The organism is Geodermatophilus sabuli (assembly GCF_900215145.1).
Lineage (GTDB): Bacteria > Actinomycetota > Actinomycetes > Mycobacteriales > Geodermatophilaceae > Geodermatophilus > Geodermatophilus sabuli.
Genome location: NZ_OBDO01000008.1, coordinates 55,445 through 111,945, shown reverse-complemented (window position 1 = coordinate 111,945; position 56,501 = coordinate 55,445). Strand labels below are relative to the sequence as shown.

52 protein-coding genes (2 of these 52 running past the window's edge) are annotated in these 56,501 nt (G+C 73.4%); 20 read left to right on the top strand and 32 right to left on the bottom strand.

Going from position 1 to position 56,501, the window contains the following annotated elements; all coding sequences use genetic code 11:
* The 4 genes from CRP39_RS28105 to CRP39_RS17670 form a co-directional block, all read left to right on the top strand.
* A protein-coding gene (locus CRP39_RS28105) for a SpoIIE family protein phosphatase (RefSeq protein WP_097207696.1) crosses the window boundary here: on the top strand, positions 1-61 show its final stretch. 2,201 nt of this gene lie to the left of the window's left edge; the window shows 61 of its 2,262 coding nt (coding positions 2,202-2,262); its start codon lies off the left edge, out of view; it ends in the stop codon at positions 59-61.
* Positions 62-145: 84 nt separating this feature from the next.
* Positions 146-469, top strand: a complete 324-nt coding sequence (locus CRP39_RS17680; protein WP_097207695.1) for a hypothetical protein — start codon at positions 146-148, stop codon at positions 467-469.
* A 97-nt stretch (positions 470-566) separates the two neighbouring features.
* On the top strand, positions 567-1,727 hold the full coding sequence (locus tag CRP39_RS17675; protein WP_097207694.1) for an acyl-CoA dehydrogenase family protein: 1,161 nt from the start codon (positions 567-569) through the stop codon (positions 1,725-1,727).
* A 51-nt stretch (positions 1,728-1,778) separates the two neighbouring features.
* Positions 1,779-2,852 carry an acyl-CoA dehydrogenase family protein gene (locus tag CRP39_RS17670; RefSeq protein WP_097207693.1) on the top strand — a complete coding sequence of 358 codons (1,074 nt, stop codon included), beginning with the start codon at positions 1,779-1,781 and terminating at the stop codon, positions 2,850-2,852.
* 90 nt (positions 2,853-2,942) lie between these two features.
* Here the strand turns inward: CRP39_RS17670 and CRP39_RS17665 are convergent, their stop codons facing one another.
* From CRP39_RS17665 to CRP39_RS17655, 3 genes are all read right to left on the bottom strand, one after another.
* Entirely contained in the window at positions 2,943-3,563 is a 621-nt protein-coding gene (locus CRP39_RS17665; protein ID WP_097207692.1) for a putative quinol monooxygenase, read from the bottom strand.
* 176 nt (positions 3,564-3,739) lie between these two features.
* A complete protein-coding gene (locus CRP39_RS17660) occupies positions 3,740-4,360 on the bottom strand; it encodes an antibiotic biosynthesis monooxygenase (protein ID WP_097207691.1) in 621 nt (206 codons plus the stop codon).
* A gap of 267 nt (positions 4,361-4,627) precedes the next feature.
* Positions 4,628-5,083, bottom strand: a complete 456-nt coding sequence (locus tag CRP39_RS17655; protein ID WP_143426691.1) for an HNH endonuclease signature motif containing protein — start codon at positions 5,081-5,083, stop codon at positions 4,628-4,630.
* 199 nt (positions 5,084-5,282) lie between these two features.
* Between CRP39_RS17655 and CRP39_RS17650 the strand changes: the two genes are divergently transcribed.
* Positions 5,283-6,023 (top strand): alanyl-tRNA editing protein, encoded by a 741-nt coding sequence (locus CRP39_RS17650; RefSeq protein WP_216359790.1) that lies wholly within the window; start codon positions 5,283-5,285, stop codon positions 6,021-6,023.
* 3 nt (positions 6,024-6,026) lie between these two features.
* On the opposite strand, the gene CRP39_RS17645 is transcribed toward CRP39_RS17650, so the two are convergent.
* On the bottom strand, positions 6,027-6,782 hold the full coding sequence (locus CRP39_RS17645; protein ID WP_097207688.1) for a DUF6308 family protein: 756 nt from the start codon (positions 6,780-6,782) through the stop codon (positions 6,027-6,029).
* A 131-nt stretch (positions 6,783-6,913) separates the two neighbouring features.
* Here CRP39_RS17645 and CRP39_RS17640 point away from each other — a divergent pair, with 131 nt between their 5' ends.
* The gene (locus CRP39_RS17640) at positions 6,914-8,752 is read left to right on the top strand and encodes an ExeM/NucH family extracellular endonuclease (RefSeq protein ID WP_143426690.1); all 1,839 of its coding nucleotides are present in this window, start codon (positions 6,914-6,916) and stop codon (positions 8,750-8,752) included.
* Here CRP39_RS17640 and CRP39_RS17635 read toward each other — a convergent pair.
* The 5 genes from CRP39_RS17635 to CRP39_RS17615 form a co-directional block, all read right to left on the bottom strand.
* Entirely contained in the window at positions 8,749-9,933 is a 1,185-nt protein-coding gene (locus CRP39_RS17635) for an alkaline phosphatase (RefSeq protein WP_097207687.1), read from the bottom strand. The two genes, CRP39_RS17640 and CRP39_RS17635, sit on opposite strands and share 4 nt — an antisense overlap.
* A 130-nt stretch (positions 9,934-10,063) precedes the next feature.
* On the bottom strand, positions 10,064-11,095 hold the full coding sequence (locus CRP39_RS17630; protein ID WP_097207686.1) for a glutathione S-transferase family protein: 1,032 nt from the start codon (positions 11,093-11,095) through the stop codon (positions 10,064-10,066).
* Positions 11,092-11,616, bottom strand: coding sequence for a hypothetical protein (locus tag CRP39_RS17625; protein WP_097207685.1), 525 nt, complete (start codon positions 11,614-11,616; stop codon positions 11,092-11,094). The genes CRP39_RS17630 and CRP39_RS17625 overlap by 4 nt, the downstream gene beginning before the upstream one ends.
* A gap of 26 nt (positions 11,617-11,642) precedes the next feature.
* Positions 11,643-12,572: an agmatinase gene (gene speB / locus CRP39_RS17620; protein ID WP_245853946.1), complete on the bottom strand. Its 930-nt coding sequence runs from the start codon at positions 12,570-12,572 to the stop codon at positions 11,643-11,645.
* A 136-nt stretch (positions 12,573-12,708) separates the two neighbouring features.
* Complete coding sequence (locus tag CRP39_RS17615) at positions 12,709-14,637, bottom strand: primary-amine oxidase (RefSeq protein ID WP_097207684.1); 1,929 nt, start codon at positions 14,635-14,637, stop codon at positions 12,709-12,711.
* Between the two features lie 267 nt (positions 14,638-14,904).
* Here CRP39_RS17615 and CRP39_RS17610 point away from each other — a divergent pair, with 267 nt between their 5' ends.
* The 4 genes from CRP39_RS17610 (at position 14,905) to CRP39_RS17595 (ending at position 19,775) form a co-directional block, all read left to right on the top strand.
* Complete coding sequence (locus CRP39_RS17610; protein WP_097207683.1) at positions 14,905-16,251, top strand: glutamine synthetase family protein; 1,347 nt, start codon at positions 14,905-14,907, stop codon at positions 16,249-16,251.
* 267 nt (positions 16,252-16,518) lie between these two features.
* Positions 16,519-17,556: a YlbE family protein gene (locus CRP39_RS17605; protein ID WP_216359789.1), complete on the top strand. Its 1,038-nt coding sequence runs from the start codon at positions 16,519-16,521 to the stop codon at positions 17,554-17,556.
* Between the two features lie 119 nt (positions 17,557-17,675).
* The gene (locus tag CRP39_RS17600) at positions 17,676-19,169 is read left to right on the top strand and encodes an APC family permease (protein WP_216359788.1); all 1,494 of its coding nucleotides are present in this window, start codon (positions 17,676-17,678) and stop codon (positions 19,167-19,169) included.
* A 78-nt stretch (positions 19,170-19,247) separates the two neighbouring features.
* Entirely contained in the window at positions 19,248-19,775 is a 528-nt protein-coding gene (locus CRP39_RS17595; protein WP_143426689.1) for an Lrp/AsnC family transcriptional regulator, read from the top strand.
* A 48-nt stretch (positions 19,776-19,823) separates the two neighbouring features.
* Here CRP39_RS17595 and CRP39_RS17590 read toward each other — a convergent pair whose 3' ends face one another.
* The 4 genes from CRP39_RS17590 to CRP39_RS17575 all read right to left on the bottom strand — a co-directional run bounded on the left by CRP39_RS17590 (position 19,824) and on the right by CRP39_RS17575 (position 24,289).
* The gene (locus tag CRP39_RS17590) at positions 19,824-20,246 is read right to left on the bottom strand and encodes a DUF1810 domain-containing protein (protein ID WP_097207681.1); all 423 of its coding nucleotides are present in this window, start codon (positions 20,244-20,246) and stop codon (positions 19,824-19,826) included.
* Positions 20,243-22,258, bottom strand: a complete 2,016-nt coding sequence (locus CRP39_RS17585) for a S9 family peptidase (protein ID WP_097207680.1) — start codon at positions 22,256-22,258, stop codon at positions 20,243-20,245. Before CRP39_RS17585 ends, CRP39_RS17590 begins: the two co-directional genes overlap by 4 nt.
* A gap of 226 nt (positions 22,259-22,484) precedes the next feature.
* Positions 22,485-22,862: a nuclear transport factor 2 family protein gene (locus tag CRP39_RS17580; protein WP_245853945.1), complete on the bottom strand. Its 378-nt coding sequence runs from the start codon at positions 22,860-22,862 to the stop codon at positions 22,485-22,487.
* Positions 22,859-24,289: an amidase gene (locus CRP39_RS17575; RefSeq protein ID WP_172442501.1), complete on the bottom strand. Its 1,431-nt coding sequence runs from the start codon at positions 24,287-24,289 to the stop codon at positions 22,859-22,861. The genes CRP39_RS17580 and CRP39_RS17575 overlap by 4 nt, the downstream gene beginning before the upstream one ends.
* Positions 24,290-24,431: 142 nt before the next feature.
* Between CRP39_RS17575 and CRP39_RS27750 the strand changes: the two genes are divergently transcribed.
* Both CRP39_RS27750 and CRP39_RS17565 read left to right on the top strand, forming a co-directional pair.
* Complete coding sequence (locus CRP39_RS27750; protein ID WP_245853944.1) at positions 24,432-25,412, top strand: helix-turn-helix transcriptional regulator; 981 nt, start codon at positions 24,432-24,434, stop codon at positions 25,410-25,412.
* A gap of 91 nt (positions 25,413-25,503) precedes the next feature.
* Positions 25,504-25,884: a YybH family protein gene (locus CRP39_RS17565; RefSeq protein WP_097207679.1), complete on the top strand. Its 381-nt coding sequence runs from the start codon at positions 25,504-25,506 to the stop codon at positions 25,882-25,884.
* Between the two features lie 55 nt (positions 25,885-25,939).
* Here the strand turns inward: CRP39_RS17565 and CRP39_RS17560 are convergent, their stop codons facing one another.
* On the bottom strand, positions 25,940-26,842 hold the full coding sequence (locus tag CRP39_RS17560; RefSeq protein WP_097207678.1) for an alpha/beta hydrolase: 903 nt from the start codon (positions 26,840-26,842) through the stop codon (positions 25,940-25,942).
* Positions 26,843-26,980: 138 nt separating this feature from the next.
* Here CRP39_RS17560 and CRP39_RS17555 point away from each other — a divergent pair, with 138 nt between their 5' ends.
* Complete coding sequence (locus CRP39_RS17555) at positions 26,981-27,958, top strand: helix-turn-helix domain-containing protein (RefSeq protein ID WP_097207677.1); 978 nt, start codon at positions 26,981-26,983, stop codon at positions 27,956-27,958.
* A 39-nt stretch (positions 27,959-27,997) separates the two neighbouring features.
* Here CRP39_RS17555 and CRP39_RS17550 read toward each other — a convergent pair whose 3' ends face one another.
* Together CRP39_RS17550 and CRP39_RS17545 are read right to left on the bottom strand one after the other, a co-directional pair.
* Positions 27,998-28,621, bottom strand: a complete 624-nt coding sequence (locus CRP39_RS17550) for a hypothetical protein (protein WP_097207676.1) — start codon at positions 28,619-28,621, stop codon at positions 27,998-28,000.
* A 199-nt stretch (positions 28,622-28,820) separates the two neighbouring features.
* A complete protein-coding gene (locus tag CRP39_RS17545; protein WP_245853943.1) occupies positions 28,821-29,885 on the bottom strand; it encodes a transglycosylase domain-containing protein in 1,065 nt (354 codons plus the stop codon).
* Positions 29,886-29,978: 93 nt separating this feature from the next.
* Here CRP39_RS17545 and CRP39_RS17540 point away from each other — a divergent pair, with 93 nt between their 5' ends.
* The gene (locus CRP39_RS17540) at positions 29,979-30,581 is read left to right on the top strand and encodes a TIGR03086 family metal-binding protein (protein ID WP_097207675.1); all 603 of its coding nucleotides are present in this window, start codon (positions 29,979-29,981) and stop codon (positions 30,579-30,581) included.
* Here CRP39_RS17540 and CRP39_RS17535 read toward each other — a convergent pair.
* The 4 genes from CRP39_RS17535 to CRP39_RS17520 all read right to left on the bottom strand — a co-directional run bounded on the left by CRP39_RS17535 (position 30,575) and on the right by CRP39_RS17520 (position 34,238).
* The gene (locus CRP39_RS17535) at positions 30,575-30,805 is read right to left on the bottom strand and encodes a hypothetical protein (RefSeq protein ID WP_097207674.1); all 231 of its coding nucleotides are present in this window, start codon (positions 30,803-30,805) and stop codon (positions 30,575-30,577) included. The genes CRP39_RS17540 and CRP39_RS17535 overlap by 7 nt on opposite strands.
* Complete coding sequence (locus tag CRP39_RS17530; protein ID WP_097207673.1) at positions 30,802-32,094, bottom strand: Fic family protein; 1,293 nt, start codon at positions 32,092-32,094, stop codon at positions 30,802-30,804. Before CRP39_RS17530 ends, CRP39_RS17535 begins: the two co-directional genes overlap by 4 nt.
* A 108-nt stretch (positions 32,095-32,202) precedes the next feature.
* Positions 32,203-33,021, bottom strand: coding sequence for a DUF4352 domain-containing protein (locus tag CRP39_RS17525; RefSeq protein WP_143426688.1), 819 nt, complete (start codon positions 33,019-33,021; stop codon positions 32,203-32,205).
* A 146-nt stretch (positions 33,022-33,167) separates the two neighbouring features.
* Positions 33,168-34,238 carry a WD40 repeat domain-containing protein gene (locus tag CRP39_RS17520; RefSeq protein WP_097207671.1) on the bottom strand — a complete coding sequence of 357 codons (1,071 nt, stop codon included), beginning with the start codon at positions 34,236-34,238 and terminating at the stop codon, positions 33,168-33,170.
* 178 nt (positions 34,239-34,416) lie between these two features.
* Here CRP39_RS17520 and CRP39_RS17515 point away from each other — a divergent pair, with 178 nt between their 5' ends.
* Positions 34,417-35,826, top strand: a complete 1,410-nt coding sequence (locus CRP39_RS17515; protein ID WP_097207670.1) for a DUF4407 domain-containing protein — start codon at positions 34,417-34,419, stop codon at positions 35,824-35,826.
* 106 nt (positions 35,827-35,932) lie between these two features.
* Here CRP39_RS17515 and CRP39_RS17510 read toward each other — a convergent pair whose 3' ends face one another.
* Positions 35,933-37,477, bottom strand: coding sequence for a long-chain-fatty-acid--CoA ligase (locus tag CRP39_RS17510; RefSeq protein WP_097207669.1), 1,545 nt, complete (start codon positions 37,475-37,477; stop codon positions 35,933-35,935).
* A gap of 178 nt (positions 37,478-37,655) precedes the next feature.
* Between CRP39_RS17510 and CRP39_RS17505 the strand changes: the two genes are divergently transcribed.
* Entirely contained in the window at positions 37,656-38,414 is a 759-nt protein-coding gene (locus tag CRP39_RS17505; RefSeq protein WP_097207668.1) for an enoyl-CoA hydratase/isomerase family protein, read from the top strand.
* A 9-nt stretch (positions 38,415-38,423) separates the two neighbouring features.
* On the opposite strand, the gene CRP39_RS17500 is transcribed toward CRP39_RS17505, so the two are convergent.
* From CRP39_RS17500 to CRP39_RS17485, 4 genes are all read right to left on the bottom strand, one after another.
* On the bottom strand, positions 38,424-38,912 hold the full coding sequence (locus CRP39_RS17500; RefSeq protein ID WP_097207667.1) for a hypothetical protein: 489 nt from the start codon (positions 38,910-38,912) through the stop codon (positions 38,424-38,426).
* A 349-nt stretch (positions 38,913-39,261) separates the two neighbouring features.
* Positions 39,262-39,777: an HNH endonuclease signature motif containing protein gene (locus CRP39_RS17495; RefSeq protein ID WP_097207666.1), complete on the bottom strand. Its 516-nt coding sequence runs from the start codon at positions 39,775-39,777 to the stop codon at positions 39,262-39,264.
* A gap of 126 nt (positions 39,778-39,903) precedes the next feature.
* Positions 39,904-40,803, bottom strand: coding sequence for a DUF222 domain-containing protein (locus tag CRP39_RS17490; protein WP_143426687.1), 900 nt, complete (start codon positions 40,801-40,803; stop codon positions 39,904-39,906).
* Between the two features lie 87 nt (positions 40,804-40,890).
* Entirely contained in the window at positions 40,891-42,480 is a 1,590-nt protein-coding gene (locus CRP39_RS17485; protein ID WP_097207849.1) for an FAD-binding oxidoreductase, read from the bottom strand.
* A gap of 224 nt (positions 42,481-42,704) precedes the next feature.
* Between CRP39_RS17485 and CRP39_RS17480 the strand changes: the two genes are divergently transcribed.
* A complete protein-coding gene (locus tag CRP39_RS17480; RefSeq protein ID WP_097207664.1) occupies positions 42,705-43,703 on the top strand; it encodes an AraC family transcriptional regulator in 999 nt (332 codons plus the stop codon).
* Between the two features lie 31 nt (positions 43,704-43,734).
* Here CRP39_RS17480 and CRP39_RS17475 read toward each other — a convergent pair whose 3' ends face one another.
* Positions 43,735-44,844 (bottom strand): hypothetical protein, encoded by a 1,110-nt coding sequence (locus CRP39_RS17475; RefSeq protein ID WP_097207663.1) that lies wholly within the window; start codon positions 44,842-44,844, stop codon positions 43,735-43,737.
* On the opposite strand from CRP39_RS17475, the gene CRP39_RS27745 reads away from it, so the two are divergent.
* Together CRP39_RS27745 and CRP39_RS27740 are read left to right on the top strand one after the other, a co-directional pair.
* The gene (locus CRP39_RS27745; protein ID WP_245853963.1) at positions 44,738-45,664 is read left to right on the top strand and encodes an SWIM zinc finger family protein; all 927 of its coding nucleotides are present in this window, start codon (positions 44,738-44,740) and stop codon (positions 45,662-45,664) included. The genes CRP39_RS17475 and CRP39_RS27745 overlap by 107 nt on opposite strands.
* Before the next feature lie 680 nt (positions 45,665-46,344).
* A complete protein-coding gene (locus CRP39_RS27740; RefSeq protein ID WP_342744241.1) occupies positions 46,345-48,234 on the top strand; it encodes a DEAD/DEAH box helicase in 1,890 nt (629 codons plus the stop codon).
* 17 nt (positions 48,235-48,251) lie between these two features.
* Here the strand turns inward: CRP39_RS27740 and CRP39_RS17465 are convergent, their stop codons facing one another.
* The 5 genes from CRP39_RS17465 to CRP39_RS17445 all read right to left on the bottom strand — a co-directional run bounded on the left by CRP39_RS17465 (position 48,252) and on the right by CRP39_RS17445 (position 53,077).
* On the bottom strand, positions 48,252-48,644 hold the full coding sequence (locus CRP39_RS17465; RefSeq protein ID WP_172442499.1) for a type II toxin-antitoxin system VapC family toxin: 393 nt from the start codon (positions 48,642-48,644) through the stop codon (positions 48,252-48,254).
* On the bottom strand, positions 48,641-48,895 hold the full coding sequence (locus CRP39_RS17460) for a type II toxin-antitoxin system Phd/YefM family antitoxin (protein WP_172442498.1): 255 nt from the start codon (positions 48,893-48,895) through the stop codon (positions 48,641-48,643). Before CRP39_RS17460 ends, CRP39_RS17465 begins: the two co-directional genes overlap by 4 nt.
* Before the next feature lie 140 nt (positions 48,896-49,035).
* Positions 49,036-49,665 (bottom strand): antibiotic biosynthesis monooxygenase, encoded by a 630-nt coding sequence (locus tag CRP39_RS17455; RefSeq protein ID WP_097207662.1) that lies wholly within the window; start codon positions 49,663-49,665, stop codon positions 49,036-49,038.
* A 102-nt stretch (positions 49,666-49,767) separates the two neighbouring features.
* Positions 49,768-51,096, bottom strand: a complete 1,329-nt coding sequence (locus CRP39_RS17450) for an ABC1 kinase family protein (RefSeq protein ID WP_245853942.1) — start codon at positions 51,094-51,096, stop codon at positions 49,768-49,770.
* A gap of 193 nt (positions 51,097-51,289) precedes the next feature.
* Positions 51,290-53,077 carry a DUF2075 domain-containing protein gene (locus CRP39_RS17445; RefSeq protein ID WP_097207660.1) on the bottom strand — a complete coding sequence of 596 codons (1,788 nt, stop codon included), beginning with the start codon at positions 53,075-53,077 and terminating at the stop codon, positions 51,290-51,292.
* Between the two features lie 208 nt (positions 53,078-53,285).
* Between CRP39_RS17445 and CRP39_RS17440 the strand changes: the two genes are divergently transcribed.
* The gene (locus CRP39_RS17440) at positions 53,286-53,627 is read left to right on the top strand and encodes a nucleotide pyrophosphohydrolase (protein ID WP_245853941.1); all 342 of its coding nucleotides are present in this window, start codon (positions 53,286-53,288) and stop codon (positions 53,625-53,627) included.
* Between the two features lie 63 nt (positions 53,628-53,690).
* Here CRP39_RS17440 and CRP39_RS17435 read toward each other — a convergent pair whose 3' ends face one another.
* A protein-coding gene (locus tag CRP39_RS17435) for a DEAD/DEAH box helicase (RefSeq protein ID WP_097207659.1) crosses the window boundary here: on the bottom strand, positions 53,691-56,501 show its 3' portion. The gene runs 306 nt beyond the window's last position; only the last 2,811 of its 3,117 coding nucleotides appear in the window; the start codon falls outside the window, past its right edge; the stop codon is at positions 53,691-53,693.

Here is a 56,501-nt window from a genome sequence, read left to right as displayed (position 1 = left end):
CCTCGCCGGCGGGGTGCGGGCCGACGACGTGGCGCTGCTGGCCATCACACGGCTGCCCTGATCCCCGGGGCGTCGACGACGCCTCTGGCGCCGGGGCACCCGGCGCGCGACCATCGGCGGAGGCACTGCGGCGCGGGAGGCGGCCATGGAACGTTCCCAGGACCGGGGAGCGCCCAACCCGGTGGTCGAGTCGATCGACGGCGCCACCGGTGACATCACGATGTCCGGTGACGCGATGCGCTGGTCGCCGGAGCTGGCCGAGGCGCAGGCGCGTGAACCGGCGGCGGCCTTTCCCGGGGTGGACGTCGCCGCCGGGTTCGGCGCGCTGATCGGCCTGGACGGTGCCGGGGTGCGGCGGCTGGTGACCGGCGCGGTGACCTCGCTGGCCTCGGTGGCCGGGGACGTCGTGTCCGAGCTGCGCCAGATCACCCGCGGTCCCGACCAGGACGACGACGCGTGGACCAACTGACCCCCTTCTGCGCGGGCTCCGGACAGGCCGCCGTCGGCGGGGGCCTGTAGAACCGACGTCGGAGGAGCACCACACCGACGTGGGGGGATCGCACCGCATGAGCAGCTCGCTGGCCCTGGCGCCCGCGCCGCCGTCCGAAGCCGCCGAGCGGGTGCGCGCGGAGGTGCGGGAGTTCCTCGCCGCCGAGCTGGCCGCGGGCACGTTCACCACACACGTCGACACCTGGCTGTCCGGCGTGGACCCGGCGTTCTCCAGGAAGCTCGGACAGCGCGGCTGGCTCGGCATGACGTGGCCGCAGCGCTACGGCGGGCACGAGCGCTCGGCGATGGAGCGCTACGCGGTCACCGAGGAGCTGCTCGCCGCCGGGGCGCCGGTGGCCGCGCACTGGATCGCCGACCGGCAGTCGGGGCCGAACCTGCTGCGCTACGGCACCGAGGCGCAGCGGCAGGCGATCCTGCCGCGGATCGCCGCGGGTGAGTGCTACTTCGTCATCGGGATGAGCGAGCCGGACTCCGGCTCCGACCTCGCCTCCATCCGCACCCGCGCCACCCGCGACGCCGGCGGTGACTGGGTGGTGAACGGCGCCAAGGTGTGGACGTCCAACGCGCACGCCTCGCACTACGGGATCGTGCTGGTGCGCACCTCGCCGCTGGACCCGGCCGACCGGCACGCCGGCCTCTCCCAGCTGCTGGTGGACCTGTCGCTGCCGGGCATCACGGTGAACCCGATCCGGATCCTCGACGGCGGGCACCACTTCAACGAGGTGGTCTTCGACGACGTCGTCGTCCCCGGGGACATGCTGCTCGGCGAGGAGGGCGCGGGCTGGCACCAGGTGACCGCGGAGCTGGCGTTCGAGCGGTCCGGGCCCGAGCGGTTCCTGTCGACCTACCCGCTGCTCGCCGAGTTCGCCCGCCGCGCCTGCGACTCCGGCGACGCCGCGCAGCAGGCCACCCTCGGCCGGCTGTCGGCGCGGCTGCTGGCGCTGCGGCAGCTGTCCCTGCGGATCGCCGCCGCGCTGGACCGAGGAGAGGTACCCGACATCCCGGCTGCCCTCGTCAAGGACGTGGGGACGACGTTCGAGGCCGACGTCATCGACGAGATCCGGCGGGTGGTCGCGGTGGTCCCGTCGCTGGACTCGCCCGATCCGCTGGGCCGGGCGCTGGCCGAGGCGCAGCTGCACGCGCCGGGCTACACGCTGCGGGGCGGGACGAACGAGATCCTCCGGGGGATCGTGGCGCGCGGGCTGGGGCTGCGATGACGACGGCCGAGCGAGGAGCGGGACGAGGTCGGAGTCGAGCCGGGGGCTGCGATGAGTGAGCACGCCGACCTGGTGGTCGGGACCGTCCGGGACATCCTCGCCGCGCACGAGGCGTTCGCGCTGACGCCCGAGCGGCCGTGGGACGCCGGGCTGTGGGCCGACCTGGCCGACGCCGGGCTGACCGGGGTCGGGCTGCCCGAGGAGGCCGGCGGCTCCGGTGGTGAGCTGTCCGACGCGGTCGCGGTCGTGCGCACGCTGGCCGCCGGCGCGGCCGCGGTGCCGGTGGCCGAGCAGCTGCTGGTGGCCGGGCCCGCGCTGCTCGCCGCCGACCTGGACCTGCCCTCACCCGAGGAACCGCTGACCATCGCGACGGGTGGTGTGGTGCACGCCGAACCGGTCGACGACGGCGACGGGCCGGGGCGCTGGACGCTCACCGGCACCGCCACCGACGTCGCCTGGTCGGGGGTCGCGCGGCACGTCGCCGTCCTCGCCGCCGCGCCGGCGGGCATCGAGGGCGCCGTCCTGGCGCTGGTGGACGCCGAGGGGCTGGCGACCAGCGAGGCGCGCAACCTCGCCGGGGAGCCGCGCGGGTCGCTGGTGCTCGGGGGTGCGCCGGCCCGTGGTGCGCTGCTGAGCCCGGCGCGGGCGGCGGAGGTGCGGGCCCGGTACGCGCTGGCGCGGGCGGTGCAGCTGGCCGCGGCGCTGGAGCAGGTGCTCGACCTGACCGTGCGGTACGCGGGCGAGCGGGAGCAGTTCGGCCGGCCGATCGCGCGCTTCCAGGCGGTCCAGATGGAGCTGGCGGAGATGGCGGGGGAGGTCACCGCGGTCACGGCCCTGGTGGACGCCGCCGTCCAGACGCTGGCGCGCGGTGAGGACGTCGTCCTGGCCGCCGCCGCGGCGAAGGTGCGCGCCGGGGCCGCGGTCGAGGTGGTGGCGCGGCTGGCGCACCAGGTGCACGGGGCGATCGGTTTCACCCAGGAGCACCGGCTGCACCATCTCACCCGGCGGTGCTGGTCGTGGCGGGACGAGGCGGGGTCGGAGCTCACCTGGGCCACGGTGCTGGGCGTCGGGCTGCTGGCCGACGGGCCCGACGGGTTGTGGCCGGCGCTCACCCGCGTCGTCTGAACGCGCGGGGCGGGGACCGCCGGTCCCCGCCCCGCCATGGCCCGTCCAGAGGCTCGCCGCGAGCCTGCGAGCAGTGAGGAGGGGCCTCCTTCAGACGGTCTCGGGGACCCGCAGGTGGTGCAGGACCAGCTCGAACTCGGCGACCTCGAGGATCTGCGCTCCCATCGCCGCGGCGAACTCCTCCCGGACCGCCGTCGCGTTGGTGCGCGACTGCTCCATCGTGGCCCGGTCGGCGTAGGTGACCGCGCCGGCGCCGCGGCCCTCCCGCCGGTCCATCATCAGGCTGGCGCTGCAGAAACCGTCCATCTCCTCCAACCGGGGCAGCAGGCTCATCTTGTAGGCGTCGACGACCCGCTCGACGTTCGACGGGTCGGTGCGGCTCCAGGTCACCCGGGTGCAGGCCCCGTCAGGAGCCTGGTGCGCACGGTGCAGGACGGCGATCTCCCAGACCTGCACCTCGGGCTGCCCGCCGAGGATCCGGCTGGCCTCGTCCCGCATGGGCCCCACGCGGTCCATCGTGGCGCGCATCGCCTCCTCGGTCTCCCACGCCGACGTCACGATGCAGCGACCGGAATGGCGGTCGGCCAGCATCGACAGGCCGACGCAGCCCTCCATCTGCTGCACCTTCGGCATCACCTGGTCCCGCATGTAGGCGGTCGCCTCGTCGATCGCCCCGGGGTTGCCGCGGACGGTGGTCGTTCGGGCGTACATGCCACCACTCCTCTCCGGGAGGCGGCGAGGCCCCTGCGGCATCGCCGCGATTCGGAGCCTGCTCGCCTTCCGGGGGTGTGGCAATGGGCTGGGCCGGTGGAGGTGGCCCCCGACCGGTGCTCCGAGCGGTGCCCCGGCCGGTGCTCGCCGCGCCGCGGACACCGGCCGGTGCGCGATCAGACGGTCTCGGGCACCCGCAGGTGGGCGAGGACGAGCTCGAACTCGGCGATGTCGGTGATCGCGATGCCCATGGCCGGCGCGAACTCGTCACGCAGGCCACGCGCCTGCTCGCGGGTCTCCTCCATGTCGGTGCGGCTGTCGTAGGTGACGGCGGAGACGGCCATCCCCTCGGCGGGGTGCATCATCAGGCTGACGCTGCAGAACCCGGGGAGTTCCTCTATCCGGGGCATCAGGGACATGCGGAACGCGTCGAGCGTGCGGCCCATCGCGTCGGGATCGGCGCGGATCCAGGTGAGGCGGGTACAGGCGCCGTGGTGCGCCTCGTGGGTCCGGTGCATGACGGCGACCTCCCACTCGTGCACCTCCGGTTGACCACCGAAGATCTCCGCCGCCTTCTCGCGGGACGCCCGCACGCCCTCCGCGCTGGCGTGCATCGCCTCCATGTCCCGCCAGGACGTCGTGACGATGCAGTGGCCGGTCTGACGGTCGGCGAGCATCGACAGGCCGACGCAGCCGTCCATCTGGTGGACCATGGGCATCACCTCGTCACGGACGTAGGCGATCCCGTCGTCCATGGCCTGGGGGTTGCCGTGGATGGTGGTCGAACGGGCATACATGCCACCACTTCCTCTCCAGAGGGGACTCTCGAAGGAGACGGCGGTGCCCGTGCGGCAGCGCCGCGCCACTCAGCGTCCTCGGCAGGGCCCGGCCTGGCAACGGCCCGAGGTCCCTGGGGGCGCCGTTCTCCCGGCACCGGGGCGTCGTGGCCGACGGGCCGCCACGCGCCGCACTCCGGCGGCCACGCCCCGGACCCGCGTTCGACGCCCGGCCGGACGCTGCCGTGGCCCACACTCCCTGACCGCCTCCTCCGGCGGCCGTCGTGGTCAGTCGGTCCGGGGGTCGGGGGGTGCGGTCTCGTCGAGCCAGGGTGGGTCGGGTTCGGGCCAGGGGTGCCAGCCGGGTGGGGTGCTGATGCGGGTGGTGCCGGAGGGGGTGCGGACGAGCAGACGGCCGTCGGGGAAGAGGTGGAAGGCCCAGCCGGGGGCGAAGGTCGTGATGCGGTGGTGGGTGCGGCACAGGCAGCACAGGTTCCAGCACGTGGTCGGGCCGCCGTCGGCGTGCGGGGTGGCGTGGTCGAGGTCGTGGCGTGCGGGTGGGCGGCGGCAGCCGGGCCAGCGGCAGCGGCGGTCGCGGGCGCGGACGAACCGGCGCTGGGTGGCGGTCGGCCGGTAGCGGGAGGTCGGCGGTGGGGGCCGCAGGCCGGGGCCGTCGGCTAGGGGGCGCGTCGACTCGTCGCCTTGTCCGCATGTCGGCTTCTCGCTCCGTGCACGGGTCGACATGTCGGCGCGTCGACAGCGGGCCGCTGGGCCGGCGGGGCTGCTCCGTCCTCTCCGTCGGCGGCGGGTGTCTCCGGCGGCGCGGCGGAGTTCGGCGCGGGTGGCGACGGCGAGCAGGGCGCCGGTGGCGGGGGAGTGGACGGCCATGGTCGTGGACGTCGGAGGGTGCCGCTCGGCCGCCACACGCGGCAGCATGCGCGGGGTGACCAGCGCGACGGACCGACACGGCCACACCCACCGGCTCGACCTCGCCGACGCGACCGTCCGGGAGTGGGACGCGACCGTGGTGGCGGCCGACCCGGAGCAGGGGATCGTCCTCGACCGCAGCGCCTTCTACCCCGGAGGCGGCGGGCAGCCGCCGGACGAGGGCGTGTTGCTGTGGGGCGGCGTCCGCACCCGGATCGCCGGCACCCGCAAGGGCGACGAGCTGTACCTCGTCCCGGTGGAGGGGGACCCGGTGCCACCGCCCGGGACGGCGGTCCGCGGCGCGCTGGACGACGAGCGGCGCACGCAGCTGATGCGCACCCACTCCGGCCTGCACGTGCTCACCGGCGTCGTCTTCCGTGACTTCGGCGCGCTGGTCACCGGCGGCAACATGGAGCCGCTGACCGCGCGGATGGACTTCGACCTGGCCGAGGTGCCGGCCGACTTCAAGGAGCGGGTGGCTGAGGCGGTCAACGCCGAGATCGCCGCCGACCGCCGCATCGAGGTGACGACCCTGCCGCGGGAGGAGGCGTTCGCGATCCCCGACATCATCCGGACGGCCACCAACCTGCTCCCGCCCGACATCGAGGTGGTGCGGATCGTCGACATCGTCGGCCTCGACACCCAGGCCGACGGCGGCACGCACGTCGCGTCGACGGCGATGGTCGGCCGGGTCGAGGTCGCCAAGATGGAGAACAAGGGCCGCGGCTTCCGGCGGCTCCGGATCCGCATCGTGTGAGCGTCAGTCCCGGCCGGTCCACTCCGCGGTCGACCGGCCCAGCGCGACGGCGTGGGTCAGCCGCAGGCTGCCGCTGAGCCACACCAGGACGTCGTGCCACCGCAGCCGCCCGGGGCCCGGCGTCCCGAGCAGTGAGCGCAGCGCCGCCTCCAGCGCGGCGAACCCGTCGGCGTTGGCGACGAGCTCCCGGTGCACCACGGCCGCGACCCCGCTGTCGCCCTCCTCGACGTGCGGCCAGAACTGGCGCAGCGTCGTGCCGTCGAGCAGCGGGAACAGCTCCGGGCGCCGGTGGTGCAGTGCGGCCGCCACGTAGCTGGAGTCCCGCACCGAGCCGAGCCGGGACAGCGATCGCAGCGCGGCCCCCACGGTCCCCGGCTCACCGAGCACCGAGAACTCCTCGGTCGGCAGCTCCCAGAACGCCCGGCCGGCGGCCCGCTCCGTCGCGGCGTCGGCCAGGTCACGGACGTCGTCCAGCGCCCCGCGCACCGCCGTCCAGCCGTCGCGGGACAGCCGGCCGTGCAGGCACTCGGCGGCCAGCAGGTCGTCCTCGCCCAGCGGGCCCGTGGCGCGCGGCCGGCCGTCGAAGCGGACGTAGCCGAAGGCGGCGACCTGCAGCCACCGGCCCTGCGGCACGCTCGGCGACCGGAAGCGCAGCGGCCGCCGGCCGCGCACGTAGCCCAGGACGGCGGCGAGGGCGACGTCGAACGGGATCGGCTCCGGCCCCGCGCTCGGCAGGTCGAGGGGAGGGCCGGACGCCACCGTCCCAGCCTGGCCGATGGCGGCTCCGGAAGCGCCTCGACATGCGCGTGCGGCGAGGCCGTCCGGGCGGCAGGTCACCGCGGGGGCACCTACCGTGAGGGACAGCGTCGTCCCGACGAGAGGAGCGCCCCGTGCTCCCGTCCGCCAGCCGTGCCGCCCTGGGTGCCGGCGTCCTCGTCCTCGCCGGCCTCCCGGCCGCCGCGCACGCCGCCGTCGACTGCGCCGCCGCCCCGACGCACGAGATCGGCCAGGTGCAGGGCAGCGGTGACACCACCCCGCTCGTCGGGCAGCAGGTCACCGTCTCCGGCGTCGTCGTCGGGGACCTGCCCGGCCTGTCCGGCTTCGCCCTGCAGGACCCGGACGGCGACGGCGACGAGGCCACCTCCGACGGCGTCTTCGTGTTCAGCCCGGTCGACGTCGTGCTCGGCGACACCGTCACGGTCACCGGCGAGGCGCAGGAGTTCGGCGGCCAGACGCAGGTCAGCGCGCGTACCGACGTCGCCGTCTGCGCGGAGGGCGCCGACCTCCCGGACGCCGCCGTCCTCGACCTGCCCGCCGGCGACCCGACCCGCGAGCGCCTGGAGGGGATGCTCGTCGAGCCGGCCGACGTCCTGACGGTGAGCGACGTGTTCGACCTGGTCAGCTTCGGCGAGCTCACGCTGTCCGAGGGCGGGGTGCTGGTGCAGCCCACCGAGGTGGCCCGGCCCGGCCCGCCCGCGCAGGCGGTGGCCGCCTACGACGCGCGCCGGCGCCTCCTCCTCGACGACGGCCTCAGCGCCCGGGTGAGCCCCAGGACGCGCCCGTACCTGTCACCGGAGACGCCGGTGCGGGTGGGCGACGAGGTCCGGTTCGCCGAGCCGGTCGTCCTCGGTCAGGGGTTCGGCAGCTACCGGCTGCAGCCGGCCGACGGCACCGCCGAGGGCGTGTTCGCGCCGCAGGACACCCGCCCGGGCGCCCCGGACGACGTCGGCGGCGACCTGCGGATCGGCGCGTTCAACGTGCTCAACTACTTCCTGACCCGCAGCGGCCCCGATGCCCGCGGTGCCCGCACCGACGCGGAGTTCGAGGAGCAGGCCGCCAAGGTGGTCGCGGCGATCGACGGCCTGGACGCCGACGTCGTCGGCCTGCTGGAGATCGAGGACACCGACTCCACCGGCTACCGCCCCGGCGACGCCGACCGGGCGCTGGCCGACCTGGTCGACCGGCTCCGGCAGCGCACCGGGGAGCAGTGGGCGTACGTGCCGATGCCGGCCGAGCTGTACGGCGTGGACCGCGACGCGATCCGCAACGCGATCGTGTACCGCGCCGACGTCGTCACCCCCGTCGGCGACCCGGTGGGGCTGGTCGACGAGACGGTGTGGGGCAACGCCCGCGAGCCGATCGCGCAGACCTTCGCCCGGGACGGCGAGGCGGTCACCGTCGTCGCCAACCACTTCAAGTCCAAGGGCTCCGGTGACGCGGCCACCGGCGACAACGCCGACAGCGGCGACGGGCAGGGCGCCTGGAACGGGGACCGGGTCCGGCAGGCGCGCTCGCTGGCGGCGTTCGTCGAGCGGCTGAGCGCCACCGACCCGGACGTCGTCGTCCTCGGCGACCTCAACGCCTACTCCCAGGAGGACCCGGTCCGGGCGCTGCGGGACGCCGGCCTCACCGAGCTCGGCGAGCGCTTCGACCCCGGCCGGTACAGCTACGTGTTCGACGGCCGGTCCGGCTCCCTGGACCACGCGCTCGCCACGCCGTCCCTCACCGCGCAGGTGACCGGGCTGGCGCACTGGAACGTCAACGCGGTCGAGTCCGCGGCGTACCAGTACGACGGCGACCCCGCCCTCTACGCGCCCGACCCGTACCGCTCCAGCGACCACGACCCGCTCGTCCTCGGCGTCGACCTCGGAGGTCTCGGAGGCGTCGGCGGCGCAGCCGGCGCGCCGGGACCGGGACCGGTGGGCGGAGCCGCGGGGGGAGGGTGCTAGCCGAGCAGGGCGGCGCGCATGACCTCGTGCAGGTGGGTGTTGGGGTGGGTGCCGGTCAGCTGTTCGCTGCCCGGTCCCTCGGCGGTCACCGGGACCGGCTCCCCGGTGTGGCCGTCGGTGCTCCACCGCAGCCGGAAGGTGTCGTCGCTGCCGGCCACCGGGAACGGCCCCTCGCCGCCCCGGCCCGTCCCGCGGCCGCGGGAGGAGTCGTCCCCGCCGGTCGACGGTGTCCCGTCGTCGACGGTCAGCCCGCCGGTCTCGTGGTCGCCGGTGACGACCAGCAGCGTGTCGGGGTGGGTGGCGACGAAGTCCCGGGCGACCTGCACCGCGTCGTCCAGGGAGCGCATCGACTCCAGCAGCAACCCGCCGTCGTTGTCGTGGCCGGCGCTGTCGACGCCCTCCTCCTCGACGAACAGGAAGAACCCGTCCGCGTCCGCGGACAGCACCTGCAGGGCGGTGGCGGTCATGGTCGCCAGCGACACCTCCGGGCTGTCCTCGTCGTACAGCACCTCGTCGGCGAACAGGCCGAGCAGCCGGTCGCTGTCGGCGGCGGAGGCGAGCCCCCCGGCGGTGGCGACGTACTCGTAGCCGAGGTCCCGCGCCCGGTCGGTCAGACCCTCGTCCTCCCACACGTCGGCGCCGCCGCCGAGGACGACGGAGGGCCCGCCCTCCTCCAGGTACTGGCGGGCGATGGACTCCTGCTCGTCGCGGTCCTCGGCGTTGCTGAAGAACGCGGCGGGGGAGGCGTCGGTGACCTCGGCCGTCGTCACCAGGCCCGTGGCCTTCCCGGCGGCCGCCACCTCGGCGCCCAGCGTCGGCAGCGGCTCGCCGTCGAGATCCACGCTGATCGCGCCGTTGTAGGTCGTCTGGCCGGTGGCCCACGCCGTGGCGGCCGCGGCGGAGTCGGTGACGTCGGAGACGGCGGGATCGGTGGTCAGCCGGCCGCTGACCGGCAGGGCGTCCATGGCCAGCCGGCCGCCGGGTCCCTCCTGGTCCAGCCGCCCGGCCTCCCGGTGGGCGGCGGCCATGCCGTCCCCGCTGACCAGGATCACGCTGCGACCGGCCGTCGCGCCGCCCGGGGCAGCGGGTCCACTCGTCGAGCCGGCGTCCGGCGACCCGGTCTCGCAGGCCGGCAGGGTGAGCACGAGGAGAGTCAGGGCGGCGGTCACGCGGCGGCGCATGCCCCGATCGTGCCGCCCCCGGGGAGCGGATCGGCGCATCCGGTGCAGTCGGTCGGCCGCGCGCCGGCCGTCCTCGAGGTGCCGGCGCGCGGGCCCACGGGCAGAAAGGGCCATGTGTGCCCCCGGGGGCTCAGCGGTGGCCGAGGCCGCCCGGTCCGGAGTCGGCCGGGACCGTCTCGTCCGCCGACGGCGGCCCGGGCGGGGTGCCGTCGCCGAACGGGGCGCCGCCGAGCTCCTCGCGGCCGTGCGGGGTCAGCCAGTTCGCGGTGTCCGGACCCTGCGGGATCACCTGGGTCGGGTTGATGTCGGCGTGGACGACGTAGTAGTGCTCCTTGATCTGCGGGAAGTCGATCGTGTCGCCGAAGCCCGGGGTCTGGAACAGGTCGCGGGCGTAGGCCCACAGCACCGGCATCTCGCTCAGCTTCTGCCGGTTGCACTTGAAGTGGCCGTGGTAGACGGCGTCGAAGCGGACCAGCGTGGTGAACAGCCGGACGTCGGCCTCGGTGATCGAGCCGCCCATGAGGAACCGCCGGGTCGACAGGCGCTCGGTGAGCCAGTCCAGCGCGGTGAACAGCCGGGCGTAGGCCGTGTCGTAGGCGGCCTGGTCACCGGCGAACCCGCAGCGGTACACCCCGTTGTTGACCTCGGTGTAGACGCGCTGCATGACGTCGTCCATCTCCTCGCGCAGCGCCTCGGGGTAGAGGTCGGGGGCGCCGTCGCGGTGGAACGCCGTCCACTCGATGGAGAGGTCCAGCGTCATCTGCGCGAAGTCGTTGGTGACCACCTGCCCCGTGGGGACGTCGACGATCGTCGGCACGGTGATGCCGCGGTCGTAGTCGGGGAAGCGGGCGAGGAAGGCCTCCTGCAGCCGCTCGTAGCCCAGCACGGGGTCGCGGCCGCCGGGGTCGAGGTCGAAGGTCCAGCTGCGCTCGTCGTGGGTGGGCCCGCACATGCCCATCGAGATGACCTTCTCCAGGCCCAGCAGGCGACGCACGATGACCGCCCGGTTGGCCCACGGGCAGGCGCGCGCCACGACCAGCCGGTAGCGGCCGGCCTCCACCGGCCAGCCGCCGGAGCCGTCGGCGGTGATCCGGTCGGGGATGTAGTTCGAGTCGCGGTTGTACTCGCCGCCGGTGACGTAGCCGCTGTTTCCGTCGCTCACGTCCCCAGCTTGATCGACTGGACGGCGGTGCGCTCGTCAGGGGCGGCCGCGTCGCGGAGGCGAGCCGACCCCGGCGCGGCGGGCGCCCGGTCCGCGGGCGCGGGCGGCGACGGTCGGCGACGGGCCCGGCGGCCCAGGAGCACGACCGCGGCCAGGACGACCTGGCCGCCCACCAGGGCGACTCCCGCCCACATCAGCGCGCTCGGGGAACCGACGGCTGCGGGTCCCGGGTCTGCACCGTGGTGTCCGTGACCACCGAGCCCCTGGACGTGCAGCAGCAGCATCCCGCCGTCCACCGTGGCGGTCGTTCGCCACACCCCGGGGGTCGGCCGCCGCCACAGGTGCCATGCGCAGGGCAGGCAGGCCACGCCCATGACGGTCATGGCCAGTGACCCCAGCGAGGACGCGTCGAGAACCAGGACGTGGACGACGACCGACATCGACGCCATCGCGGCCGCGACCCGGCCCGGGCTCAGGGCCCGGGCCGGGGCGACGGCGGGCCCCGGCCCGGCCGCGATCATGGATCCGGCCTCACGTCCGCCTCCGCTCAGCCGGCGTCGACGGGTCGCGCCGGGTCGACGTCACCGACGTCGAGGGCTGACATCTCCTCGGTGAGACGGCGTCGCTCGACCATCCCGGTGGTCATCTCCAGCACGACCCGGTTGGCCAGCGCGGCGGTGATGTTCATGGGCTGGTCGTAGTGCGGCGCCACCTCGACGATGTCGGCGCCCACGACGTTGAGCTCCCGGGCCAGCCTCCGCACGGTGGGGAGGAACTCGCGGGCGAGGATCCCTCCGGGCTCGGGCGTTCCGGTGCCGGGCGCCATGCCGGGGTCGACGACGTCGATGTCCAGGGACAGGAACACCGCCTCCGCCCCACCCGTCAGGGCGTGGTCGACGGCCTCGTCGACCACCGGGTCCAGACCGCGCTCGTTGATCTCGTCCATGAAGAAGGTGCGCATCCGTTGCTCCTCCATCCACGCGACCACCTCGGGCGGTGGCCAGTAGCCCCGTAGCCCGATCTGGACGAACCGATGCCCGGGGACCGCGCCGGACTCGATCAGGCGGCGCATCGGGGTGCCGTGCCCGTAGAGGTGACCCCACTGGTGCGGAGCGGTGTCGGCGTGGGCGTCGAAGTGGATCAGCGCCACGTTGCCGAAGCCGTGGTGACGGGCGACCCCGGTCGCGTCGGGGTAGGTGATGGTGTGGTCACCGCCCAGCACGATCGGGATGGCGCCGGCCGCGGCCACGGTGTGGACCCAGCTCTCGATGAGCTCCAGGGACGGCTCGATGTGCCCGCCGACGACGGGGATGTCCCCGGCGTCGACGACGGGCAGTTCGAACAGCGGGTCGATGCCGGTGCTCAGGTGTGGCCGCCTGCCGTCCGGCGGCAGGTAGTCCGCCTCACGGATCGCTCGCGGACCGAAGCGGGCCCCGGGCCGGTAGCTCGCGCCCCAGTCGAACGGTGCCCCGAGCACCACGACCTCGCCCGGACGCGCCTCGTCGTGACGGCGGTGCGGGATGCCGCAGAAGGAGCCGCGGCTGCCGAAGGACTCGCCCGAACGGGTGCGAAGGGGTCCGGCGGGCGCGCGTCCGGGCTCGGGAGGTCCCAGCTCATCGCCCGTCCTCCCCGTGGCAGTGACCGTTCCCGCTGGTCCTGGGGAGGTCGAGCGTGGGATTGCGGTCGAAGAAGCCGAAGGGCTGGAGCATGAAACCAACGTGCTGGCGGGGCATGACCGGCCAGTCCTCGAGGCGCACCACGTGGTGCATGCCGAACGTGTACCAGACCACGATGTCCTCGTCGGTGATGCTGCGGTTGGCACTGGTCCAGGCGGGCAGGCCGTCACCGCCGCGGTGCTGGTTCGGGTACTCGCCCGCGGGGAACCGCTCAGCCGGGTCGTAGGGGGTGACCCACAGGTTGTTGGTGGCGAAGGCGGCCCGCTTGGCGACCGAGGCGTCGGGCCGGGCCGCCATCGTGATGGCGTCGGTCGGCACCAGGCGGTAGGCGACCGGCTCGTCGACGACGTTGCGGCGGTCGTGGTTGACGACCTTCCAGAAGCGGTGCCGGCCGGCGTCGGCGGTGCGGATGGCATCCTGCTCGCGCTCCAGCAGTCGCTCGACGGTGTAGAACGCGCTCCCGGTCGGGTTCACCTCGGGGATCTCGGTGTCGACCTCGTAGACGGCGTTGGCCGGACCGTCGAGGGCGACGTCCAGCCGCACGTTGAAGATGTGCTGGTGGATGGGGGCGTACAGGCCACCGTTGTTCAGGGTCTGGCCGTACCGCGACTTCTGCCCCGGCGGCTGCCCGGCCGTGGACAGGATCCCGGTCGCCTTGACCAGGAACTCGATGGTCCCGTCGAGGTAGAGGTGCCAGTAGAAGCCGTACTCGTAGTTGGCGACCGTGGCGATGAAGGACACCACCAGGCGGCGGGACCGGCGCACCTCGGCCTCGTCGACGCGGAAGTCGTAGTGCTTCCACGCGATGGAGTCGTCCTCCTCGTGCATGCACACGGCGTTCCTGATCGTCAGCGGGTTGCCGTGGCTGTCGTTGACCACCCCGTCGAAGTAGCGGATCTCACCGAGGCAGTCGCAGCCCAGTGACAGGCTGTTGGCCAGCGCCCCGATGTTGTACTCCCCGGCGTCGAAGGCGTTCTTCTTCGACTGCACAGCGGAGGGGTCCCCGTAGGGGACGACCATCTCCACCAGCGAGGCGCGGTGCAGCACCGAGCGGTCGACGTCGCCGTCGCGGTAGTGGACCTGGTGCAGCACCAGCCCCTCCCGGGGCGTGAAGCCGATCCGGAACGACCAGTTGGCCCACCGCACGTGGTTCCCGGTGACCTCGAACGACGGACCCTCGGGCTGGGTGATCTCGATCGGCCGCAGGTCGGTGCGGGCCGGCCCGACGTGCCGGGGCAGGTAGTTCCCGGATTCGCGCGGCACCGGGACGAACTCGCCGTCCTCGACCTCCACGACCTCGCCGGCGTTGAGGTCGTAGACGACCACGAGGTTCTCGGCGGGGTGTGCGTAGGGGTTGTCGTGCGGATCCAGCCGCGTGTACACCAGCGCGCGGATCAGTCGGCGCCCGTGGTCGTCCACGCCGTAGTAGCCGGCCGACCAGGGCTCGATGCAGACGAGGTCCAGGTCGGTGAGCCCTCGCTCGGCCAGTGCCGCCACCACCCGGGGATCGGCTTTGCAGCAGCGCTCGCACTCGTCGAACTCGTCCAGCATGATCGCCGGCTGCGTGCCCACCGGCAGGTCCACCCACCCGGTCACGACCCCGGCACCCAGATCGACGACCGCCTCGGACGCCCGTCCCGTGCCCCGGTCGACGAGGACCGCGAAGGCTTCACGGACCACCGACTCCGGGTCGACGGCCAGGGTGCGCTTGTCCGGCTCGCGGAGGGAGACGGACACGAACCGCACGCCCTCGCCCCGGGCCGGCCCCTGCCGGAGCACCTCGACCGCCCGGGTCACCTCCTCGGCCGAGAGCGGATCGAGGGGATGGCGGACGGAGGTGTGGACGTCGGCCGTTTCGAGGCTCATGGGGCTCCCTCTGTCGTGGGCGGGGCCGTCCCCGGCCGAGGTGGCGGGCGGGGGCGTCTGGAGACCGCGCGGGCGGCCGTGTCGGCCGCTGATGTGATCCAGGTCTCTCGGTGAGCGGGGACCCTAGCCACGACGGACTGTCGCTGCCAAGAGGCAACTCGATCCCCTTCCGCCCTGTGGCGTCGGATTTCGACACAGGAGGCAGGTCGGGGCTTGACAACGGTCGCGTGGCTGGCAGGCTGCGGCGAAATCCGATGGGAGTGACCTATGACACACGTCCACGAACTGCGCGACCGCCTGGTCGAGCGCGGCGTCAAGTACGTCTTCGGCTGGTACACCGACATCCACGGCGTGCCCAAGAGCAAGTGCGTCCCCGTCCGATCCCTCCCGTCGATGGCCGAGGGCTCCGAGCTCTACACCGTCGGTGCCTTGGAGGGGATGGGCGACCTCGGTCCGCACGAGGACGAGTGCGCGGGTCACCCCGACCTCGACCGGTTGGTGGTCCTGCCGTGGGACGAACGGTTCGCCCTGGTCCCGACCCGGCTGCACCTGGGCGGCGAGCCGTACGCGCAGGACGCCCGCAACGCGCTGGTCCGTCAGGTGGACGCCGCCGCGGTCGCCGGCTTCACGGCGAACGTCGGCATCGAGCCGGAGTTCTACGTCGTGCGGGAGACCCCTGAGGGGTGGCAGCCGCTGGTGCCCGGTGACCGGGTCAACGCGCCGACGCGCGGCTACGACCTGGAGGCCACGATCCTCGCCGAGCCCTTCCTCGGCCCCATGGTCGAGCACATGAACAGCCTCGGCTGGGGCGTCTACTCCTTCGACCACGAGGGCGGCGACGGCCAGTACGAGTTCAACTTCGACTACACCGACGCGCTCACCATGGCCGACCGGATGGTGCTCTTCCGGCTCATGGCCAAGCACGTGGCCCGGGAGCTGGGCTGCATCGCGACGTTCATGCCCAAGCCGTTCCAGGACGACTTCGGCTCGGCGGCGCACATCAACATCAGCCTCGCCGACGTCGACACCGGCGAGAACGTCTTCGCCGCCGGCGACGGCACCCGGGCCTACAGCGACCTCTCCCGCCACTTCGTCGCCGGGGTGCTGGCCCACGCCGGCGCGATCAACGCGGTCATCTGCCCCACGGTGAACTCCTACAAGCGGTTCACCAGCAAGGGCTTCATGGACGAGATCTCCTGGGCGCCGGTCCACCGGGCGTGGGGCGAGAACAACCGCACCCTGATGTGCCGGATGCCGGTCAACCGGCACTGCCTGGAGGTCCGCACCGCCGACAGCGCGGTGAACTACCACCTGGGCATCGCGATGGTGCTGGCTGCCGGACTCGACGGGATCAAGCGGCAGCTGGACCCGGGGCAGCCGATCAACCGGGACACCTACAAGCTCTCCCCGGAGGAGCTGGCCGGATACGGCGACCTGGCGCTGCCGGCCACCCTCGACGAGGCGCTCGACGCATTCGCCGCCGACGACGTCGCCCTGGAGGTCTTCGGCCCGGAGTTCCACGCCACGTACCTCGCCTACAAGCGGCAGGAGGCGCACGAGTACCGGTCGGTCGTCACCGACTGGGAGACCCGCACCTACCTGCAGCGGATCTGAGGCCGCCGGTGACCATCGACGCGCGGACCCTCGTCCTCGACCTGCCCGCCGAGGTGGAGCAGCGGCGTCGGACGGCCAACGCTGAGACGCTCTCCCGCCTGACCACGGCCGAGCCGCTCCTGGTCGACGTGGCACCGGCGGGAGACGTCGTCCCGGGCATGACCCCGACGACGATCCTGACCTCGGGGGCTCCGCTCGAGTGGGCGGAGTACACCGGGGGCCAGCGCCGGGCGGTCCTCCACGCGGCCGTCTACGAGGGGCTCGCCGGTGATCCGGCCGACGGAGGAGGCCATCGCCGCCGGCCGGGTCCGGGTGCGCAGCACGCAGCAGCACGCCTGCATCGGCTCGGTCGCCGGCATCTACACCGCCTCGATGCCGGTGCTCGTCGTCCGGGACGAGACCCACGGGAACACCGCCTTCTGCAACCTCTACGAGGGGGAGAGCCGGCACCGGCTCAACTACGGGTCCTACGACGACGAGGTCGTCCGCGGTCTGCGGTGGCTGGAGACCACGATGGGGCCGGTGCTCGCGGAGGCGCTGCGCCGCGGCGGTCCCATCCGGCTCAAGCCACTGATGACCCGCGCACTGCGGCTCGGCGACGAGCTGCACAGCCGCAACACCGCGGCGACCCTGCTGCTCACCCGGGAGCTCACCCCCACCTTCCTGGACCTGGACCGGACCGAGCACTCCGCGGCGGTGCGGCAGGTGCTGGCGTTCCTCGGCCGCAACGAGTACGCCTTCCTCCGGGTCGGCATGGCGGCGGCCAAGGCCACCGCCGACGCGGCACACGGGGTTCCCCACAGCAGCGTCCTCACCGGGATGGCGTTGAACTGCCGGGAGTTCGCCATCCGGGTCAGCGGTCTGGACGACGAGTGGTTCCGCGGGGTCCACCCCCGCCTCGAGGGCCGGTTCTTCGACGGGTTCACCGCGGCCGACACCGAGTGGATCGGTGGGGAGAGTTGCGTCACCGAGACGGTCGGACTCGGCGGCTTCGCGCAGGTGTGCGCGCCGACGTTGCAGGCCTACCAGGGGGGCACCGCCGACGCGATGCGGGCCAACAATGAGGCGATGTACGCCATCACGGTGGGGGAGCACCCCCACTTCCGGCTCCCACCGCTGGACTTCCGCGGCTCCCCGATCGGCATCGACGTCTTCGCGGTCCTGGGAAGCGGGGTCACCCCCGTCATCGACGGCGGCCTCGCCGGGAGGGACGGCGGCCAGATCGGGGCCGGCGTGCTGCGCCCGGATCTCGACTGCTTCGCCGACGCCGCCGACGCCTACCTCCGTCGGTACGCCGACGACTGAGCCTCCAGGGGCCGGTCCTCCCCGCCGGTCACACCGCACCGGCGAACGCCTCGCCGGGCGGCGCACCTGCTTCGTAACGACCCCGTCCGCAGCTCCGCTCCGACCTGCAGGGAGATCTCGTGGCAACCTCCGACCCCGTCCGGCCGGCACCCCCCGCCGCCGACGTCCCCGGCCCCACCCCCGCGGGCCCCCGCTCGCGTCTGTCCCGCGGCAGCATGGGCACGTTCGAGCTCACGTTCTTCGTCGTGGCGGCCGCCGGCCCGTTGCTCATCGTCGCGGGGTACGCGCCGCTGGCGTTCCTGATCGGCGGGCTGGGCGCGCCAGGTGCCCAACTCGTGGCGGCACTCGTCCTGCTGCTGTTCGCCGTGGGGTTCACCCGCATGGCGCTGCGCATCCGCAACCCCGGCGCCTTCTACTCCTACATCGGTCGCAGCCTGGGGCGCCCGATGGGCGGGGGCGCGGCGATGCTCGCCCTGGGTGCCTACTCCGTCATCGCGGTGGGACAACTCGGCGCGATCGGCGCGTTCGCCTCCAGCACGGTCACCGCGCTCACTGGTGCCGACGTCCCCTGGCCGGTGTTCTCCCTCGCGGCCATCCTGATCGTCGTCGTCCTCGGGCACCGGCAGATCTCACTGAGCGCCAAGGTGCTGGGGGGCGCGCTGCTGGCCGAGGTCGCCATCCTGTTGATCCTGGCCGTCCCGGTGCTCCTCCAGGGCGGCCCGGAGGGCTTCAGCTTCGGGTCGTTCGCCCCGTCGGCCGTCTTCGCCGGCGGGGGCACCGGTGCCATGTTCGCCATCGTGTTCGGTGCCTTCATCGGCTTCGAGTCGACGGCCATCTACGCCGAGGAGACCCGCGACCCGGCACGGACGGTGCCCCGGGCGACCTTCCTCGCGATCGGGTTCCTGGGCATCTTCTACACCTTCATGGCGTGGATCGCCGTCATCGCCTTCGGTCAGTCCGAGGTCGTGGCGGCGGCGTCCGCCGACCCCGTCGGACTCTTCTTCACCGCCACCGAGCAGTACGTCGGGCACTGGGCCACGGTGGTCATGGAGGTGCTGCTGGTCACCAGCGCCTTCGCCTCGACGCTGGCGTTCCACAACACGGCATCGCGGTATTTCTTCACCCTCGGGCGCGAGGGACTGCTGCCCCGCCGCCTCGCCGCGGTGCACCCGGTCCACGGCTCCCCGTACGTGGCCAGTGGCGTGCAGGCGACGATCGCCGTGCTGGTCGTGGTGGTCTTCGCGGCCTTCGGCGCCGACCCCTACCTGAGCCTGTTCCTGCTGATGGTGGCTCCCGGCGTCCTGGCCGTGATCGTCCTGCAGGCGCTGTGCGCGGTCGCGATCGTCGTGTACTTCCGTCGCCACGCCGGAGAGGGGGACATGTCGATCTGGGCGACGCTGGTGGCTCCGCTGGCGAGCCTCGTCGGCCTGCTGGTCGCCACCTGGCTGGTGGTGATCAACTTCGACCTCCTCACCGGGCGTACCGACTGGGTGAACGTGCTCCTGCTGGCCTGCCTGCCCGTCACCTTCGCGGCCGGGGTCGTCGTCACGCGGGCCATCCGCCGTCGCGATCCGGGGCGGTACCAGTTTCTGACGCAGACGCAGATCTACTGAGGCACGGGACATGAGCGCTCGCCGGTGCGCCGGCCGGTCGGCGCCGATCGGGCCGGCGCCGGCTCGTACTCTGCGCTCATGACCCGTCGCAGCACGCGAGTCGAGGAAGACGGCCAGACCGGTGAGCCCGGCGACCTCCGGGCCGCACCGCCGAAGACGGCGATCGACGACACCGACCGCGAGATCCTTCGCGTGCTCCAGGTCGACGGCCGCACCAGCAACTCCGAGGTGGCCCGGCGGCTCGGCGTCACCGAGACGACCGTCCGCAAGCGCCTGGCGGCCATGCTGGAGTCCGATCTGGTGTCCGTCGTGGCCGTGCCGACGCCGCGGCTCGCCGGCTACACCGTGTCGGCGATCATCGGCATCTCGGTCCAGCTGAAGTCACTCCAGTCGGTCGCCCAGGCGCTGGTGCAACGACGGGAGGTCCGTTACTGCGGGATCTCGGCCGGGCGCTACGACCTGATGGTGGAGGCCTTCTTCACCGACCAGGAACACCTGGTGACCTTCGCCACCGAGGTGCTCGGCACGCTGGAGGGGATCACCGACGTCGAGACCTCCCTCATCCTGAAGATCGAGAAGTTTTCCTACGAGTGGCAGATCCCGTGACGCGGCGGTCGACGACCGTCGCCGCACCGGCCCGAGGCCGCGCATCGATCACAGGCGGGTGAGTGTCGCCTCGTCGCGCTCGCCGTCGAACCAGCGGTCCAGCACCGCGCCGAACACCGCGGACTCCGGCTCGGCCCGCTCGAACAGCGTCAGGGACGAGCGCAGCTTGACCGCGTCGACCGGCCCGAGCACCCGGACGGCGTCGGCGGTGCCGAGGTCCAGCAGCGCCTGGGCGCACTCGACCAGCCGCGGGCCGAGCACCGGGTGGTCCAGGTAGGCCTGGGCCTCGGGCAGTCCGGAGATCGCGTAGTGCTGGGCGGTGGAGCTGCGGCCCAGCCCGGCGACCTGCGGGAAGACGAACCACATCCAGTGCCCGCGCTTGGCCCCGGCGCGCAGCTCGCCCAGGGCGGCCTCGTACACGCCGCCGTCCTGGGCCTGCACGAACCGGTCGAGGCCGAAGGGGTCGCTCACCCCTCCAGGCTGACCGGCGCGGTGCGGGCCGGCGACCCGGCGCGGGCCGGCTCCGCGTGGACCGGCGGCTCGTCGTGCGCCCCGGTGGCGGCCGGCCCGGTCTCCGCCGTCCCGGTGGCGGCCGGCGGGGTGCCCGGTGAGCGGGGCCGGTCGAGCGCCGCGGCGAGGAAGCCGACCGACGTGCGGATCAGCAGCTTGCGGGAGTCCGCGCGCCGGTAGTCGTGCCCCTCGCCGGCGAGCTCCAGGTACTCGACGGGCTTGTCCATCGCCCGCAGCGCCGCCACGACCTGCCGCGCCTCGTTCAGCGGCACGTTCGTGTCGTGCTCGCCGTGGACGACCAGCAGCGGCGCGTCGATCCGGTGCGCCGAGGCCAGCGGGGAGATGTCCTCGAGCAGCGCGCGGTCGCGCTCCGGGTGCCCGTACTTCGACACGGCGGCGGCGGCGATCCAGGGCTCGCTGTCCCGGTAGAAGGTGACCAGGTCCGACATGCCGCAGATGTCGACCCCGGCGGAGAAGACCCCGGGGGAGAAGGCCAGCGCGGCGAGGGTGAGGTACCCGCCGTAGGAGCGGCCGGTCACGGCGATCCGGTCGCGGTGGGCGATCCCGGCCTCCACGAGGTGGTCGGCGGCGGCGAGCACGTCGCCGAACGCGGCGTAGCGCAGGTGCACGTCGTCGGCGTGCACGAACTCCCGGCCGAACCCCGACGAGCCGCGGATGTTGGGCGCGAACACCGTGATCCCGGCCGCGGCCAGGGCCTGGTGCTCGGGGTGGAACGTCGGCCGCTCCTGCGCCTCCGGACCGCCGTGCAGGTACACCACCGCCGGCCCGGGGCGCTTGAGCTCCGAGGGGGCCCGGTACAACCAGCCGGTCAGCGGCAGCCCGTCCTGCCCGGCGAAGGTCTGCAGCGTGGGGACGACGAGCCGCCGCGCCGGCAGCGGGGGAGCCGAGGTCACCCGCGTCCACGCGTGGGTGGTGGTGTCGAGGTGCCACAGCTCCCGGGGGCGGGTCGGCCCCTGCACGCCGAGCACGACGCTGCTGCCGTCGCGGCTGAGCACCGGGTTCGCGGCGACCAGGCCGGGCAGCCCGGAGATCGAGGTGCGCCCGCCGGTGGCGGTGTCCATGAGCTCCAGCTCGCTGCGGCCGGCGACGTTCCACACCAGCAGCAGCAGCTTCCCGGCGTCGTCGGCGTCGATGAACTCCAGTTCCGCGTCGTCGCGGGCGGCCAGCGTGCGCGGCTCACCCCGCCAGCCGTTGGGCCCGAACGGCAGCCCGATCAGCTGGCGGCGGGGGAGGCCGACGTCGGAGGCGAGGTAGACGTACACGGGGCCGGAGTGGTCCTCCGGGGCGGGGCGGATCAGCGCGACGTCGGTGGAGCCGGTCGCGCCGTGGGGCAGCACGCTGAAGTCCTGGTCGGTGAGCCGGTCGACGACGACCACGTACTGCTGGCCGCGCTCGCCGTCGCGGACGACGATGAACCGTTCCTCCAGCGACACGTCCAGGACGTGGATCAGCACGCCCTCGGCCAGCGGGTCCAGCCGGCCGGTCGCCGGGTCGGCGAGGTAGGCGCGGGTCGGCTGGCCGGCCGCCGCGCCCGGGAGGGTGACCACGAAGCGGTGGCCGCTGCGGGTCCAGGGACCGAGCTCGGCGTGGGTCTCGGCGTCACCGGCGATGCGGCGGGCGTCGGTCCCGTCGGGGCGGACCACCCAGACGGCCGTCCGGACGCCGCCGTCGGTGGCCACCTCGCAGGTGAGCCAGCCGCTGTCGGCCGCCCACCGGACCGAGACCACCGGGTCGTCGGAGAGGTGGATGTGCCGTGCGGGCGGGATCGTGCCGTCGAGGACGACGTCCTGGATCCACAGCTGCGGGGTGCCGGAGCGGTCGCTGATGAACGCCACGCACCGGGCGTCCGGGGTCATGTTGGGGCCCCAGCTGCCCCAGGCGCCGACCAGCTGGTCGGCGAGCGTGGCCGCGGCCTCGACGGTCGTGGTCCGCCTGTCCAGGTCCGTCGTCACCCTGTCGTGCCCCCCTGCTGGTGGTCTCCCGTGCGGCGCCCACGGTACGGCGGCGGACGGAAGCGGATGGTCCGCCGTGCGGCGAGCTGCCACGCTGCCGCGATGACACGGGGATGGGCGGCCTACGAACCGGGCGCCGAGGGGCGCCGGTCGCCTCCGTACGCGCCCGCCGCAGTGGGCCCGCAGGCCCCGCGATCTGCGCGCCGGCTGATGATCGCCGCGCACGTCAGCCCGGGGGCGTCGTGGTCTCCAGCTCCACCGCGTACGACCTGATGGTGGTCACCACGCCGTCGGTGAAGGCGTAGACGTCGCAGGAGGACACCACGCTCACCGCGCCGTCGGCGTCGACGTAGCGCGTGACGGTGTCCACCGCGACGGCGTCCCCCTCCGCGATCACCACGAAGCGCTGGGACTTCGCCGAACCGGTCGACAGCTCGGTGAGCGTGTCCTCGCACGCGTCGACCACGGCCTGTCGCCCGACGAGCTCGCCCTCGCCGACGGCGGTCCACCGGACGTCGGGCGCGAGCCGGTCGTAGACGTCGCGGAAGCGGTGCCCGGAGAAGGCCTCGGCGACCTCGCGCGGCGAGGGCACGGCGGCGGTCACCGGGCGAGCACCGCCGGGCGGCGGTCGGCCCACGGCAGCGCCTCCTCCAGCAGGGCCGCGACGCCGAGCAGGGTCTCCTCACCGGCGTAGCGGCCGACCACCTGGACGCCGACCGGCCAGCCCTCGGGCGACGGCGTCCCCGGCACGGAGACCGCCGGCATGCCGGTGACGTTCGCCCAGGCGGTGAACGGCGCGAACGTGAAGATCCGGTCGTACCAGCCGCGGGCGTCCAGCGTGGGGTCGTTCGCGTCCAGGTGCCCGAGGACGGTGTTCGGCGCGGCGGTGGTCGGGGTGAGCCACACGTCGTAGCCGGTGAGGAAGCGGGCGAGCGTGCGGGTGGTGGCGTTGAAGACCCGGTCGACGGCGTACAGGTCGAGCGCGGTGAGGGTCGCGCCGTACTCCGCGCACGCCAGGGTCGTGTGCTCCAGGACGTCGGTGGACAGCTCGATGCCCAGGGCCGCGGCGGCCCCGTACGCGCCGTCGGCGAGGAAGCTGCACCAGGCCTTGAGGTTGGCGTCGTCGAACGCGGCGACGTCGAACTCCGGTGCGGCCTCCTCGACGGTGTGCCCGGCGCGCTCCAGCGCCTCGGCGGCGGCGGCGACCGCCGCGACGCACGCCGGGTCGACCGGCACGCCGCTGGCCGCCGTCGTGCAGACGGCGACCCGCAGTCGGCCCGCCGGCGGACGGGCGGCGTCGGCGAACGTGGTCGCCGGGGCGGGCAGCAGGTAGCGGTCGCCCGGCTCGGCCCCGTGGACGGCGTCGAGCAGGCCGGCCGCGTCGCGCACCGTGCGGGTGAGCGCGAACTCGATGCCGAGGCCGAGCAGCGGATCGGCGTAGTCGGGGGCGACGGTGGTCCGGCCGCGGCTGGGCTTGAGGCCGACCAGACCCGAGGCGGCGGCCGGGATGCGGATCGAGCCGCCGCCGTCGCTGGCGTGCGCGACCGGCAGCGCACGGGCGGCGACCAGCGCGGCCGACCCGCCGCTGGAGCCGCCGGGGGAGCGGGAGGTGTCCCACGGGTTGCGGGTCGGCCCGTTGGCGACGGACTCGGTGGTGGCGCTGAAGCCGAACTCCGGCGTCGCGGTCAGGCCGACGGCGGCCAGCCCCGCCTCGCGGAAGCGTCGCATCAGCGCGGTGTCGTACGGATACGGGATGCCGGGGCCGAGCATCCGGGTGCCGGCGCGCTGCGGGACGCCCTCGGCGTGCAGCACGAGGTCCTTGATCGCGAACGGCACGCCGCGGAACGGGCCGCGCTCGTCGGCCGCCAGCGGCCGCTCGAACAGCTCGCCGACCAGCGCGTTCAGCTCGCCGTTCACTGACTCGACGGCCTGCCGCGCCGCGGTCTGCACCTCGGCGGCGGAGACCTTGCCGGCGGCGATCAGCTCGGCCAGCCCGGTGGCGTCGTGCTCGGTGTACTCGGAGACCTCCACGGCCCGCTCCTCGTGGTTCGCGCGGGCTCCGCTGCCCGCGTCGACCGGGGATCCTCCGCACCCGGAGCGGCGCGCGCATCGGTCGAAGTACCGACCGCGGGGGTCCTTCCGGTGCCGGGCGGACCGTGCCACCCTGCCGCGCATGCGGTCTGCCGGGACCTCGGCTCGGCTGTCCGCCGCGCTCACCGTCCGGGCGGCCGCCGAGGCCGCGGCGGCGGGCGAGCCGCTGCCGGGTGCCGCGCGCGCCGAGGCGGTGCTGGCCGCGCTGGAGTCGCTGTCGGCCTGCGCGGCCGCGGTGGAGTCCTGGGACCCGGTGGGCGGCCGGCACCGCACGCTGGCGAGCTCCGGCTACGCCGCCGACGCGCTCGCCGCGATGGAGTCCGCCTTCCACGAGGACCCGCACTTCCCCGCCGTCCGGGACACCGGCCGCCCGCTGCGGGTGTGCGACATCCCGCCGGCCGACCGCCGCGGGCCGATGTTCGACCGGGTCATCCGGCCGGCGCGGTTCACCGACGGGGTGAGCGTCTGTCTGTCCACCGGAGGCCGGTACGTGGGAGTGCTGCACGCGAGCACGGCGTCCGGCGGGGTGGACGACGAGGCCGTCGCCTGGCTGCGGCTGCTCCGGGCGGACCTCGCCGGGCTGGTCGACCCGCTGGCCGGGCTGGCTCCGCCCGGGGTCACCGGCAACGGGGGCGTCCTGGCCTGGACGCCGGACGACGGGCGGGTGCTGGCGTTGACGCCGTCCGCCCGCCCGTCGCTGCTGGCCGGCGGACCGCTGGCCGCGCTGCTGCACCCCGCGGCCTGGCCGTCGCGGCTGGGCCGGCACCTGCTGGTGCTGCGCGGCGGCGAGTTGCTCGGCGTCGAGGCGCGACCGGCCGGGCCGTGGGTGGTGGTGGAGCACGGTCCGGGCGTGCCGCCGGCCGGGCTGTCCCTGCGCGAGCTGGAGGTGCTCTGCGGGCTCGCCGGAGGGGAGACCAACCGCATGGTCGCCCGGTCGCTGGGGGTCAGCGAGCGGACGGTGGCCACGCACGTCGAGCACCTGCTGGCCAAGCTCGGCGCGGGCAACCGGGCCGCGGCGGCGGCGTTCGCCGTCGGTGTCGGGCTCGTGCGCCTGCCGGGCTGAGCGTTGCGACGACCTCCCCCGGGGTCGGAGGTCCCTGTCGGCCGGCGTCGGACGGTTCGACGCTGGGCCCCACACCGTCGAGGAGGACGCCATGAGTCGCAGTGAGATCGACGCCCTGAACGCCACCTTCGTGCGGGGCATGGAGAAGGGGGACGCGGCGATGGTGGCGTCGGTCTACGCGCCCGACGGCCGGGTGCTGCCGCCCGGGGCGCCGGCGGTCCAGGGTTCGGCCGCGATCGAGCAGTTCTGGCGGGGCATGCTCGACCAGGGCGTCGAGGGCGGGGCGCTCAAGACGGTGTCCCTGGAGGAGCTGGGGGACGTCGCCGTCGAGGAGGGGCAGTACGAGATCCGCGCCGGCGGGGCGATCGTGGACACCGGGAAGTACGTCGTCGTCCACCGGCGGCAGCCCGACGGCTCCTGGAAGTTCGGGATCGACATCTTCAACTCCGACCAGGCGCCTCCCGAGGCGTGACGCCGCGGCCGCCTGCGCGCGAACCCCCGCTGCGGGGCAGCCGTCGGTCAGCGGCTCACCCCAGGTGCTGCTGGAACCAGCGCAGCTGCGCCGGCGCCGACCGCTGGAACGCCGCGCCGACGTAGGCGTCGAAGTGCCCGACCGGCAGCACCAGCAGCTCCTTGGGGTGCCGGGCCCGCTCGTAGTACTCCAGCGTCAGGTCGGCAACGGTCAGGTGGTCCTGCGCGGCGACCACCATCATCAGCGGGGTCGGCGCGATCTGGCCGATGTAGGCGCCCGGCTCGTACTCGGTGAACATCTCCACCGACCGCAGCGTGACCTCGTTCCGCCAGGTGGTGGCGCGGTCGAGGATGGGGCCGAGGAAGAAGTCGTGGCTGTCCTCGGTGGGCAGCGCGCACGGCTCGTCGGGCTGCTTCTCCCAGGCGACCTGGATCATCGCCGGGTCCTGGCCGGCGTAGCGGGCGGCGCGGTCGGCGTCGAACATCTGCCGCAGCCCGGCGAAGGCGTCGGCGCGGATCAGCCGGCGGGCGTTGGTGAGCCCGCTGACCAGGGGCACCTGGGAGACGACGGCCTTCACCCGCCGGTCCAGCGCGGCGACGACGAGCACGTGCCCGCCGCTGTAGCTCGACCCCCACACGCCGATGCGGTCGGGGTCGCACCACGGCTGGGTCTGCGCCCAGGTGATGGCCGTGCGGTAGTCGCGGATCTGCTGCCACGGGTCCAGCTCGCCGCGGGGCGTGCCGTCGCTGGCGCCGAGGTTGCGGTTGTCGTAGGCGAGCACGCCGAGACCGCCCGCGGCGAAGTGCTCGGCGAAGTCGTCCAGGTACATCTCCTTGGTGGCGGAGAAGCCGTGCGCCATGACGACCAGCGGTGCCCGGCCGTCGGTGCCCTCGGGGGAGTAGTGCCACCCGCGCAGGGTGACGCCGTCCTCGGTCGCGAACTCGATGTCCTCTCGCATGCCGCCGACCGTGCCGCGCGGCGCGGCCGCCGTCGCGACGATGCCTGCACTGTTCGCGGCGATGCGTGCAGGTCTTGCCGCACCGGGCGGGCCGGGGGTTGGCTGCCGGCACGGCAGCGTCGCCGGCGGGAGGCCCTGATGACCCTGGTCGCGGAACGGTGGGACGCCGCCGACGTGCCCGCCGCCGACCGGGACGACGCCTTCCGCGAGGTGGTCAGCGCCACCCACCTGCCGTGGTCGCTGACCCCGGGTGAGCTCGTGCCCGGCCCGGCCGGCCTCGTCCGCTACCGGGTTGGCGACCTGGCGCTGGTCGACTGCCGCTGCGGCCCGTGCTCGGGCTCGCGCGGGCGCTCGCAGCTGGCGGCGACGGACGACGACGTCGTCGGGGTGCTGTTCGTGCGGTCCGGACTGGAACAGGTGGAGGTCGGCGGCACGCGGGTGGTGCTCGGTCCCGGGGCGGCGCTGCTGTGGCGGGCCGACGAGCCCGCGCGCTTCCGGGTGCCGGGCCGCCTGCACAAGTGGACGCTGCTGGTGCCGTCGTCCCGGCTGCCCGGTGCGCGCAGCGGGCTGCTCGACCCGGCCGCCGCCGGCCTGCTCACCGCACTGCTCGGGTCGACGCTGGCCAGCGCGGCGTCTCTGGACGGGCGGCTCGGGCAGCCGGTCGCGGACGCCGCGGTGGACCTGCTGGCCGGTGCCCTCGCCCCGCCGGACGACGCAGCCCCGCCGCCGGACGACGCAGCCCCGCCGCCGGACGACGCAGCCCCGCCGCCGGACGACGCAGCCCCGCCGCCGGACGACGCGGCCTGGGCGCGGGTCACCGCCCACGTCGAGGCGCACCTGCGCGACCCGTCGCTCACCCCGGCGGCGATCGCGGCCGGCGCGTACGTCAGCGAGCGCTCGCTGTACGGGCTGTTCGCCGCGCGCGGGCTGACGCCGGCCGGTTACGTGCGCCGGCGCCGGTTGGAGGGCGCGGCGCGCGAGCTGGCCCGGCGGGGGACGGCGGTGACCGTGGCCGCGGTGGCGCACTGCTGGGGCTTCCGCGACCCGACCACCTTCGGCCGGGGGTTCCGGACCGCGTTCGGCCGGACCCCGGACGAGGTGCGGCGGGGCCGCTGAGGGCGGCGGCCGTCCGGGTCCGGCCTCCCGCGGCGGCCGTCAGATGGTCTCGGGCACCCGCAGGTGGGCGAGAGCGAGGTCCATCTCGGCGATGTCCACGATGTTGGCGCCCATGGCGCGGGCGAACTGCTCGCGCAGCGACCGCGCGTGCCGGCGCACCAGCCCGAGGGCCTCGCGGGTCTCGAAGCTGGTGACGCTGACCGTCCGGCCCTGGCGCCGGTCGACCAGCATGCTCACGCTGCAGAAGCCGGGGAGCTCCTGGAGCCTGGGCATCAGGTTGATCCGGTAGGCGTCGAGCAGCTCGTCCACGTGGTTGGTCGGTACGCGCGCCCAGGTGACCTGCGCGCCGGCGCCGTCCCCGGCCGGGCGGTCGCGGTGCAGGACGGCGATCTCCCACTGGTGGACGTCCGCGGAGTGGCCGCCGAGGGTCTGCACGAGGCGCTCCTGGACGGTGCGGTCCTCCTCGACGGTGGCGCGCATGGCCTGTTCGTCGGCCCACGCCGTCGCGACGATGCAGCGGCCGCCGTCGTGATCGGCGAGCACGGACATGCCGACGCAGCCATGGCTCTGCGAGACACGCGGCAGCACCTCCTCGCGCAGGTAGGTGACGCCCTTCCCGATGTCGTCCGGATTGCCTCGGATGCTCGTGGATCGCGCGTACAAGCGGTCGCTCCTCCGTCGGGCGGCTGTGACGCCGCTCACCCTCCCGCGCGCCGATCGGAGCGGCAAGCAGTCAGGTGGTGCCTCCGGTCCGGACTGCGACCGTGTCCGTCGAACCTCCTGGCCACGATGCGCGGGCACCCAGGGCGAAGACCCGTGACGGACCCGGGCCGATCGGGTCAGGTTCGCGGGCAGTGAGCGGTCAGGCGGTGCCCTCCGCGGCGATCAGGTCGGCGACCTCCTGCGGCCGGGTCGAGCAGTCGTCGTCCGAGGCCGGCTGGTCGGCGGCCAGACCGGTGACGCCGATGTCCTCGACCGGCTGGAAGCCCAGGCGCTCGATGTGCCGCGGCACCCGGTTCTGCGCGTTGACGACGTGCGAGCGGGAGAGCCAGCCGAGGCCGTCCTCGACGTCGAAGTCGAGGCCGCCGCCGGGTGCGCGCTGGACGTGCCCGGGGGAGGGGAGCAGGCCGACGAGCTGCACGGCCTGGGGAACGGGGAGGTCCTGCGGCGGGGAGTCGAAGTAGTACCAGCTGGCCGCGCAGACGCCGTAGATCGTCGGCCCGAACTGGGCGTAGTTGACGTAGAGCTCGAGCATCCGGCGGTCGTCGAGCGCCAGCGCGAGCTCGGCGGACAGCCCGGCCTCGACCACCTTGCGCCAGGCGCTCATCTCCTGGTTGAGGAAGAGGTTCTTGGCGACCTGCTGCGGGATGGTGGAGCCCGAGGGGTCCTCGTCGCCGGCCAGGTGCGCCTCGGCGCGGGCCATGAGGGCGCCCCAGGCGAAGGCGCCGGAGCGGTGGGGGAGCGCGGCGTCCTCGTGCGCGATGACCGCGGCGAGGAAGTTGCGGGAGACGTGCTCGATCGGCACGGACTGCTGGACGACGTCGCCGGGGTTGGCCGCCATGAAGGCGGTCGTGGGCGGGTCGATCCAGCGCAGCGACAGGATCACCAGCGCCTGGACGACGACGATCACGGCGAGCACGCGCGAGATGCGGCGCAGCAACCGGCGGCGGGGCCGGCCGGCCGCGGGTGTCGGGTCGGGGCGGGTGCGGGGCGCCGGCTGCGGCCCCGGCCGGTCGCGGCGCCACGACGGGCGGGCCGGCCGCTCGGGCTCGGGGGCCGGTGCGTACGGCCCGGACGCGTACGGGTCCGCCGCGTACGGGTCGTGGGCCGCGGCGTCGACGAACGGTTCGTGGGCGCGCCGGGACGGAGCGCGCCCGAGGCGCGGGAACCGTGCGGTGGGCCGGCGGTCCGGCGGGACGTGGGCCATGGGTCTGGAGCTCTCCCCGGTCGACGAACCGTCATGGTACGACTACCCAGAGTGTGGCCGGTGAGTATCGCGGCGGCGGGCGGTCTCCATCGCATGCAGACGACGCAGATCGATCTCGGCCCACAGGCAGAGGTGCTCAAGCGGGTGGTCGCCGGCGTCCGCGACGAGCAGCTCGGGCACCCGACGCCGTGCGCGGAGGCCTCGGTGGCCACCCTGCTCGACCACGTCGCAGGGCTGGCCGTGGGCCTGCGACTCTCCGCCGAGAAGACCCCGGACCCCTCGCCTCCGCAACCCTCCGCCGACCACCTCCCACCGCAGTGGCGCACGGTCATCCCGGCCGAGCTCGACGCGCTGGTCGCCGCGTGGCGGAAGCCGGAGGCCTGGGAGGGCGACACGGCGGCGGGCGGCGTGAGCATGCCCGCCGCCGGGATCGGGCTGGTCACCGTCGACGAGGTGCTCGTGCACGGCTGGGACCTCGCGGTGGCCACCGGTCAGGAGTTCGAGGCCGACCCGGCGACGGTGGAGGGGGCGACGGCGTTCGCGTCCCAGGTGGCTGCCGAGCCGCCGGTGCCGGGGCTGTTCGGCGCGCCGGTGCCCGTGCCCGACGACGCCCCGCCGCTGCACCGGCTGCTCGGTCTCACCGGTCGCGACCCGAACTGGCACCCGCCGTCGGGAACTCCCGGCTCACCTCAGTAGAGGCCACACACGCGGTACCCGTCCGACTCCTGGATGACGGTCAGCTCCACGGTGCGGGAGCGGTCGCCCCGGGACAGGACCAGCTCGACGGTGGAGCTGGTCGCGGCGTCGTCGGGTCGGACCTCGCGGACGGTCACCTCCACGTCGACGGTGACCGAGGCCATCGGACCGGCGGCCTCCGTGCGGTCCCGCACGAAGCTCTCGCGGGGACCCACGTGGGTCACAGGTCCGGTGGTACGGGGACCGGGCGGTTCGGCGCGGACGCGCGGGTGTCCCAACGGGTGCTCGCCAGTCGACGCTCGGCATGGGTGACCAGCGAGAAGATGTCGGTCGCGGTGTACCCGGTCGTCCCCCGCTCGACGGAGCGCCGGGCCAGGATGCCGGCGTCGGCCAGCTCCTCCAGAGCAGCCCGGGCGGCGGGGAAGGAGACTTCCAGCCGCCGCTGCGCGGTGCGGGTCGTCAGGATCGGGACCTCGGGCAGGCTGCGCAGGATGCGCGAGGTCGCCGAGTCCGCCCGCGGCGTCTCCCGCCGTCCCTGCGCTGCCCGGTGCTCGGCCAGCTTGGCTTCCCACTCGGCCCGGAGCTCGACGACCTGCCCGACGAACTGTCCGGCCTGCTCCGCGGCGACCGTCGCAGCCTGCAGGAAGACCTCCAACCAGCTCGTGACCGCAGCCGCTGCTGCAGAGCTGTCCGGTGACGCCGCATAGCGGTACGCGGTCAGCCCCTCCACGTACCGGTTCCGCGAGGTCGCGAGGACGAGGCTGACCGGGAGGATGGCCGACGGCGTCAGGCCGCGGCGGGTCAGCACGGTGTGGATCAGCGCTCGGCCCACCCGGCCGTTGCCGTCCGTGAACGGGTGGATGGTCTCGAACTGAGCGTGCACGATGCTGGCTTGCACGAGCGGCGCGTGCGCCGATCCATTCATGTACTCGACCAGGTCGGCCATCAGACTCGGGACCAGTTCAGGCGGCGGTGGCACGAAGTCCGCGGACAGCGGGTGCCAGTTCGAGCCGCCGATCCGGTTCTGGACCCGGCGCAGTCCGGAGTGGCTCTCGTCCGGGAGCAGGGCGCGGTGCAGGGCCTCGATGTCCTCCACGGTGATCGAGTCCGCCGACGCCAGGTCCTCGCCTGCTCGTCGCAGCACCGTGATGTTGTTGGCGACCAGTCGGGCCTGGTCGCTGAAGCCGCGCACGTCCTCGTCCTGGGCCAGTTCAGCGAGAGCGACCTGCTGCGGGGACGGCGCGATGCCTTCGATGAGGGAACTGGCGATGGCCTCCGAGCGGAGGAGGAACCGGGAGAGTCCTTCGAGTGCTTGGGCACCTGGACCGGTCGCCAGCTCGCGGACGGCCCGCTCGGCGACGGTCGCGGCCCGGTTCCCCTCGAGCGACGTGCTGAGGGGCCGGGACGTGATCAGATCGGGCTCGTACTGGCGGTAGGGACCGAAGAGCCGGTCGGCGCGGGGGACCATGCTGAGGTCCGAGTGTTCCCACACCGATTCCAGCCATCGCGCCACGGGCACAACCTTTCACGGCTGAGGCGGCTGTTAAAGCATCACCCGCGATCCTTTGACAGCGGAGCCGGTCTTGCAAGGTTGCGAGGGCCGGTCTCCATCGCGTTGAGCTCAGCGGATGGCGAAGTAGACCCGGTCCTCGTCGTCGAAGGACATCAGCGGTTCGATGAACAGCAGTCCGCCGTCGATGGCCGAAGGTGGCACATCCACACAGACTTGGAACGAGGCAGAGCCACCTGGGTTGAGTGTCGGTGCGTCGATGCCGTCGTTCGGCAACACAGCGCTGCAGTCACCGTCGGAGTACTGCCGCGCGTCCGTCCCGTTGAAGACGTAGGACAGATCCCAGAAGGCATTTCCCTCATCGTCGCCGACGTACTGCGCGTCGACCTCGACGATGACGTAGCGCCCGGACGGCGGGTCGTTGAACTGGTTCGCCTCCTCCACGATCGCGTCACCGTCGAGGTCCACGGCGGTCACCGAGACGAGGTAGTCGCCGACTTCCCCGCGCTGCCCCAGCGGTGTGGGCGCCGCCGGCGAACCGGGTTGGACGACAACCGCCGGCGGAGCAGGCGCGGAAGTGGAGGACCGCGGCGCCTCGGACGTCACCGCTGGCGCCCGAGACGCGAGGGGTGGCGACGACGTGTCAGCTCCGAGCTCGGGTGAACCGCTCGACCGGATCAGGACGATGACCGCAGCGAGCATGGCGACCAGGGCGACGATGCCACCGACCGCGGCCGCCACTGACACCCGCGATCCTGGCTGAGGAGCCCAGTGATGGCCCCCCGGTCCAGCGGCGGGGTACTGCTGCTGCGCATGGTGCAGCTCCGCCGGCGCGTTGCCGAACCAGGGCTGCGGCGAGACGTTGCCCGTCCAGGGCTGCGGCGGTCCGCCGCGCCAGGGGTCCGACTCGAATTCGGGCTGATCCGACACGCCACACTCCCGCTTGGTGGTTCTCGGTCTTGGACGCTGACGGCCGATTGCGCGGCTGTAGCGCTCAGCGAGGAGTCGTCTGCTCCGTTGGGGGGACCCGGCGACACCGGCCGTCGCGGCCGCTCATGGCAGATCGCGGCCGCCGTTCACCCGACGACGAAGGCGGTCGACTGGGGGCCGTCGGCGTCGATGCACGCGCCGGTGACGACGAAGCCCTCGCCCTCGCCGAGCGGCGCGACGGCTCCCAGCACGCCGGCGCCGTCGCACAGCTTCACCGCGCCCACCCGCTCGCCGGAGGTCAGGTCGACCGTGACCAGCTCCGCGGGGAACTGCAGGTCGGCCAGGGGCACGACGGCGGTGCGGCCGTCCGGGGCGACCGCGAGGTCGAGGGCGGAGTCCCCGGCGCCGTCGAGGTCGACCGAGGTCCGCAGCCCGCCGTCGACCACGGTGACCAGCCGCCCGACGGCGCGGGCCTCGCCGAGGTGGAGGGCGGCGACGGCGGTCCCGTCCGCGGTGACGTGCAGGGCGGTCCCGGTGCTGGGCCGCTCGGGCACCAGCTCGACCGGGTCGCCGACCGGTCGCAGGTCGCGGTCGAGGAGCACGAGGACCGCGCCGGTGCCGCCCGCCGGCCGGTCGGCGGTCACCAGGGCGGCCAGTCCGCCGTCCGGGGTCCCGGCGAGGTGGGTGACCGGTCCGGATGCCGTGCCGCTGCCGCGCACCGCGCCGGTGGCGACGTCGACGGCGGTGATCGTGGTGTCGCGGGCGGCGGAGAGGGTGCGGCCGTCGGGGGAGAGCGCGACGGCGGACGGCGGCCCGCCGAGGTCCCACGGGACGGCGCTGACCTCCGCGGCGTCGGGCGGGACGCGGGTGAGCTCGTCGTCGGCGACGAGGACGGTGCCGTCCGGCGCGACGGCGAGCTGGGCCGTGGAGGCGACGGCCGGGATCGCGCGGAGGTCGGTGGCCGCCCCGGCGTCGTCGAGGGCCAACCGGACCAGCCAGCTCTGCGGGGCGCCGTCCGCACCGACCAGCGCCACCGGCGTCCCGGTGGGGGAGGCGGCGAGGTCGTAGATGACGACGTCGGTGCCGACGGCGGCGTCCAGGTCGATCGTGTCGACGAGGGCCGTCTGCGGGGTGGGCTCGCCGCGCCGTTCGCCGGTGCAGCCGTCCGCGGCCAGGACCAGCGCGAGGAGCGCGGCGGTGCGGCGGGCGGCGGGCATGTCGGCTCCGGATCCGAGGGGCGCCGAGCGTCCGCCCGGGCGCCCCGCCGCGCAAGCCGACGGCGACCTCGCGACGGCGGTCACTGGCGAGACCGTTCCGTGACCGCCCAAGGCTGCCGATAGGGCAGGAGAGGCGGCGGTAGACCCACGACCCCCGTCGCCCGGGGAGTGCGTACGCATGGCACGACGGCGACAGCTGGGAGACGGCCTGGCGGCACTCGGTGGCGCTCGTCCCGACGTCCTGGAGGCGGCGCCCGGTGCGCGGCCGCGGTTCGTCGCGCTGGGCGGCGTCCTGCTCAGCACCGGGGGGCTCGCCGTCGTCTCGGCGGCGTTCGCCCTGCACATGGCGCTGGGCGTGTGGTGGCCGTTCGCGCTGATGCTCGGCATCGGCTGGGGCGCGGTCGTGGTCAACCTCGACCGGATGCTGCTGGTCGGGATGGCGCACGACGCGTCCCTGAAGCGGAACCTCGCCCTCGCCGTCCCGCGGGTGGGCCTGGCGCTGGTGCTCGGGATCGTGGTCGCGACGCCGCTGACGCTGCAGGTCTTCCACAAGGAGATCGACACCGAGATCGTGACGATGCAGGCCGAGGCGGGCGACGCCTACCGGACCGGCCTGGAGTCCGACGCGCGGTTCGCCGGCCTGCCGGCGCTGCAGGAGCGGATCGCCACGCAGGAGGCGATCGTGGCCAGCGGCGGGCTCAGCGACCCCGGCCTGGCCGGTGTGCACGACGAGGTCGCGGCGGCCCAGGCGGCCTACGACGCGGCGCTGGCCACCCAGCGGGAGCTGGAGGCCAAGGCGCAGTGCGAGCTCGACGGCACCTGCGGCACCGGGGACGCCGGGACGGGCACCGCGTACCTGCAGGCCCGGGCGGCCGCGGACGCGCAGGCCGGCGTCGTCGACTCGACCAGGTCCGAGCTGGACACCGCGCTCGCCGCCGCCTCGGCCGCGGAGTCGCGCAGCGCCGACCTGGCCGCCGCCGCGCTGGTCACCGACCGCGCCGAGCTGAAGCGGCTGACCGCCGAGCAGGACCGGCTGCAGGCGTCGTTCGACGGGACCAACGAGAGCTCCGGCGGCATCCTCCTGCGGCTGGAGGCGCTGGACCGGCTCAGCGACCGCAACACCACCCTGGCGGCGGCCAAGTTCATGCTGTCGCTGCTGTTCATGTGCGTGGAGATCCTGCCGGTGCTCATGAAGCTGCTGCTCAACTTCGGCCCGCCGTCGGCCTACGACCGGCTCGCTGCACTGCGTGACTCCGGGGACGTCGAGATCGAGGAGATGCAGCAGGAGTCGCGGCTGGTCGTCGCCCGGGCCCGCGAGGAGATGCTCGTGATGGCCGAGAAGGAGCGGATCGACCGGCAGAAGGAGTCGGTGCTGGCCCGCCGCCGGGCGGCCGTGGCGCTCGCCGAGGAGGCCGCCCGGGCGGCTGCCGCGCCGGTCCGGCCGGCCACCGCCGAGGCTCCCGCCGTGCCCGAGCCGCGGCAGCCGTGGGACACCGGTCCGATCCTCAACCTGGCCCGCAACGCCGCCGTCCGGACGGTGCGCTCGGTGCGCCGCCGTCCGTCCGACCGGGAGCCCGCCGGGGTCTGACCGCAGCCCGACGAGCGGTTCCGGTGGGCCAGGCCGGGCGCGGACCGCACCGCCGGACGGCGAGCCCGCCCGGCGTGGCGACGTGCGGACGACTGCACCGACGCGGTCAGTGGACGGCGCGCTCGTGGCCCTCCCAGTACGGCCTGCGGAGTTCGCGCTTGAGCACCTTCCCGGCGGCCGAGAGTGGCAGCGCGTCGACGAGCTCCATCGACCGCGGTGCCTTGTACCCGGCGATCCGGCCGGCGCAGGCAGCCCGTAGCTCGTCCAGGGTGACGGTGGCGCCGGCGACCGGGACGACGACGGCGTGCACCCGCTCACCCCACGTCAGGTCGGGCACGCCGATGACCGCCGCCGTGGCCACGGCCGGGTGCTGGGCGAGCACGCTCTCCACCTCGACGGAGTACACGTTCTCCCCGCCGGAGATGATCATGTCCTTGAGCCGGTCGGTGAGGTACACGTACCCGGCGTCGTCCATCCAGCCGGCGTCGCCGGTGTGCATCCAGCCGCCGCGCAGGGCCTCGGCGGTCGCCTCGGGCCGGTCCCAGTAGCCGAGCATGACGTTGCCGCCGCGGACGACGACCTCGCCGACTCCGCGGCGCGGCAGCTCGTCATCGTCCGGACCGACGATGCGGACCTCGGCGCAGGGAGCGGCGCGGCCGACCGAGCGCCGGCGCTCCGGGTCCTCGTGGTCGTCGGAGGTGAGCAGCGTGGCGATCGGCGCGAGCTCGGTCATCCCGTACGCCTGCAGGAAGCGGGCGTTGGGCAGGGCCTTCATCGCGCGGCCGAGCAGGGCGTCGGACATGGGGGAGGCGCCGTACAGCACCCGCCGGATGCTGGTCAGGTCGAACTGGTCGGCCCGTGGGGAGTCGACCGTCAGCTGGATCATCGTCGGGACCAGCAGCACGTCCGTGATCTCGTGCTCCTGGACCGCGGCCATCACGGCGACCGGGTCGAACGCCGGGATCATCACCTGCGTGCCGCCGACCACGCCGCCGGTGACCCACGCCGAGAAGTCGGCGAGGTGGAACATCGGGGCGGCGTGCAGGAAGACACGGTCCGGCGGCGAGTGCTCGGCGACGAGAACGGTGATGCACGACGTCAGCAGGTTGTCGTGGCTGAGCATCACGCCCTTGGCCCGGCCGGTGGTGCCGCCGGTGTAGAAGACGCCGGCGAGGTCGTTCCCGCCGCGGCGGGTGTCCTCCATCGGCGGCGAGCCGCTGATCAGCTCCTCGAAGGCGAGCATGCCGGCGGGGGTGGGTCCGTCGCCGGAGTGGACGACGTGGATGAGGCCCGGGTGCAGTTCCCTGAGGCCGTCGGCGCAGGCCGCGAAGGCGTCGTCCACCACGAGGACGCGGGCGTCCACCTCGCGCAGCGAGTCGGCGATCTCCGGCACGCTCCACCGGCAGTTGACCGGGACGACGACACCCCCGGCCCACAGTGTCGCGGCGAGGAACTCGGAGAAGCGGTCGGAGTTGAGGCTCAGGATCGCGGCCCGCGCGCCGTCCCGGACGCCGAGATCGGAGAGGGCCGCGGCGAGGCGGGCGATGCGGTCGACCGACTCGGCGTTCGTGCGGACGCGGCCGGCGCAGACGGTGGCGATCCCGTCCGGTTGCTGCTGGACGAGACGGTGCAGGCCCTGGGTGAGGTACACGGCGGCGACCTCCTTGCCGGTGGACGGACGTCCACGACCCTGACCGCGGCCAGGCGCGGGGCGCCAGAGGCGGACGCCCCTGCGAGGCCAGGCGGCGCTCCCGGTCTCGGGCGTGGTCTGATGCCGGGGGTCCGTGCGGCCGGCAGCGGGGCCGGTCGCGTCTCGGGAGGGTGGGCGCGTGACTGCTGGTTCCGGCTCCGGTGAGGTGCTGTTCGACGTCGACGGCGCGGTGGCGGTGGTGACGCTGAACGCGCCCGACCGCCGCAACGCGCTCACTCCCGACATGGCGCGCGAGCTGATCGGTCTGTTCGACGAGGTGGACGCGCGGCCGGAGATCGGCGCGCTGGTCGTGCGGGCGGTGGGGAAGTCGTTCTGCGCGGGCGGGGACATCGCGACGCTGACCTCCGCCGGCCGCGACCCGGCGGCGCCCGAGGCCTACGAGGGGATGTCGGCGATCTACGACTCCTTCTACCGGCTGGGGCAGGTCCGCGTGCCGACCGTCGCCGCCGTGCGGGGCTCGGCGGTCGGCGCCGGGATGAACATGCTGCTGGCGACCGACCTGCGGATCGTGGCCACGGACGCCCGGCTGCTGTGCGGTTTCCTCAAGCGCGGGATGCACCCGGGCGGCGGGCACTTCGTGATCCTGTCCCGGCTGATCGGCCGCGAGGCCGCGGCGGCGATGGCGCTGTTCGGCGAGGAGGTCGACGGTGCGCGCGCCGCTGAGCTGGGGCTGGCGTGGGAGGCGGTGGACGCCAACGCCGTCGAGTCCCGCGCGCTGGAGTTGGCCGCCCGGGTGGCCGCCGACCCGGAGCTGGCGCGGGTGGCGGTGGGCAACTTCCGCAAGGAGGTCGCGGGCGGGGCGGTGAGCTGGGAGGTCGCCACCCAGTTCGAGCGGCCGGCGCAGATGTGGTCGATGCGCCGGTCCGCCGCGGACTGAGATCCGCCGTCAGGCGCTCGTGCCGGCGTCCGGAGGCGCGGCGAGCGTCACCGTCTCGCTGACCGTGACGATGGGGCAGAGGTCCAGGACGCAGTACTGGGCGTTGGTCTCGATGTAGGTCGGCATCGGCAGGAACACCCGCAGGGCGCCGACGGAGGTCGTCGTCCAGGCCGTGGGTGTGCTGGAGCACGCCACGAGGACGCCGAAGAAGTCGCGCGCGATGTCCAGGCCCTGGACCTGGGCGACGTCCCCGAAGACGATCGCGTCGACCGGCACGTCGCAGGTCACCGTGCCGGTGAGCACCACGGTCCCTGGTTCGCTGCCGATCTCGGCCGAGTCGAGCGTCACCGTGATGGGGTCCACCTGTGCGGGCGCGGGCGGCGTGGGGACGGACGGCGCGGCGAGCGCGGACGGCGCGGCGAGCGCCGCCGTCGCGACGACGACGCCCAGCACCAGGGCGGCGCGGGCCAGGCGGCGGCGGGTCGTACCTGCGGACATCGTTGCCTCCGAGCGGACACGCGGGACGGGGAAGTGGCACGGCTCCGGCTCTGGGCGGCTCAGCGCTCGACGACCTCGTCGTGCCCGGGCACCGCGTCCGCGGACCCGGTGAGCCGGAGGTTCCTCGCGGCCGACTCGCCGCGTCAACCGCGCCGCTGACCGTGCGTCAGCCTCCGGTTGCGCCGTGACCCCCAGTCACGGCGCGACACACGCGTCCCCGTGGCGAGACGAGCGGGTCATGGTCTCGCCGCGTGCTCGTCGCGGCCCGCGCGGAGACGGCCATGTCGCCGGCTCGGCATGTCGACGGCAGTGCTCGTCCCAGGGGACGGACGGGCGGCGGATCAGCCCGTCACCGGCGCAGCGGATCGGGTGGCGCGAGGTCGTCGAGCCAGGGTGGGTCGGGTTCGGGGTCGTGGCACCAGCCGGGCGGGCGGGTGGTCCGGCAGACCCCGGACGGCGTGCGGACCACCAGCCGGCCATCGGAGAGCAGGGTGAACGACCAGCCGCGGGCGAAGGTCTTGATCCGGTGGTGCCGCCGGCACAGGCAGCAGAGGTTCCAGCAGGCGGTGGGCCCGCCGGCGGCGTACGCGTGCCCGTGGTCGACGTCGTGGCGGCCGGGCCGGCGGCGGCAGCCGGGCATGCGGCAGTGCCGGTCGCGGGCGGTGACGAGGCGGCGCTGCGCGGCGGTGGGCCGGTAGGCGCGGGTCGGCGGCGGGGGTCGCAGGCCGGGCCCGCGCTGCGGCCCACCCGCTGTCCCGCTGTCCAGCTCGGAGCCATCGGCGGTGCCGGTTCTCCCCTCGCGGCCGCGGCGCCGGATGCGTCGGCCCTGTCCGGCGGCGCGGCGGAGCTCGGCGCGACTGGCCACGGCGAGGGTCTCTCCGGTGACCGCGTCGTCGATCGCGACGTGGACGGCCCCGCCCGTCGGCGGTGACCCGAGGTCCAGCCCGTCCAGCGCGGCGAGCAGTTCGCGGCACTGGGCGGCGGAGATCAGCTACCCGTCCGGCTCCGCCGGGGCCGCGCCGGCCGGGGCATCGTGCCGCAGCGAGGAGATCGCGACGTGGAGGTGCAGCTGCGCGGTCACCGATGGGCGGCTGGTGTCCCACGGTCGCAGGATCAGGTCCAGCGCCGCGGCGGAGCGCAGCACGCCGATGGGCCGGGCGTCGCCGTCGGCGCGCATCCACCGCGCGTACTGGTCGACCGCGTCCCGGGCGGCGTGCACAGCCGGCAGCGGCCCCTCGACGACCAGCCGGCCGAGGTCGTCGGCGGTGCGCTCGACGTGCACGTCGGCCCGGCGCTCGGCCTCCCTCCGGCGGCGCTCCTTCGCGTCGGCGTCCAGCCGGTACAGGTGGTAGCGGGCCCGGTCGGCCAGCCGGCCAGGTGGGCACTCCTCGGCGTCCGGGAGCACCCGCATCTGGACCCCGGCGGCGACCTCGTCGTCGGCGTCGCCGAGCAGGTCGAGCAGGATCCGCGCCTTGTGGACCGTCAGCCGTCCGGCGTACAGCTCCGACCAGGTCGCCGCCAGCTTGGTGGTGAGCAGCAGCGACTCGGCCGCCAGCCGGCCGGCCTCGGCCTCCGAGCAGTGCCGGATCAGCGCCAGTTCGGTGACGAAGTCGTCGGACACGTCGGCGAGGGCGGCCGGGCGCATCCCGCGGGAGTCCGGCCCCGGCCCGCCCCGGGGGCCGAAGGCGGCATCCCGCGAGACGGAGCGCCGGCGGGCCAGCTCGGCGATGGTCGCGGCCTGCCGGGCGTGCTCGCGCGCCATGTGCGCGTCGGCCGACCAGATGTCGCATACCAGCTCCAGCTCGGCCGACTCCCGCGACACCACCTCCGAGGGCAGGACGGGCACCGGCGCGCCGTCGTCCGGCGGCCGCGGCACCCCTCCGTCCTCCATGGCTGCACGCTAGCCACGGGGTCTGACAATTCCCGCAGGTCAGTGAGCAGGGGAGGTCCTCACGTACGGCCGCGCGGAAGCCGCGAATCAGAGGCCCTTGTCGCGGTACTTGCGGCCCCAGATGCCGGACTTGCCCGGTGCCATGATCGAGTTGGGGTCGAGGGCGTCCTTGATGGTCTCGTGGAACCTCCGGAGCGCGCCGTCACCCCAGTCGTAGGTACCCATGACCTGGTCCATGAGGGCGTTGTGGGTGCGGTACTCCCCGTAGCCCTCGGCGGCGGCCTCGTCGATGAGCACCCGTGCGAGGTCGAGGGCGCGCTGGCGCTGCTCCGGCTTGGTGGTGTCGAACAGCAGCAGCGCGATGTGGTGCATCTCCCGCAGCCCGACGACGAACTGGGCGGCGTAGTCCTGGCGGTACTCGTCGGCCCGCTGCCGCACCATCTGCGCCTGCCGCAGCGCGTCCGCGCCGTCCGGCGCCGAGATGGGGGAGAAGCCGATGTGCCCGCCGTTGGGCACGAACTCCAGCAGCTTCATCTCGTCCAGGGACGGGATGCCGTTGTTGATGCGGTGCCGGTCGTGCAGCACGTGCGCGCCGCGGTCGGTGGCCTCGTCGCGGTCGTGGTGGGTGGAGAACCGCGAGCCCGGCACCTGGAGGAACGCGTCGCGGATCATGCCGAGGTACTGCTCGACGACCGGGGGCGGGCCGTAGACGGTGCCGTAGAGGTTCCAGTAGCCCAGGCCCAGCTCGGACTTCATCCGCTCGATCGCCTCGGCCGGCAGCGGGCCGTCCCCGTCGTGCCACTCGGTGCGCTTGGAGACGACGCCGGCGTCGAGGACGATGTTGCGCAGCACCGGCACGTTCTGCAGCGGCGCCATGTTCACGCGCAGCGGGAACATGATGTCGACGACCTGCGCCAGGTCCTCTTCCCGGTCGAACGTGATCAGGAACGTGGTGGACGACGGTGGGCGCTGCATGAGCTGGATGCCCATCTTCGTGACGATGCCCAGGTTGGACTGGGTGAACAGCCCGTCGGGGAACGGCCCGAAGCCGTACTGGAACAACTGCCAGGTGGTGCTGCCCGGCACCGCGCCCATGCCGGTGCGCATCACCTCACCGGTGGGCAGCACGACCTCCAGGCCGGTCTGCCACATGAGGTGGTCGCCGTAGGGCGTGTAGCCGACCCCGCGGTCGAGGGTGTTGCCGACCACCGAGCCCCACCCCAGGTCGGGGCAGTCGAGCATCAGGGACGGCGCGTTCGCCTCCAGGTACTCGTACAGGTCGAAGTAGGAGACCCCGGGCTCGAGAAGGGCGTAGCCGTACTTCTCGTTCACCTCGATGATGCGGTTCATCCGCTCGCCGGTGTTCACGACGACCGCGCCGGACAGCCGCGGCTGGCCGCCGCCGTAGCCGTTGTTCCTGCCGGTCGAGATGGGCGACAGCGGGACGCCGTACTCGTTGGCGATCCGGACGATCTCCTGCACCTGCTCGGTGGACTCCGGCGAGATCGCCGCGGAGGCACCGGTCGCCGGCTCGCTGCCGACCGGGTACGGGTCGCGGTAACGGGCCAGGTCGCCGTCCTCGGTGACGACGTACTTGTCGCCGACCACGTCCCGGAACCGGGCGATCGCGGCGTCGAAGTCGGACTCGGACAGCCCAGGGGGCAGCAGACGGGCCACGGGGGACTCCTTCGTCGGTGGCGGTCGGGACGGCGACCGACCCGGCGCGGCGTCAGCCGCGCGGTGGGCGGTGCCGGCACCCGGCCCGGCCGTCGGGGACACCCGGCGACCGGCGGCGCCCTCGTAGGAGACCGCGGTCGTGACCCCGACCACAACGGATCCCTGACAACTGGTCGCATACTGGCCCACGTCGCTCGTCGGGCGGACCAACCGGAGGGGGTGCCGTGGCCGCACTCCGCGAACCGGCTCGCCCTCGGCCGTTGCCGGAGGTGTCGGTCCGCAGCGGCGACCCCGACGAGGCGTGTGAGGTGGGCACGCGGGTGTTTCACAGCCACCGGGTCACCGTGCTCGGTGATGCCAGCCGCTTTGCGATGACCCTCGACGCCGCCGCGCTGGGCCCGCTCACCGTCGGCTGGCTCACATACGACACCGAGGTGCGCATCGCGAGCGCCCACGACGGCCACTACCAGGTCAACGTCCCCACCACCGGCACCCTGGCCGCGACCAGCGCCGGCCAGGAAGCCGTCGCCGGGCCGGGCTCCGCGGTGGTGCACGTTCCCGACCGTGCCGCCGTGTTCACCGGCTGGGCGACATCGGCCCCGGTCCTGGCGCTGCGCATCGCGCAACCGGCGCTCGAGCACGCGATGGAGCAGCTGCTCGACCGGCCGCTGCGCCGCCGGATCGATCTCGACCTCGGTATGGACGTCTCCACCGGCCGCGGCAGGCAGTGGCTGGCGCTGGTCCGGTCCATGGCCTCCGACCTCGCCGACGAGAACTCCCTCGTCCGCCAGCCGATGGTGGCCGCACCGTTCGCCCACAGCGTCATGACCGGTCTGCTGCTGACCGCCGTGCACGAGTACCGCGACGAGCTGGCCGCACCGGTGGCTGCCGCCGGGAGCTCGGTCGTGCGGCGGGGGCGCGACTACATCGAGGCCAATGCCGACCAGCCACTGACGGTCGCCGACATCGCTCGCGCCTGCGGCGTCGGCGTCCGCGGACTGCAACACGGCTTCCAGCGGGCCATGGACATCTCGCCGACGGAGTACCTGCACCACGTGCGGCTCCGGTACGCGCACCGGGATCTGGTCGTCGCCGACCCGGCGACCACCACCGTCGAGGCCATCGCGCACCACTGGGGGTTCACCCACCGCGGCCGGTTCGCGGCCCGGTACCGGGAGCGCTACGGCGTCCAGCCGGCCGAGACGCTCCGGCGGCGGCCGTGACCACCGCGTTGCAGGTGCTGCGACCGGTGGGCTAGGTCAGAGGCTCGTCGTCCAGCGCGCGCACGGCTGCGATGAAGGCGTCGGCGGACGCGTCGACCGCCGCCAGCGCGTCGTCCGTGAGTTCCTGCCGGAGGCCCCGCGCGGCGTGCCCGTGGCGGATCAGGTCGCGGAGCAGGTCCGGCGCGCGGTCGACGTGCGGCGTCGTGCTGTCGAGGTACGGCAGCCGCGGATCGAGCAGCCGGCCGACGTTCCACGGGCTCCAGACGAGCGGGTCCCCGATGCCGTTCGCGCTGCCGGCGGCCAGCACCTCGTCCACGAGTGGCCGCAGGTCGTCGTCCGACCACGAGGAACCCCAGGGACCGGCGAGGAAGCCGTCGGCGACCTCGTCGAGGTCGTCGGCCGACAGCTCCCGCAGCACGGAGCCCTGCCCGCCCTCGGGCAGCAGCGACAGCATCCACTCGACCAGCGGGCGCGACTCGACCAGCCTCTCGGACCCGACCCGCCCGGGGCCGAGGTCGAGCTCGGCGAGGGCCGCGGTGATGCGGGCGCGCGCGTCCGCGGGAGGGACGTCGCGCACCCGGACGTCCGGGTCGCCGTCCTCGATCAGCAGCGGGACGACCGACGCCAGCGGGGACTGCACGACGTACCCGTCGGTCGCCACTGCGCCGAGCTCGTTGTCGATGCGGACGACGGCGGTGAGGGAGTGGCCGCCGGGCACGGTGACGCCCACGAGCAGCTCGTCGGCGTCCCGGAACACCGTGCTGACCTCGACCGCCCGGTCGACCGGTTCGCTGCGGTCGAGCTCGACGAGCCAGCGGGGGAGCACGTGCCCGCGGTCGGCGATCTCGCGGCGCACCCGCCGGCGCAGCTCGGCGTCCACGGTGAGGGTCGCGATCGCGAGCAGGGCGGCCGACGTCTCGACCCGGTCGGCAGCGGAGAGGCTGCGGACGAGGTCGGCGAGCGTGGCCCCCGGGTCGTCGGCCCCGGCGGCCACGGACAGCAGCAGGCCGACGGCGCCGAGCAGCGGGCCGGGAGTGGGGGAGTCGACGCCGTCGCGCAGGGCGTCCAGCAGCGACGTCTCGGGCGACGCCCGTCGCTGCTGCGGACGGCGGGACTTCGCTCGCTTCTTGCTCTTCGGCATCGACGGCGGACGCTACTGCGGTCCGACGACGCGATGCACCAACGCGTCCGGACGGCTGTGGACGGACGGCTCCCGGAGCCTTGGCCGCCGTAGCCTCGGGCGCGTGCTGGAGGAGCTGCGGCCGAGGCTCACCGACTCCGTCATCCGCCGTTCGGTGAGCTCCGGCGCGTTCCAGCGCGGCGCGGCCTACGCGAGCGAGGGCAGGGTCGCCGAGCTCTCCTACTCGCGCGAGCTCGGCGAGTTCGACGCCACCGTGATCGGCAGCGGGGGACGCTGGTACGAGACCGTCGTCGCCTTCCACGCCGTGGGCGCTCGCTGGTGGGGCGAGTGCAGCTGCCCCGTCGGCGCGGACTGCAAGCACGTCGCCGCCGTGCTCATCGCCGGCCGGAGTTCCTGGACGCCCTGCCGGCGGCAGAAGCCGAGCGCGTACCGAGCTGGGAGACGGCGCTCGCCGACCTGGTGCGGCCTCCCGCGCCGTCGGGGCAGCGGGCGGGCACCCCGCTCGGCCTGCAGTTCGAGGTGGAGGCGGCGCCGGCCGCCGCCTCTCCCACGTCGGTCCGCCTGCGCCCGGTCGTACCGGGCGCCAAGGGACGTTGGATCCGCACGGGGGTGTCCTGGCGGGCCCTGCAGTACGACTACTACGCGCAGCGCGATCCCTCGCATGCCGCCGCGCTGCGCGCGCTGTACCGAGCCCACCGGGCGGCCGACGACGACGGCCCCGGGTACTACGGCTACGGCTACGGGGACGAGCCGGTGCGGCTCGAGGAGTTCGGCCCCTCGCTGTGGCCGGCCCTGCAGCAGGTCGTGGACGAGGGGGTGACCCTCGTGAGCGCTCGCGGCGGTCCCGTCCGGGTGGCCGGGACGCCGGCGTCGCTCGCCGTGGACCTGCGCGGGGACGCTGACCTGCGCGGGGACGCTGACCTGCGCATCGAGCCGGTGGTCGACCTGGGCTCCGGTGTCTGCCTCCCCGCTGAGGCGGTGCGGCTGCTCGGCAGCCCGCCGCACGGCGCCGTCCTCCTCCCCGGCGATCCGGCGCTGCCCCCGGACCTCGTGCCCGAGAAGGGCCTGCTTTTCGTGCCCGTGCAGCCGGTTCCGCGGCGCGCGGCGAAGCTGCTCGCCGCCGGTTCGCTGCGGGTGCCCGCGACCGACCGCGGCCGCTTCCTGACCGGGTTCTACCCCGCACTGCACCGCGCGCTGCCGGTCCGCTCGTCGGACGGGTCGGTGGAGCTGCCGGAGGTCCTGCCCCCGCAGGTGTGCCTCCAGGTCGACCACACCGGGAACCACCGGGTGCGACTGACCTGGTCGGTGCAGTACCGCACGGGCGAGGAGGTCCGCCGGCTGCCGCTGGCGGGGGAGGACGGCGCCGCCCCGGACCCCGGTCGAGACGTCGCCGGCGAGGAGCGGCTGGTGCGGTCCCTGCCGCTGCCGACGGACCGGTTGCCCGGGCTCTGGCGGGAAGGCCCGGAGCGGCGGCCGGCGCCGACCGCTGAGTTGGCCGGCATGGACACCGTCGTCCTCACGACCGAGGTGCTGCCGCGGCTGGCGGACGCCGGCGTGCTCGTCGAGGTGACCGGCGAGGCGCCGGACTACCGGCGGTCCGAGGCGGATCCGGTGGTGGAGGTGTCGGCCACCGACAGCGAGGACGGCGACTGGTTCAACCTCGGCGTCACGGTGAGCGTGGACGGCGAGGACATCCCGTTCACCCCGTTGTTCGCGGCACTGGCAGCGGGGGAGGAACACCTGCTGCTGCCCAGCGGGACGTGGTTCGACATCCGCCGTCCCGAGTTCGACCGCCTGCGGTCGCTGATCGACGAGGCGCGGGCACTGCAGGACGCCGAGCGGCCGGGCCTGCGGATCAGCCGGTACCAGGCCGGGCTGTGGGACGAGCTCGTGGAGCTCGGGGTGGTGGCCGAGCAGAGCGAGCGGTGGGCGCGGGACGTCCGGGCGCTGCTCGACGTCGACGACGCCGCACCGCCGGACCCGCCCGCCGGGCTGGCCGCGCGGCTGCGGCCCTACCAGCTGCAGGGCTACCAGTGGCTGTCCGTGCTGTGGGACGTCGGGCTCGGTGGTGTGCTGGCCGACGACATGGGGCTGGGCAAGACCGTCCAGGCCCTGGCGCTGGTGTGCCGGGCGAAGGAGATCGGGACGCTGACCGCTCCGGTGCTCGTGGTGGCCCCGACCAGCGTGGTGTCGAACTGGGCGCGTGAGGCGGCCCGCTTCGCGCCCGGCCTCGTCGTCCGGACCATCGAGGCCACCGGCCGCAAGCTCGGCATGCCGCTGGCAGCGGCGGTCGAGGGCGCCGACCTGGTCGTCACCTCGTACACGCTGCTGCGCCTCGGCGAGGACGACTACCGCGAGTTGCCCTGGAGCGGGCTGGTGCTCGACGAGGCGCAGTTTGTGAAGAACCACCAGGCGAAGACGTACGCCGCCGCACGCCGCCTGCCGGCCCGCTTCAAGCTGGCGATCACCGGCACCCCGGTGGAGAACAACCTGATGGACCTGTGGTCCATGCTCTCGATCGTGGCGCCCGGGCTCTTCCCGAGCCCACAGCGGTTCACCGAGCACTACCGGACGCCGATCGAGCGAGGGAGCGATCCGCAGGTGCTGGAGGCGCTGCGCCGCCGGATCCGGCCGCTGATGCGCCGACGGACCAAGGAGCAGGTCGCCGCCGAGCTGCCGCCCAAGCAGGAGCAGGTGCTCGAGGTGGTGCTCAACCCGAAGCACCGCAAGGTGTACGACACGCACCTGCAGCGGGAGCGGCGCAAGGTCCTCGGCCTCGTCGACGACCTGGACCGCAACCGGTTCACCATCTTCCGGTCGCTCACGCTGCTGCGGCAGCTGGCCCTCGATGCGTCACTGGTCGACGAGGCCTACGCCGGCATCCGCTCGAGCAAGGCCGACGCCTTCCTGGAGCACCTGCAGGAGGTCGTCGCCGAGGGCCACCGGGCGCTGGTGTTCAGCTCGTTCACGGGGTTCCTGGGCACGGTGCGCGCGCGGTTGGACGCTCACGGCCTGCCCTACGCGTACCTCGACGGGAGCACGCGGGACCGGCGGCGGGTGATCGACGAGTTCCGTTCTGGCCACGCCCCGGTGTTCCTGATCAGCCTCAAGGCCGGCGGGTTCGGGCTGAACCTCACCGAGGCCGACTACGTGTTCGTGCTCGACCCGTGGTGGAACCCCGCCGTGGAGGCGCAGGCGGTCGACCGGACGCACCGGATCGGCCAGGACAAGACGGTGATGGTGTACCGGCTGGTGGCCGCGGGGACCATCGAGGAGAAGGTGATGGCGCTCCAGGAGCGCAAGCGGGACCTGTCCGCCCGCGTGCTGGACGACGACGGCGCGCTGGCGGGCCCGTTGACGGCCGAGGACATCCGCGGCCTGTTCGCTTGACTGCCGCCCGGCCCTCGTCAGACATGGATGACGCGGAGCCCGGCGAGATCGGCGAGGACGTCGAAGTCGGCGTCCTGGGTGACGACCGGGACGTCGTGGGCGATCGCGGTGGCGGCGATCCACGTGTCGTTGACGTTCATCCGCCTGCCCGACTCGGCGATGCGCAGTCGGAGCTCCGCCCACGCGTCGGCGACGAGCGCGTCGATCGGTAGCGGGTTCAGGTCGGCAACGGTCTGCAGGGTGGTGAGCCGGCGGGAGCGCACCGACAGGTTCGAGGCGGCGAGCACGCCGGCGCGCAGCTCCGCATAGGTGATGACCGAGACGGCGACCTCGTCGGGCACCCGTGCAAGATCCAGTCCACGGCCTTCCCGGGCGATGAACACGCTCGTGTCCAGCAGGCCGCGGGTCACTCGATCGGCCCGAGCTCATCCGTTCCGCCGGAGAGGGCCCGCAGGTCGTCGTCGAGAGCTGGATCGGCCTGGATGTTCGTGAGCCGTTCGAGCAGGAACGAACGGCTCGTCCAGTGCGACCGGCGGGTGCGGAGCGGCCCGAGCTCTGCGACCGGCTCGCCGTTGACCGTGATCTGCACGGACTCGCCCGCGGCGGCGCGGCGCAGCACGCCGGCAGTGTCGTTCCGCAACTCCCGTGAGGCCACCTTCACGGCTACGACCGTAGCACTTCCGTAGCACAGTGCGCCGTGATCGAGACGTCCCGGGGGCCGCGCCGTCCGGGGTTTCACCCGTGAGGCGGTGCACCGGCCGGTGCGACGGGCCGATTGCTCGGCGCTCGGCTGCCTGGCGCTCAGACGGTCTCGGGCACCCGGAGGTGGGCGAGGACGAAGTCCATCTCCGCGACGTCGAGGATGTCCACGCCCATGGCCTGGACGCTCTCCTCCCGCAGCATGCGGGCCTGCTCCCGGGATGCCTCGAGGGCGGCACGGCTCTCGAACACGGCCGTGCCGACGGCGCGGCCGCTCTCGCGGTCGATCAGCATGCTGAGGCTGCAGAAGCCACGCATCTCCTGGATCCGCGGCATCACGCGGGTGCGGTACATGTCGAGCAGCTGGTCGGCCCGGCTCGGGTCGGTGCGCAGCCAGGTGACCCGGCAGCAGGCGCCGTCGCCGGAGGCGTGCTCGCGGTGCAGGACGGCGATCTCCCACTCCTGGATCTCCGGCTCGGCGACGCCGGCGCCGAAGCGGTCGACCATCTGCTCGCGCATGGGGTGGACGTGCTCGTCGCTGGCCTGCATGGCCTGGCGGTCCTCCCAGGCCGAGGTGGCGATGTACTTGCCGCTCTCGCGGTCGCACATCATCGACAGGCCGACGCAGCCGTCCATGTCGCGCATCGCCGGCCAGACCTCGTCGCCCATGTAGGCGATGGCCTCGTCCATCGACGCGGGGAAGATCATCATGGTGGTGGAACGGGCGTACATCTCCCGGCTCCTCTCGTGCCGTGCGGCGCCTTCCGTGGTGTCGCCGCACCGGCGAGCGTCCTCGCCCCCGGGACGGCGGACAACGGTGCCGAACGTCCCGCGCTACGTGCTCGTGGTGTCGTAGCCGGGCAGCCACCGGCGGACCTCGGCGTCGACGGCGACGGTGGCGCCGAGCGAGCAGAGGACGCCGACCAGTTCGGCGGCCACCCGCTGCAGCAGCAGGTACCGCGGGGGGATGGTCAGCCGGCGCTGGGTGCGGGCGGTGGTGCTGAGCGGGTCGGAGGCGCGCAGGGTCTGCTCCTGCATCCAGCGGCGGGTGAACCGGTATTCCGGACTGTGCAGCGGCTGGAAGTAGGGGTCGAGCAGGTCGAGCAGGGCCTCCGGCGTGACCTTGCCGGGTTGGACGAGGTGCCCGGAGGCGATGCGGTGGAGGGTCGCGGCGTCGCCGTCCCGGCCAGCGGCGAGCAGCGGGCCGAGCCGGCCGGGCCAGCCGTGCGGCATGGCCTGGGTGGAGCCGAAGTCGAGGACGCCGAGCCGCCGGTCGGGCAGGAGGCGGAAGTTGCCGGGGTGCGGGTCGCCGTGCACGCGGTGGGCTCTGGCGGGGCCGGAGGCGAGGAGGCGGACGAGGAGCTGACCGGCGCGGTCCCGGTCGTCCTGGGTGCCCTCGGTGATGACGCGGGAGAGGGCAGTGCCGCCGACCCACTCGCTGACCAGTACCTGGCGCTGGACTCTGAGCACGTTGGGGACGCAGATGTCGGGGTCGCCGCGGTAGGCGTCGGCGAAGTCTCGCTGTGCCTGGGCTTCTCTCTGGTAGTCGGCCTCCTCGCTCAGTCGTTCGCGCAGCTCGGCGAACAACTCGCGGGCGTCGAGGCCGGGTACGGCCGCCTTCATGACCGGCGTCAACATCTGCAGGTTGCCGAGGTCGGCGACGAGGGCCTCGGCGGCGCCGGGGTACTGGACCTTCACGGCGACCGGCGTGCCGTCGCGCCAGGTGGCGCGGTGCACCTGCCCGATGCTGGCGGCGGCGACGGGGTGGTCGTCGAAGTTCTTCAGGACCTGTCGCCAGTTCCGGCCGAGCGAGCGGTCCAGCTGCTCGTGGACCCGCGCGGTCGGCATGGCCGGCGCCGCTTCCTGCAGCCGGACGAGCGTGTCGCGGTAGGGGCCGGCCAGCTGCTCGGGCAGCGCGGACTCCATGGCCGACAACGCCTGGGCGACCTTCATGGCGCCGCCCTTGAGGTGGCCCAGGGTGGCGAACAGCTGCTCGGCGGTGCGCTGCTGCACCTGCGCGGCAACGACCTCCGCGGGGCGGCCGCCGATCCGCTTGCCGATCCCGACTGCGGTGCGCCCGGCGTACGCGGCCGGAAGTGCGGCGAGCCGCGCCGTCCGGGCGAGCCGTCCCCGCGTCGGTCGGCCGTCCTCCGCGGAACCCACCATCGGACGGTAGTCCCGGGTGGTCGGGACGCGAAGCCTCGGACCCCATCGGTCTTAGAGGCTGCGCGCCCACGGAAGGGCGAGCGCCCTGTCGGGCGAGCGAGCAGCCGCACACACGTCCGATGGGGGACCCGATGGTCGCCCGGACCGGTGGGAGTCGGGAGCCGACCGAACACGGGTTCGGGGCAACCGGTCAATTGACGAGTCGCTCGAGGAACTGTTGGGTCTCAGAATCCGTGGAATGCAGGTAGACGCCGCGAAGGCCGCGGGTCAGCAGCACTTTGTAGACGTTTCGCACTAGGAGATCGAACTCGGTGTCGCTCACCCGCTTGGTGCTGCGAAAGTCCGGGTCGCGGTTGGCGCTGCGGACCGCGACCCATCGGCCCCTGCGCCAGACCAGGTCCGGCCCCAAGAGGACGCCGTTCCACTCGTACTCGAAACCTTGCGCTGTGTACACGCAGCCCACCTGTCCAAAGCCACGCTCATCGCTAGCCCACAGAGAGGCCGGCGGTGCTCCACCGACGGAACGGTCGCCCTTGAGATTCCAGGGTCGCGACCAGTCACCTATCCGCACGTCCGGCACCAGCGAGCCGTCGGGGCGCGGGTCACTCCAGGTCCAGCAGTAACCGGCCGCGATGCGCGCGTTCTGTTGGGCGGTGAGCTTTTCGGCCAGTGCCTGTTCCATCGTGGAGGGGGATGAGGCCGTCCGGACCTCGAACCGCTCGTCTCCTTCCCACGGCACCGGTCCACCCGGAACGAGTTCAAGTAGTCGCTCGACCCACTCGACATACTCGGCGCTGCCGCCGCTGCGGTACTGCGCGTTCAAGTCAATCTGATGGACGTCGAGGCCCTTCTCTCGGGCGTGCTTCTCGATGTCTTCAACGGTGCCCATCTCGCCTGGCCGGACGACCTGATTCTGGTCCAACAGAAAGACTGGCACTCGAGCGGCGTCGATGAGTTCATCGACTTGGCGACGTGGGTTGGTGCGCAGTGCCGCGCGGGTGTAGCGGTCGACGGACGTGTCGCGTATGCGGTGCGCCTCGTCCGCGATGAGGACGTCGAGCCCATTTCGGTCGGCGTCCATGAATTGGTTGAAATATCGGAACAGCGCTCTCGTACGAGGAGCGCGGTGGCCGGCGATCTTGCGGAGCGTGTGGGTGAACGAACGGGACCCCGTGGCGTGCACGACGCGCACACCACGCCGACCCAACTCGCCCATCAACGACAGGGCGATCACGCTCTTCCCGCTACCGGGACCACCGGTTATGACGACGACGCTCTTGTGGTCGCCGTGCTGCGCTTTCTCGACTTCATGCAAGACGAGGTTGAAGGCCACTCTCTGCTCGTCGAGCAAGACGAATTGCTCGCGTGTGCGGAGTTCCTCCGCGGCGACCGCAAGGAGTTGCTTGCTTGGAGCGACCGACGAGCGGAGCAACCGGTCAGCATGGATGGGGGCGTTGACGGGTGAGAGGCGGCTGCGAAGGAACTCAAGGAAGTCGCCGCGATCCTCGCCGGTGAAAAAGCGGCTGTAGTCATCCTCTGGGTAGTCCCGCAGGGGAGCCACTCGGCTGTCAGTTGCGTTGTGCAGATAGGCGACACCGGTGAGGACGTCGCTGGTGCCGTGGAGGATCCCCAGGAAGTCCATGAGGTACTCGACGTATCCGCGGACCTGGGCTACCGGGTGGAGCACGGGGCGCGGTCCATACGAAGGCTGGATGACGAGTTCGGGCTCCCCCTCGTACAGCGAGGCCTGAGTCCACTGCTTGAGTTCGATGACGACGTAGGAGGGAGTGCCACGCCGGGGGTGCTCACCGGCGAGCACGACGTCGACTCGCTTGCTCGAGAGCGGAAGTTGGTACTCAACCAGGACTTCGACGCCGTCCAAGCCGGCCTGCATGAGGTCCGCAGCCAGCGCCGTCAGGCTGGCGTCCCATGAGCGCAGCTCAGATGGGGACGTCGCGCGACTCATGCGGTGAGCCATTTGAGTCGCCAGTGTGGTCCCGAGCCGTCCGGCCAGGGCAAGAGTGTGAAGGCCGGCGGCCGATGTACGAAGGAGTGGCAAAGGCGTGTCCCCGGGCAGCACGAATCAACGTGCGGGTGGGGGCATGTCCGTGCGACGGAAGCCAGTCGGGCCGCAGCAAGCAGCCTAGACGCGCCGGTCGGTGCAGTCGGTTACCCATACTCCACGCGTGGCGGATCTCGAGGAACTGATGAGGCAGATGCGGGCGTTCAGCGACGCGCGTGACTGGGGGCGATTTCACGACCTCAAGTCGCTGACGCTCGCGCTCGCGGGGGAGGTCGGCGAGGTTGCCGAGCTCGTGCAGTGGTTGCCAGCGGAGCGTGCGATGACAGCGGATCCACCGCTGCGGGAGCGGCTCGGGGACGAACTGGCCGACGTTCTACTGTACCTGCTGCGGTTGGCTGATGTGGCCGGCGTGGATCTGAGCGATGCCGTGCTGGGCAAGCTGGCGCGGAACGGAGAACGTTTTCCAGTTGCCTCGTTCCGGGGTGTCGCGCCCGAGCGCCAGTGAAGTGCTACCGACCTGGGGACGCTGTTCTCGATCTTCCGGAAGCTCGGCCGTCGAGCTCGTGCCTCAGGCGACCTTGGCGGCGTGGAAGACGTCAGCTGGTAGTGCGTGCTCCAGTCGCCAGAGGATCCGCATGGGGCGCTCGCCCGCGTGTGAGACATAGGACATCGGTCCCGCGTAGAGGTACGGCGGCGTCCCGAGCGTCCCGTCTGCCGTCTTGGACTCACGGACGAACAGGTGCACCGACGTGCCCATCCCCCGGTGGTTGATGTACCGCTGGCCTGTTGCCGACCGCTCAGCCGTCACGTTCTGCGACTCCCACTGGAACAGCGTCGGCGAGATGGCGTGGTCGGCGTACATCGTCGTGGGGGAGAAGTGCGCCTCGGTCTTCACCAGCGTCACGAAGAAGACGTCTGCCTGGTCGCCGGGCACCCAGCGCACCCCCGAGCCCCACGTGCCGTTCAGGTCCTCCATCCCGAACGCCGCCAGCGCCTCGTCGCGGCTGTACCGGGCGTGCACATGCAACGGACGGTCTCCGGCAACCTCCAGGGCCGGCGTCACTCGGTGAATGCGGTCGTGCAGGACGCCGCTCAACTCGGTCAGCTCTCGCGCTCGACCGGGGTTCGCCAGCAGACGCTCGAGACTCGTCTCCACGCTGCTGAACGGCGTCCGCGAACCCCACAGGGAGAAGTGCAGCATCGCCGCCAGCCGACGCATGCGCTCCGAGCCGTCGACCTCAGAACGGGCGCTCGCCGCATCGAGCAGCTCCCGCAGAGCCCTCAGTCGTTCCAGGTCGTCGATGTGCAGCATGCGACCGAACGCCGCCCGCAGTGTCGCGTCGTCCGGACCGGGCACCGAGTCGTCCCAGCCGGCGGCGCGCTTCAGATCCAGCCAGCTGCGGCCGCTGCCGCGGTAGAGGTCCTCGAGCTCAACCCCGGTCTCCTCCAGGAAGTCGGCGAGCGCAGGCGTCTGCGCGCCAGACGCCTCGGCGACCAGCCCCTTCCACGAGACGTTGAGGGACTGCTTGATGTTGTCGAGGACGATCCGCTGCGCCACCCGGTCCAGCTCGATGTGGCAGCCGGCCGGCAGGGTGGGGAAGCCCTGCTCGACCACCCGCTGCAGGCCGCGCCGTGAGGTGCCGGTCAGGGCCCGGAAACGGAGGTCGAAGCGGAACTCCTTGCGCTGCGCGCCGATGAAGTCGAGAACAGTCAGGCAGGCCTTGTCCTCCGACAGTCGCAGGCCGCGGCCCAGCTGCTGGAGGAAGACAGTTGCGCTCTCGGTCGGCCGGAGAAACAGCACGGTGTCGACCGCCGGGACGTCGAGCCCTTCATTGAAGAGATCGACCGCGAAGAGGACGTTCACGGTGCGGTCGCGGAGGGCGGTCAGTGCGGCGGCTCGCTCCTCGCGGGACGTCGTCGAGGTGACCGCCAGGCTGTGGATCCCCGCCGCGGTGAACCGCTCAGCCATGTACTGCGCGTGCTGGATGCTCACGCAGAAGCCCAGCGCTCGCATCTGCCGCGGGTCCGCCACCTTGTCATGGACCGCCTGCAGGACCAGCCTTACGCGCTTGTCGTTGCCGGTGTAGACGTCGGTCAGCTCCCCGACGTCATACCCCCGGCCGCGCCGCCACCGCAGCTGGTCGAGCGCCACGTCGTCGTGGATGCCGAAGTACTGGAACGGCGCGAGCAGGCCCTGCTCCAGCGCCTCCCACAGCCGCAGTTCGACCGCCGTCCGGCCGCCGAACCAGCCCCGGACGTCGGCGCCGTCGGTCCGCTCGGGTGTTGCCGTCAGGCCGAGGAGGACCTTGGGCTGCAGGTGCTCCAGGAGCCTGCGGTACGTCGCGGCCTCGGCGTGGTGGAACTCGTCGACGATGACCATGTCGAAGTGGCTCGGGTTGAGCTCGGCGAGGTCGAACTGGGTCAGTGACTGGACCGAGCCAAAGACGTGCCGCCACTCCCGAGGCCGCTGGCCGCCGACGAAGAGCTCGCCGAAGTCCCCCTGGCGGAGCACGTGCCGGAACGTCGACAGGCTCTGGACCAGCAGTTCCTCGCGGTGAGCGATGAACAGCACTCGCTCGACGGTTCCCGCCGTGCGCAGCCGCCGGTAGTCGAGGGCCGAGACGACCGTCTTCCCCGTTCCGGTCGCCATCACCACGAGGTTCCGCCAGCGATCGTGGACCTCTCGCTCGGCCTGGAGCTCGTCGAGGATCTCCTGCTGGTAGCCGAAGGGGCGGACGTCGAGCGTTGCGATCTCGATGGGCAGGTCGCTTGGCCCGCCGCGCTCAGCAGCGATGGCCTGCCGCAGCCGATCGCCGTCACGGCTCGGCTCGTAGGTCTCGAAGGACGGGTCTGCCCAGTAGCTGTCGAACGTCTCCGCGAACGTCGTCAGCAGGTGCGACTGCTCGACGTTGGACAGCCGCACGTTCCACTCGAGGCCGTCGATGAGCGCCGTCCGGGAGAGGTTCGAGCTGCCGACGTAGGCCGTCGACATGCCGGTGTCCCGGTGGAACAGCCACGCCTTGGCGTGCAGCCGCGTCGTCCGCGTCTCGTAGGAGACCTTGACGTCGGCGCCGAGTTCGACGAGCCGGTCGAGGGCGCGCTGGTCGGTCGCGCCCATGTAGGTGGTGGTGATGACGCGCAGCCGGACACTGCGCTCGCGGAGATCGGTGAGGGCGTCTTCCAGGACGCGCAGCCCGTGCCACTTGATGAAGGCGCACAGCAGGTCGACCCGGTCGGCCGACGCCAGTTCCCGGGTGACTTCGTAGCCGATCCGCGGCTGGCCGCGGCCGTTGACCAGCAGTGCGCTCGTGGAGAGCGGGACGGCCGGTCGCTCGGGGAACGACGCGGGCCCAGGTACCCCGCTCGGCGGGGCGATCGC

What these genes read in the sequence shown, in the direction of transcription:
- CRP39_RS17610 (WP_097207683.1), top strand. Translation starts at nt 14,905, where the DNA reads ATGACACACGTCCACGAACTGCGCGACCGCCTGGTCGAGCGCGGCGTC.
- CRP39_RS17555 (WP_097207677.1), top strand. Translation starts at nt 26,981, where the DNA reads ATGACCCTGGTCGCGGAACGGTGGGACGCCGCCGACGTGCCCGCCGCC.
- CRP39_RS17565 (WP_097207679.1), top strand. Translation starts at nt 25,504, where the DNA reads ATGAGTCGCAGTGAGATCGACGCCCTGAACGCCACCTTCGTGCGGGGC.
- CRP39_RS17660 (WP_097207691.1), bottom strand. Translation starts at nt 4,360, where the DNA reads ATGTATGCCCGTTCGACCACCATCCACGGCAACCCCCAGGCCATGGAC.
- CRP39_RS17625 (WP_097207685.1), bottom strand. Translation starts at nt 11,616, where the DNA reads ATGATCGCGGCCGGGCCGGGGCCCGCCGTCGCCCCGGCCCGGGCCCTG.
- CRP39_RS17595 (WP_143426689.1), top strand. Translation starts at nt 19,248, where the DNA reads ATGACCCGTCGCAGCACGCGAGTCGAGGAAGACGGCCAGACCGGTGAG.
- CRP39_RS17615 (WP_097207684.1), bottom strand. Translation starts at nt 14,637, where the DNA reads ATGAGCCTCGAAACGGCCGACGTCCACACCTCCGTCCGCCATCCCCTC.
- CRP39_RS17500 (WP_097207667.1), bottom strand. Translation starts at nt 38,912, where the DNA reads ATGTCCGCAGGTACGACCCGCCGCCGCCTGGCCCGCGCCGCCCTGGTG.
- CRP39_RS17475 (WP_097207663.1), bottom strand. Translation starts at nt 44,844, where the DNA reads ATGCCGAAGAGCAAGAAGCGAGCGAAGTCCCGCCGTCCGCAGCAGCGA.
- CRP39_RS27740 (WP_342744241.1), top strand. Translation starts at nt 46,345, where the DNA reads ATGGACACCGTCGTCCTCACGACCGAGGTGCTGCCGCGGCTGGCGGAC.
- CRP39_RS17560 (WP_097207678.1), bottom strand. Translation starts at nt 26,842, where the DNA reads ATGCGAGAGGACATCGAGTTCGCGACCGAGGACGGCGTCACCCTGCGC.
- CRP39_RS17455 (WP_097207662.1), bottom strand. Translation starts at nt 49,665, where the DNA reads ATGTACGCCCGTTCCACCACCATGATGATCTTCCCCGCGTCGATGGAC.
- CRP39_RS17515 (WP_097207670.1), top strand. Translation starts at nt 34,417, where the DNA reads ATGGCACGACGGCGACAGCTGGGAGACGGCCTGGCGGCACTCGGTGGC.
- CRP39_RS17490 (WP_143426687.1), bottom strand. Translation starts at nt 40,803, where the DNA reads ATGGAGGACGGAGGGGTGCCGCGGCCGCCGGACGACGGCGCGCCGGTG.
- CRP39_RS17540 (WP_097207675.1), top strand. Translation starts at nt 29,979, where the DNA reads ATGCAGACGACGCAGATCGATCTCGGCCCACAGGCAGAGGTGCTCAAG.
- CRP39_RS17520 (WP_097207671.1), bottom strand. Translation starts at nt 34,238, where the DNA reads ATGCCCGCCGCCCGCCGCACCGCCGCGCTCCTCGCGCTGGTCCTGGCC.
- CRP39_RS27750 (WP_245853944.1), top strand. Translation starts at nt 24,432, where the DNA reads ATGCGGTCTGCCGGGACCTCGGCTCGGCTGTCCGCCGCGCTCACCGTC.
- CRP39_RS17655 (WP_143426691.1), bottom strand. Translation starts at nt 5,083, where the DNA reads ATGTCGACCCGTGCACGGAGCGAGAAGCCGACATGCGGACAAGGCGAC.
- CRP39_RS17545 (WP_245853943.1), bottom strand. Translation starts at nt 29,885, where the DNA reads ATGGCCCACGTCCCGCCGGACCGCCGGCCCACCGCACGGTTCCCGCGC.
- CRP39_RS17665 (WP_097207692.1), bottom strand. Translation starts at nt 3,563, where the DNA reads ATGTACGCCCGAACGACCACCGTCCGCGGCAACCCCGGGGCGATCGAC.
- CRP39_RS17680 (WP_097207695.1), top strand. Translation starts at nt 146, where the DNA reads ATGGAACGTTCCCAGGACCGGGGAGCGCCCAACCCGGTGGTCGAGTCG.
- CRP39_RS17635 (WP_097207687.1), bottom strand. Translation starts at nt 9,933, where the DNA reads ATGCGCCGCCGCGTGACCGCCGCCCTGACTCTCCTCGTGCTCACCCTG.
- CRP39_RS17670 (WP_097207693.1), top strand. Translation starts at nt 1,779, where the DNA reads ATGAGTGAGCACGCCGACCTGGTGGTCGGGACCGTCCGGGACATCCTC.
- CRP39_RS17675 (WP_097207694.1), top strand. Translation starts at nt 567, where the DNA reads ATGAGCAGCTCGCTGGCCCTGGCGCCCGCGCCGCCGTCCGAAGCCGCC.
- CRP39_RS17445 (WP_097207660.1), bottom strand. Translation starts at nt 53,077, where the DNA reads ATGGCTCACCGCATGAGTCGCGCGACGTCCCCATCTGAGCTGCGCTCA.